This window comes from Streptomyces sp. NPDC047049 (assembly GCF_040643995.1).
GTDB classification, from domain to species: domain Bacteria; phylum Actinomycetota; class Actinomycetes; order Streptomycetales; family Streptomycetaceae; genus Streptomyces; species Streptomyces mooreae.
In genome coordinates this window covers 1-57,671 of sequence record NZ_JBEYVM010000009.1, presented here as the reverse complement: position 1 = coordinate 57,671, position 57,671 = coordinate 1, and the positions used below count along the sequence as shown (strand labels likewise).

The 57,671-nt window shown below is 70.3% G+C and carries 48 protein-coding genes (1 of these 48 running past the window's edge); 25 read left to right on the top strand and 23 right to left on the bottom strand.

Annotation, left to right across the window (positions count from 1 at the left end; translation table 11 throughout):
* The 3 genes from ABZ851_RS21120 to ABZ851_RS21110 form a co-directional block, all read right to left on the bottom strand.
* Positions 1-1,101: the 5' portion of an amidohydrolase gene (locus ABZ851_RS21120; protein WP_361129733.1), read on the bottom strand. 90 nt of this gene lie to the left of the window's left edge; 1,101 of the gene's 1,191 nt are visible here — the first part of the coding sequence; the start codon lies at positions 1,099-1,101; its stop codon lies beyond the left edge, outside the window.
* Between the two features lie 86 nt (positions 1,102-1,187).
* Entirely contained in the window at positions 1,188-2,690 is a 1,503-nt protein-coding gene (locus ABZ851_RS21115; RefSeq protein ID WP_361129730.1) for an oligopeptide:H+ symporter, read from the bottom strand.
* A 328-nt stretch (positions 2,691-3,018) separates the two neighbouring features.
* The gene (locus ABZ851_RS21110; RefSeq protein ID WP_361129727.1) at positions 3,019-3,915 is read right to left on the bottom strand and encodes a LysR family transcriptional regulator; all 897 of its coding nucleotides are present in this window, start codon (positions 3,913-3,915) and stop codon (positions 3,019-3,021) included.
* Between the two features lie 455 nt (positions 3,916-4,370).
* Here ABZ851_RS21110 and ABZ851_RS21105 point away from each other — a divergent pair, with 455 nt between their 5' ends.
* From ABZ851_RS21105 to ABZ851_RS21080, 6 genes are all read left to right on the top strand, one after another.
* Positions 4,371-5,000 (top strand): LysE family translocator, encoded by a 630-nt coding sequence (locus ABZ851_RS21105; RefSeq protein WP_361129724.1) that lies wholly within the window; start codon positions 4,371-4,373, stop codon positions 4,998-5,000.
* 73 nt (positions 5,001-5,073) lie between these two features.
* Positions 5,074-5,319, top strand: coding sequence for an acyl carrier protein (locus tag ABZ851_RS21100; RefSeq protein WP_176956602.1), 246 nt, complete (start codon positions 5,074-5,076; stop codon positions 5,317-5,319).
* A gap of 19 nt (positions 5,320-5,338) precedes the next feature.
* Positions 5,339-6,730, top strand: a complete 1,392-nt coding sequence (locus ABZ851_RS21095; RefSeq protein ID WP_361129720.1) for a TrpB-like pyridoxal phosphate-dependent enzyme — start codon at positions 5,339-5,341, stop codon at positions 6,728-6,730.
* A 30-nt stretch (positions 6,731-6,760) separates the two neighbouring features.
* On the top strand, positions 6,761-8,674 hold the full coding sequence (locus tag ABZ851_RS21090; protein ID WP_361129717.1) for an FAD/NAD(P)-binding protein: 1,914 nt from the start codon (positions 6,761-6,763) through the stop codon (positions 8,672-8,674).
* An 11-nt stretch (positions 8,675-8,685) separates the two neighbouring features.
* Positions 8,686-10,356: an AMP-binding protein gene (locus ABZ851_RS21085; protein ID WP_361129714.1), complete on the top strand. Its 1,671-nt coding sequence runs from the start codon at positions 8,686-8,688 to the stop codon at positions 10,354-10,356.
* 215 nt (positions 10,357-10,571) lie between these two features.
* Entirely contained in the window at positions 10,572-11,159 is a 588-nt protein-coding gene (locus ABZ851_RS21080) for a DJ-1/PfpI family protein (protein WP_361129711.1), read from the top strand.
* 1,158 nt (positions 11,160-12,317) lie between these two features.
* Here ABZ851_RS21080 and ABZ851_RS21075 read toward each other — a convergent pair.
* The 6 genes from ABZ851_RS21075 to ABZ851_RS21050 all read right to left on the bottom strand — a co-directional run bounded on the left by ABZ851_RS21075 (position 12,318) and on the right by ABZ851_RS21050 (position 17,086).
* Positions 12,318-12,716 (bottom strand): hypothetical protein, encoded by a 399-nt coding sequence (locus tag ABZ851_RS21075; RefSeq protein ID WP_361129708.1) that lies wholly within the window; start codon positions 12,714-12,716, stop codon positions 12,318-12,320.
* A gap of 160 nt (positions 12,717-12,876) precedes the next feature.
* Entirely contained in the window at positions 12,877-13,116 is a 240-nt protein-coding gene (locus ABZ851_RS21070) for a hypothetical protein (RefSeq protein WP_361129706.1), read from the bottom strand.
* 70 nt (positions 13,117-13,186) lie between these two features.
* Positions 13,187-14,326 (bottom strand): inorganic phosphate transporter, encoded by a 1,140-nt coding sequence (locus ABZ851_RS21065; RefSeq protein WP_361129703.1) that lies wholly within the window; start codon positions 14,324-14,326, stop codon positions 13,187-13,189.
* A 134-nt stretch (positions 14,327-14,460) separates the two neighbouring features.
* Entirely contained in the window at positions 14,461-15,282 is an 822-nt protein-coding gene (locus ABZ851_RS21060; protein WP_361129700.1) for an FAD:protein FMN transferase, read from the bottom strand.
* On the bottom strand, positions 15,275-15,715 hold the full coding sequence (locus ABZ851_RS21055; RefSeq protein ID WP_361129697.1) for an FMN-binding protein: 441 nt from the start codon (positions 15,713-15,715) through the stop codon (positions 15,275-15,277). The genes ABZ851_RS21060 and ABZ851_RS21055 overlap by 8 nt, the downstream gene beginning before the upstream one ends.
* Positions 15,716-15,724: 9 nt before the next feature.
* Entirely contained in the window at positions 15,725-17,086 is a 1,362-nt protein-coding gene (locus tag ABZ851_RS21050; RefSeq protein ID WP_361129694.1) for a ferric reductase-like transmembrane domain-containing protein, read from the bottom strand.
* Positions 17,087-17,230: 144 nt separating this feature from the next.
* Here ABZ851_RS21050 and ABZ851_RS21045 point away from each other — a divergent pair, with 144 nt between their 5' ends.
* A complete protein-coding gene (locus ABZ851_RS21045; RefSeq protein WP_361129691.1) occupies positions 17,231-17,965 on the top strand; it encodes a response regulator transcription factor in 735 nt (244 codons plus the stop codon).
* Positions 17,962-19,410, top strand: a complete 1,449-nt coding sequence (locus tag ABZ851_RS21040; RefSeq protein WP_361129689.1) for a HAMP domain-containing sensor histidine kinase — start codon at positions 17,962-17,964, stop codon at positions 19,408-19,410. Before ABZ851_RS21045 ends, ABZ851_RS21040 begins: the two co-directional genes overlap by 4 nt.
* Positions 19,411-19,504: 94 nt before the next feature.
* Here ABZ851_RS21040 and ABZ851_RS21035 read toward each other — a convergent pair whose 3' ends face one another.
* Positions 19,505-19,924 carry a CBS domain-containing protein gene (locus ABZ851_RS21035; protein WP_361129686.1) on the bottom strand — a complete coding sequence of 140 codons (420 nt, stop codon included), beginning with the start codon at positions 19,922-19,924 and terminating at the stop codon, positions 19,505-19,507.
* Positions 19,925-20,198: 274 nt separating this feature from the next.
* Here ABZ851_RS21035 and ABZ851_RS21030 point away from each other — a divergent pair, with 274 nt between their 5' ends.
* The 4 genes from ABZ851_RS21030 (at position 20,199) to ABZ851_RS21015 (ending at position 25,245) form a co-directional block, all read left to right on the top strand.
* On the top strand, positions 20,199-20,885 hold the full coding sequence (locus ABZ851_RS21030; RefSeq protein WP_361129683.1) for a CBS domain-containing protein: 687 nt from the start codon (positions 20,199-20,201) through the stop codon (positions 20,883-20,885).
* A gap of 207 nt (positions 20,886-21,092) precedes the next feature.
* A complete protein-coding gene (locus ABZ851_RS21025; RefSeq protein ID WP_361129680.1) occupies positions 21,093-21,764 on the top strand; it encodes a CBS domain-containing protein in 672 nt (223 codons plus the stop codon).
* A 132-nt stretch (positions 21,765-21,896) separates the two neighbouring features.
* Positions 21,897-24,596, top strand: a complete 2,700-nt coding sequence (locus tag ABZ851_RS21020) for a GNAT family N-acetyltransferase (protein ID WP_361129677.1) — start codon at positions 21,897-21,899, stop codon at positions 24,594-24,596.
* 31 nt (positions 24,597-24,627) lie between these two features.
* Positions 24,628-25,245, top strand: coding sequence for a CBS domain-containing protein (locus ABZ851_RS21015; RefSeq protein WP_361129674.1), 618 nt, complete (start codon positions 24,628-24,630; stop codon positions 25,243-25,245).
* 109 nt (positions 25,246-25,354) lie between these two features.
* Here the strand turns inward: ABZ851_RS21015 and ABZ851_RS21010 are convergent, their stop codons facing one another.
* Positions 25,355-25,855: a hypothetical protein gene (locus ABZ851_RS21010; RefSeq protein ID WP_361129671.1), complete on the bottom strand. Its 501-nt coding sequence runs from the start codon at positions 25,853-25,855 to the stop codon at positions 25,355-25,357.
* 271 nt (positions 25,856-26,126) lie between these two features.
* Here ABZ851_RS21010 and ABZ851_RS21005 point away from each other — a divergent pair, with 271 nt between their 5' ends.
* Positions 26,127-26,834, top strand: coding sequence for a response regulator transcription factor (locus ABZ851_RS21005; protein WP_361129668.1), 708 nt, complete (start codon positions 26,127-26,129; stop codon positions 26,832-26,834).
* On the opposite strand, the gene ABZ851_RS21000 is transcribed toward ABZ851_RS21005, so the two are convergent.
* On the bottom strand, positions 26,825-28,702 hold the full coding sequence (locus ABZ851_RS21000; protein ID WP_361129665.1) for a GAF domain-containing protein: 1,878 nt from the start codon (positions 28,700-28,702) through the stop codon (positions 26,825-26,827). The genes ABZ851_RS21005 and ABZ851_RS21000 overlap by 10 nt on opposite strands.
* Before the next feature lie 84 nt (positions 28,703-28,786).
* On the opposite strand from ABZ851_RS21000, the gene ABZ851_RS20995 reads away from it, so the two are divergent.
* Entirely contained in the window at positions 28,787-29,680 is an 894-nt protein-coding gene (locus tag ABZ851_RS20995; protein WP_361129662.1) for a universal stress protein, read from the top strand.
* 26 nt (positions 29,681-29,706) lie between these two features.
* Here the strand turns inward: ABZ851_RS20995 and ABZ851_RS20990 are convergent, their stop codons facing one another.
* Positions 29,707-30,210 (bottom strand): hydrogenase maturation protease, encoded by a 504-nt coding sequence (locus ABZ851_RS20990; RefSeq protein ID WP_361129659.1) that lies wholly within the window; start codon positions 30,208-30,210, stop codon positions 29,707-29,709.
* A gap of 181 nt (positions 30,211-30,391) precedes the next feature.
* Here ABZ851_RS20990 and ABZ851_RS20985 point away from each other — a divergent pair, with 181 nt between their 5' ends.
* The 5 genes from ABZ851_RS20985 to ABZ851_RS20965 are packed head-to-tail and all read left to right on the top strand — an operon-like array spanning position 30,392 to position 35,003.
* A complete protein-coding gene (locus ABZ851_RS20985; RefSeq protein ID WP_361129656.1) occupies positions 30,392-31,546 on the top strand; it encodes a 4Fe-4S dicluster domain-containing protein in 1,155 nt (384 codons plus the stop codon).
* Entirely contained in the window at positions 31,543-32,025 is a 483-nt protein-coding gene (locus tag ABZ851_RS20980; RefSeq protein WP_361129653.1) for a cyclic nucleotide-binding domain-containing protein, read from the top strand. Before ABZ851_RS20985 ends, ABZ851_RS20980 begins: the two co-directional genes overlap by 4 nt.
* The gene (locus tag ABZ851_RS20975; protein ID WP_361129650.1) at positions 32,022-32,846 is read left to right on the top strand and encodes an FAD/NAD(P)-binding protein; all 825 of its coding nucleotides are present in this window, start codon (positions 32,022-32,024) and stop codon (positions 32,844-32,846) included. Before ABZ851_RS20980 ends, ABZ851_RS20975 begins: the two co-directional genes overlap by 4 nt.
* Position 32,847: 1 nt before the next feature.
* Positions 32,848-33,636, top strand: a complete 789-nt coding sequence (locus ABZ851_RS20970) for an oxidoreductase (RefSeq protein WP_361129647.1) — start codon at positions 32,848-32,850, stop codon at positions 33,634-33,636.
* On the top strand, positions 33,633-35,003 hold the full coding sequence (locus ABZ851_RS20965) for a nickel-dependent hydrogenase large subunit (RefSeq protein WP_361129644.1): 1,371 nt from the start codon (positions 33,633-33,635) through the stop codon (positions 35,001-35,003). The genes ABZ851_RS20970 and ABZ851_RS20965 overlap by 4 nt, the downstream gene beginning before the upstream one ends.
* Positions 35,004-35,141: 138 nt before the next feature.
* Here the strand turns inward: ABZ851_RS20965 and ABZ851_RS20960 are convergent, their stop codons facing one another.
* Positions 35,142-36,002 (bottom strand): universal stress protein, encoded by an 861-nt coding sequence (locus ABZ851_RS20960; protein WP_361129641.1) that lies wholly within the window; start codon positions 36,000-36,002, stop codon positions 35,142-35,144.
* A gap of 324 nt (positions 36,003-36,326) precedes the next feature.
* On the opposite strand from ABZ851_RS20960, the gene ABZ851_RS20955 reads away from it, so the two are divergent.
* Positions 36,327-37,202 carry a universal stress protein gene (locus tag ABZ851_RS20955; RefSeq protein WP_361129638.1) on the top strand — a complete coding sequence of 292 codons (876 nt, stop codon included), beginning with the start codon at positions 36,327-36,329 and terminating at the stop codon, positions 37,200-37,202.
* 83 nt (positions 37,203-37,285) lie between these two features.
* Here ABZ851_RS20955 and ABZ851_RS20950 read toward each other — a convergent pair whose 3' ends face one another.
* Both ABZ851_RS20950 and ABZ851_RS20945 read right to left on the bottom strand, forming a co-directional pair.
* Entirely contained in the window at positions 37,286-37,993 is a 708-nt protein-coding gene (locus ABZ851_RS20950; protein ID WP_361129635.1) for a pyridoxamine 5'-phosphate oxidase family protein, read from the bottom strand.
* 103 nt (positions 37,994-38,096) lie between these two features.
* On the bottom strand, positions 38,097-38,777 hold the full coding sequence (locus tag ABZ851_RS20945; protein WP_361129632.1) for a CBS domain-containing protein: 681 nt from the start codon (positions 38,775-38,777) through the stop codon (positions 38,097-38,099).
* Between the two features lie 229 nt (positions 38,778-39,006).
* Between ABZ851_RS20945 and ABZ851_RS20940 the strand changes: the two genes are divergently transcribed.
* Positions 39,007-39,999 (top strand): nitroreductase, encoded by a 993-nt coding sequence (locus ABZ851_RS20940; RefSeq protein WP_361129629.1) that lies wholly within the window; start codon positions 39,007-39,009, stop codon positions 39,997-39,999.
* Positions 40,000-40,085: 86 nt separating this feature from the next.
* Here the strand turns inward: ABZ851_RS20940 and ABZ851_RS20935 are convergent, their stop codons facing one another.
* The 5 genes from ABZ851_RS20935 to ABZ851_RS20915 form a co-directional block, all read right to left on the bottom strand.
* The gene (locus ABZ851_RS20935; protein WP_361129626.1) at positions 40,086-40,634 is read right to left on the bottom strand and encodes an isochorismatase family cysteine hydrolase; all 549 of its coding nucleotides are present in this window, start codon (positions 40,632-40,634) and stop codon (positions 40,086-40,088) included.
* A complete protein-coding gene (locus ABZ851_RS20930; protein ID WP_361129623.1) occupies positions 40,631-41,341 on the bottom strand; it encodes an aminotransferase class IV in 711 nt (236 codons plus the stop codon). Before ABZ851_RS20930 ends, ABZ851_RS20935 begins: the two co-directional genes overlap by 4 nt.
* Before the next feature lie 98 nt (positions 41,342-41,439).
* Positions 41,440-42,915: an AMP-binding protein gene (locus ABZ851_RS20925; RefSeq protein ID WP_361129620.1), complete on the bottom strand. Its 1,476-nt coding sequence runs from the start codon at positions 42,913-42,915 to the stop codon at positions 41,440-41,442.
* Positions 42,909-45,038 carry an aminodeoxychorismate synthase component I gene (pabB, locus tag ABZ851_RS20920; protein WP_361129617.1) on the bottom strand — a complete coding sequence of 710 codons (2,130 nt, stop codon included), beginning with the start codon at positions 45,036-45,038 and terminating at the stop codon, positions 42,909-42,911. The genes ABZ851_RS20925 and pabB overlap by 7 nt, the downstream gene beginning before the upstream one ends.
* A 41-nt stretch (positions 45,039-45,079) precedes the next feature.
* Positions 45,080-46,321, bottom strand: a complete 1,242-nt coding sequence (locus tag ABZ851_RS20915) for a 3-deoxy-7-phosphoheptulonate synthase (protein WP_361129614.1) — start codon at positions 46,319-46,321, stop codon at positions 45,080-45,082.
* Positions 46,322-46,671: 350 nt separating this feature from the next.
* Between ABZ851_RS20915 and asnB the strand changes: the two genes are divergently transcribed.
* The 4 genes from asnB to ABZ851_RS20895 all read left to right on the top strand — a co-directional run bounded on the left by asnB (position 46,672) and on the right by ABZ851_RS20895 (position 52,554).
* Positions 46,672-48,555, top strand: a complete 1,884-nt coding sequence (asnB, locus tag ABZ851_RS20910; protein ID WP_361129611.1) for an asparagine synthase (glutamine-hydrolyzing) — start codon at positions 46,672-46,674, stop codon at positions 48,553-48,555.
* Between the two features lie 15 nt (positions 48,556-48,570).
* Complete coding sequence (locus ABZ851_RS20905; protein ID WP_361129608.1) at positions 48,571-49,272, top strand: methyltransferase; 702 nt, start codon at positions 48,571-48,573, stop codon at positions 49,270-49,272.
* A 27-nt stretch (positions 49,273-49,299) separates the two neighbouring features.
* Positions 49,300-50,241 carry a diiron oxygenase gene (locus tag ABZ851_RS20900; protein WP_361129605.1) on the top strand — a complete coding sequence of 314 codons (942 nt, stop codon included), beginning with the start codon at positions 49,300-49,302 and terminating at the stop codon, positions 50,239-50,241.
* Between the two features lie 1,386 nt (positions 50,242-51,627).
* The gene (locus ABZ851_RS20895) at positions 51,628-52,554 is read left to right on the top strand and encodes a LuxR C-terminal-related transcriptional regulator (RefSeq protein ID WP_361129602.1); all 927 of its coding nucleotides are present in this window, start codon (positions 51,628-51,630) and stop codon (positions 52,552-52,554) included.
* Positions 52,555-52,586: 32 nt separating this feature from the next.
* On the opposite strand, the gene ABZ851_RS20890 is transcribed toward ABZ851_RS20895, so the two are convergent.
* Positions 52,587-52,997, bottom strand: coding sequence for a helix-turn-helix domain-containing protein (locus ABZ851_RS20890; RefSeq protein ID WP_361129599.1), 411 nt, complete (start codon positions 52,995-52,997; stop codon positions 52,587-52,589).
* Positions 52,998-53,002: 5 nt separating this feature from the next.
* The gene (locus ABZ851_RS20885; RefSeq protein WP_361129596.1) at positions 53,003-57,604 is read right to left on the bottom strand and encodes an SDR family NAD(P)-dependent oxidoreductase; all 4,602 of its coding nucleotides are present in this window, start codon (positions 57,602-57,604) and stop codon (positions 53,003-53,005) included.
* Positions 57,605-57,671 lie beyond the last annotated feature (67 nt).

The following is a 57,671-nucleotide window of genomic DNA, read 5'->3' as shown; positions in this document are numbered from 1 at the left end:
CAGCGCCTCGGCGGCGGCCAGCATCGCCCTCCGGCCGGCTGGGCCGCCGGCCGCCTCCGCGAACCGGGGCGTGTGGTCGGACTCGTCCGGGCCGAGGATGGCGACGAACGGGTGGATCGCGGGCACCCTGGCGCTCACGTTGCCGATGTCGGAGGAGCCTAGGTAGACGCCCGGGGTGGGTTCCCCGACCGTCATGCCGGTGTGTGCAAGGTGCCCGGCGAAGGCCGCGGACAGCACATCGCTGTTGCGGAAGTGCTCGTAGCGCGTGGATACCTGCGCGAGCTCCACCCCGGTGCCCGTGGCCAGGGCGACACCCTCGGCGGCGCGGGTGAGTTCCGCGATCAGCTCGTCCAGGAGGGTGCCGGTGAGCCCGCGGAGCCCGAAGCGGCCCTCCGCGTACTCCGGCACGATGTTCGTGGCCTTGCCGCCCTCGGTGATGATCCCCTGGACATGGGAACCTTCGGGCAGCCGCCGCTGGGTCACGGCCAGGGTGTGGAACAGCTGAATGAGCGCGGCGAGGGCGTCCCGGCCCTCGGTGGGGTTGCCGGTCGGGTGGGCGGCGCGGCCGTGGAAGCCGACGCGGTACTGCACCTGGGCGGTCAGCGGGGCGGAGGACCAGCTGTACACCCCCGGGTGGAACATCAGCGCGGCGTCCACGCCGTCGAAGACCCCGGCGTCCACCTCGATCGCCTTGCCGCCGCCGCCCTCCTCGGCGGGGGTACCGACCACGAGCAGGCTGCCGTCGATCTCCGGCATCGCCTGGCGAAGGGCCAGGGCGGCGCCGAGCCCGGCGCCCGCGATCAGGTTGTGGCCGCAGGCGTGGCCGATGCCGGGCAGCGCGTCGTACTCCAGCAGGAGGGCGACACAGGGCCCGTCGCCGTTCCCGGCACGAGCCGTGAACGCCGTCTCCATACCGGCCACGCCCCGCTCGACGGTGAAGCCCTCGCCTTCGAGTTCCTTACCGAGCAGGGCGGCGGCCCGGCGCTCCTCGAAGGCGAGTTCCGGATGCCGGTGCAGCTCCTGCGCGACGTCCCACAGCCGTGGTGCCAGTTGTGCCGTCGTGTGCCCGATCCGGTCGTGCACGGTCTCGGTGGTGGACAAGGGTTCCTCCTGGAGGACTCGGGGTGGGGGGTGGGTGGGGAAGGACGGTCGGCGGGATCGGGCGAGGCGGGGCAGATGAGGCGGGGTCAGGCGAGGCCGCCGGCGCGCCGTCGGATCCATGGCGTCGCGGCGGCGATGACGACCCCGAGAAGGACGGCGACGGCGCCGGTGGTACCGAAGTACACGAGGTCGGACACCTTGCCGTAGTACCCGACGAGCTGGGCGCCGAGGCCCGCGCCCATCGCGGGGGCGCAGAACCAGACGGCCAGGGTCTGCCCGTGGAAGGCGCGCGGCGCGAGTCGTGAGGTGACCGCCATGCCGATCGGCGCGAGCAGCAGCTCGGCCACGGTCTGCGCGAGGTACACCAGGATCAGCCAGGGCGCTGCCACCCGGTGGCCCTGCGTCAGGGCCAAGGCCACCGGTATCAGCAGGAACGAGGCCCCGACGAGCAGCAGCGAAGCGCCGAACTTCAGTGAGGTGGCGGGCTGCCGGGAGCCCATCCTGGTCCACACCGACGCGAGCAGCGGGGCGATGAGCAGCCCGGCGCCGGGGTTGACCGCGAAGAACCACGAGGACGGGAAGTGCCATCCGAACAGCTCGGAGTCCGTGCGTTCGGCCGCGAACAAGGTCAGCACCGAGGAGAACTGGTTGAAGATGACGTAGAAGACCGCGGCCGCCAGGAACAGCGGGACATAGGCGGCCAGTGCGGTCTTCTCCCGGCGCTCCGTCCTGGGGCTGGCGAACATGACCACGAAGTAGAGGGCCGGCACGGCGACCGAGACGCCCGAGATCAGGTCGATGCTCGCCCGCAGCGTCACCATGCCGGTCAGGCCGAGCGCGCAGCCGACGGTGGCCAGCGCGAGGACGACCGCACCGGCCCGCAGGGCGACCGGTGCGCCCCGGCCCGGCGGGAGCGGCGCGTCGGGCAGGTCGGCCCGGTCCGGCAGATGGCGCCGGCCGAGAACGTACTGGGCGAGGCCGAGCGTCATGCCGAGGGCGGCGCAGGAGAAACCCCAGTGGTACCCCCAGCCCTGCCCGAGCCAGCCCCCGATGATCTGCCCGAGCAGCGCCCCGATGTTGATGCCCATGTAGTAGAGGGAGAAGCCGGCGTCGCGACGGACGTCGTTGCGCCGGTACAGCTTGCCGACCACATTGGCGGCGTTGGGCTTCAGGAACCCCGTGCCCAGGATGATCAACACGAGTCCGGCCCAGGTCGACCAGGCGGTGGGCACCGCCATGGCGTAGTGGCCGCAGGCGATCGCCACACCACCGATGAGCACGGAACGGCGGCCCCCGATGAGGCGGTCCGCGCACCATCCGCCGACGACCGACAGCAGATAGACGAGGGTGCCGTACGCGGAGACGAGGGAGGCGGCGGCGCCCTGCTCCATGCCCAGTCCGCCGTGGCCGGCGGTGTCGGACAGGTAGAGCACCAGCAGCGCCTGCAGGGCGTACCAGCTGAAGCGTTCCCACATCTCGACGCTGAAGAGCGTCACCAGGCCCCGGGGGTGGCCGAAGAACCAGCGGTCGCCTCCGTCCGGCGGGCTGTCGGACGGAGAGCCGCGCTGCTCGTCGCTGGTGAGGACCATGGGCCGTCCTTCGGTGTCGGGCCGATGCTCGATCGGCGCGGGGTTCCTTCCCGGCTCCGGGCGGCCGGGAAGCGCCTGCGGCAGGGGGTGCCGGCGTGCCCGGCCGCCCGGTGGCCGGTCCGGCACCGTGGCCTGACCGGGCGGGCGGAGCGGGACGAAGCGCGTGGGGAGTTCGGCTACCGGGCTCAGCGCCCTTTCCGCCGTCTCAGTCTTCGCGGCGCACCCATGGCTGTCCACGACCCGTTTTCTCTATGTGCCATGCCTGACGGGCATGGGCGGGGCCGGGGTGCGGCCCGGTGCGCGCGCGGGAGACGGCCGGTCCGGCCGGTCAGGCAGGGGCCGCGTCGGGGAACGTGCGGAGGCAGAAGTCGCGCACCTCGGCCACGCACCGTCCGATGAGTTCCGCGGCGTAGTGGGTGGCGTTCCAGAGGGCGAACAGCGGCAGGTCGACGCGTTCGCCCGGTGCGGGGCCGGTGATCACTATCGGGTGCAGGCCGTACTGCGGTTCGTCGGTGACGACCGCCACGCCCTGTCCCCGTGCCGCCAGCGCCTGGGCGGCGCGGGGCAGGTCCATCTCCTGCACGGACTGCCGGCCGAACGGGCCGGTCATCCTCGACAGATGGTCGTCGAACACCCTGCGCGCGGAGTAGGTGAGGGTGGGCACGATGAGGGGTTCGCGTACGAGCTCCGTCAGTGGCACGGTGGGGCGGCCCGCCCAGGGGTGCCCGGCGGGCACCTGCGCGAACACCGGGAAGCGCACGACGAGTTCGGCCTGCAGGTCGGTCGCCCCCGGATGCGAGGAGAAGCCGAGGTCGGCCTGTCCGCTGGAGACGGTGTCGGCGATGGCCGCGGTGGGGATCTCCATCAGGTTGAGTACGGCGTGCCGCGAGACGGCGGCCAGGGGCGCGAGGACGTCGTTGATGGTGGTCACCGTGCAGGCGACCGTCAGGCGCGGCTCGCGTCCCTCGGCGAGGGCGCGCATCATCGCCACCGCCTGGTCGTGCCGGGTGACCAGATCGCGGGCGACGGGCAGCAGGCGGGCCCCGGCCGGGCTGATGTGCAGCCTGCCGCGGTGCCGTACGAAGAGTTCGCAGCCCAGCGACGTCTCCAGCTGACGCACCTGCCGGGACAGCGAGGGCTGGGCGATGTGCAGGGCGCGCGACGCCGCTGAGATGGACCCGGTGTCGACCACCGTGAGGAAGTAGCGGATCGTGCGGATCTCCATCCCGCCTGTCTACCAGGTCCGATCCGCCGGCTGCTCCCAACCGGCGCGCGCCCCGGGACCTGCCCGAACGCCGCCCTCTGCAACACGCTGACAGTTCATTTCCCTTCGGATGGTTCCACCGGAAGCGAAAGTGTGGTGATGGACACGCCCCGGCACATGGATGAGGGCATGCGCTTGGCTGAATGTGCACTACCGGAAGCAGTGCATCCGACGTGGCGAGCTCGTGGCCGCACGCCGGGGTGACCGAAATTGATTCCTACTGGCTCGTAACTTTCCCTCCTGTTCGGGAACTTGTTTTCCCAGATTGTTGCCTGGGGTCATCCCAGCCGATAGCGTTCCAATGGTGGTGATCAAGATCCGGGACTTTCGGACCTTGGAGGGGGGTCGATTCGATTGGATGCACAAGCGTTAACTGCGCTCTCCGGTCGAATGGCGATGGACATTGCGGCAGCCTCATGGTGACGTGGGTCTTCATCGCGACGGTTTTCGCGATGGTGGCCGCGCCGGGGCCGTCATTCATGGTGCTGGTGAATGAGACGCTGCGGTTTGGCCGTGGCGCCGGGTTGGTGACCATTCTCGGGAGCAGTACCGGGCTGCTCATGTGGGCGGCGACCTCCGCCCTTGGACTGGCCGCACTGACGCAGACCTCTCCGCTGGTGTTCACCGCCTTCAAGCTGGTCGGTGCCGCCTACCTTTGTTATCTCGCGGTGATGACGGTGCGCAACCGGTGGAAGTTCGGCCAACAGCCGGCGGCGCCCGAGGACTACGGCGCCGCCGACCTGTGGCGCTCCTACCGGTCAGGGCTGGTCACCAGTGCCGCCAACCCCAAGATGGCCACCGTCTACCTGGCGTTGATCCCGCAGTTCCTCCCGGCCGGCGGCGGTTCGCCCGCCGACGTGGTCACCCTGACCGCCGTGCAGATCATGATCAGTGCCGGCTGGTACGCGGTGGTGGTCACCCTCGTCGGCCTGGCCCGGCGGCTGCTGGCCATGCCGGCGATGCGGGTGGGACTGGCCTGGGTGAGTGGGGCGGTTCTGCTGCTGCTCGGGCTGCGCACCGCGGTGATGACGGGGCCCATGGCCTGAGGGGAGACACCCCTAGCGGAAAAGCCGGAAAAGCGAACAACTCCAGGGAAGAGGAATCGTTTTGACGTCTCCTGTGAAGGTTGACACCCGGGTATGCGAGGTCATCGCAGCCGTACTCGGATCGTCCGCGCCGGCCGAAATCAAGAATGACGACGAGTTGCGCGGGATCGGCATCGACTCGTTGAGCATCCTTGAAATCGTCGTCCGAGTCGAGAAGGAATGCGGCATCACGATCGGCGACAGCGAGATATTTGAGGCCGCCCTGTGCCGGGTCGACGATCTCGTGAAGCTGGTCCAGTCGCACGTGGAAAATTCCTAGAAACGAGGATCGGAAACGCATGGTGAATTCGGCAGAAGCCTCGCTGACGGCTGAAGAAATCGTTCCCACTCACTGGTACAACGTGCTGTCCGACCTCACCGGCGTCGAGGACGCGGCAAAACTGCGCCAGGCAAGGCCGGAGACCCGCGAGAGCGGCGGCGCGGTCACCCCGCAGATCCCGCTGTCGATGTACCGGCAGAGCATGGGCCAGGAACGGTTCGTCGAGATCCCGCAGCCGGTGCGCGAGGAGTACCTGCGCTGGCGGCCGACCCCGCTTCACCGGGCACGCCGGCTGGAGCAGTTGCTCGACACCCCGGCCCGGATCTACTACAAGTACGAGGGCACCAACACCACCGGCAGCCACAAGCTGAACACCGCCCTCGCCCAGGCCTACTACTACAAGCAGGCCGGCATCACCAGCCTGACCACCGGCACCGGTGCCGGCCAGTGGGGCTCGGCGCTCGCCGTCGCCTGCCGCATCTTCGGCCTCGAGTGCACCGTCTACATGGTCCGGGTCAGCTACGAGCAGAAGCCCTACCGCCGGATCATGATGGAGATGAACGGGGCCAAGGTCATCTCCAGCCCCAACGGGAACTCCGAGGCCGGACGGGCCGCACTGGCCCGCGACCCGGACACCGACGGCAGCCTGTCCATCGCCAACGCGGAGGCCTTCGAGCACGCGCGCCAAGTGGAGCGCTGCAACCTCTCGGTGGGCAGCGGGGAGAATCACGTCCTGCTGCACCAGACCGTGATCGGCCAGGAGGCGGTCCGGCAGTTCCGTGCGATCGGCGACTTCCCGGACGTGGTGATCGGCTCGGTCGGCGCGGGCAGCAACTTCTCCGGCATCACCCTGCCGTTCTTCCACGAGAAGGTGCGCGAGAACCTGGACACCCGGTTCGTCGCGGTGGAACCGGAGGCGTGCCCCAAGCTCACCAAGGGCCGTTACGCCTGGGATTACAACGACTACACCGGCATCACGCCGATGACCAAGATGTACACCCTGGGACACACCTTCGTCTCCCCGGGCATCCACGCCGGCGGCCTGCGCTACCACGGCGCCGCCCCCTTGGTCAGCGCGATGTACCACCAGAAGCTGATCGAGGCGGTCGCCTACGCACAGCGCCCGGTGTTCGAGGCCGGCCTCACCTTCGCCAATGAGGAGGGCATCATCCCGGCCCCCGAGTCGGCGCACGCCATCCGCGGCGCGATCGAAGAGGCCCTGCTGGCCAAGAAGGAACGCAAGGAGAGGGTCATCCTGTTCAACCTCAGCGGTCACGGGCTGCTCGACCTCTCGGCCTACCAGCAGTTCCTCAGCGGGAACATGACCGACATGGCGGCGTCGGACGAGTTGATCTCCGCCGCACTCGGACGCTTGCCGGCCATGGACGGCCTGGGCGCGGCTGCGCGCTGAAGGCGAGCCTTACAGATGGGGAGACAGGCCGTGCAACACCTGACAGACAGGGTGCTGGACGTCGCAATCGTGGGGACCGGTCCGCGCGGGATCTCGGTGTTCGAACGGCTCGCGGCCAATCTGATGGCCGAGACGGAGCCGCCACGCGTCAGGATCTGGCTGATCGACGCGGTGGAACTGGGAGCGGGCCGGATCTGGCGGACCGACCAGGAGACCAGCTTCCTGATGAACACCGTCGTCGGTGAGATCAGCATGTTCTCCGGGGTCTTCGACGGTGAGCCATGCCGGCCGGGCGCCGGCCTGTCCTTCCAGCAGTGGTTACCCACCCAGCCGGAACCGGAACTGTCCGGACTGGACCACGACGACTACGCACCCAGGTACGCCTACGGCCGGTACCTGCGGTACGTGTACGACTCGGTGGTGCGTGCCATGTCCGGACTCGGCGAGGTCGTCGAAGTGGTCGGCAAGGTGACCTCGTTGCGGGAGAGGGGCAACAGCTACGAACTCCACGTGTCCACCGCGGACGACGAGCGCACCGTGACCGCCGACGCGGTGGTGATCACCACCGGGCACGCCCAGGCGGAGCTGTCCGAGCACCAGTCGGAGCTGGCACGGTTCGCACAGGACCGGCCCGGACTCCGTTACCTCAGCGGGGATTCGGCCGCCGATCTGGACCTGCAGTCGATCCCGCCCGGCGCCGCGGTCGGCGTCGTGGGGCTCGGCCTGTCCTTCTACGACATCCTGATGTCCTTCACCGTGGGCCGGGGCGGGAAGTTCAAGGTGAACGGCGACGGAGCCATGTGCTACGTGCCCAGCGGCAATGAGCCCTCGGTGGTCGCGGGCTCGCGCAGCGGACTGCCGATCCGCTCGCGTGGCCGCAACCAGAAGGGGGTGACCGGCCGCGCGGCGCCGAAGTTCCTCACCTCGGCCGCCATCGGCCAACTGCGCGAGCGCAACGCGGTGCACCGGGGCAACCCCGCCCTGGACTTCGACCGCGACGTGCTGTCCTTGCTCGAGGCCGAAATCAACTATGTCTACTACACCACCCAGGCAAGGACCCAGCACGGGCCCGAGCGTGCCGAGGCGGTCGGCGCCGAGCTGTACGCACTCGGCCCGCAACTGTCGAGCTGGCGCGAAGTGGTGGTGCGCCACGGACTCGAGGACGTGGAACCCGTCGACCTGGACCAGCTGTCCAGACCGTTGCACACCAAGCGGTTCGCCTCCGGTGCCGACGTGGTCGCCGAGGTGCGGCGCATCCTGCTCGCCGACATGACGGAGGCCGGTCAGGGCAACGTGGACAGCCCGCTCAAGGCCGCGCTGGACGCCATCCGCGACTCCCGCGAAGTGCTGCGGCACGCCGTGGACTTCGGCGGCCTGACCCCGCGATCCCATCGCGCCGACTTCCTCGGCCGGTTCGTCTCGCGCACCTCGACGCTCTTCACCGGCCCGCCGCTGGAACGCACCGCGCAGTTCCTGGCTTTGGTCGATGCCAGAGTGCTCGATGTGGCCGGGCCGGATGTGGTGCACGGATGCGACGCCGAGCAGGGCCGGTTCTTCCTGGAATCCCCGGCCGTCGAGGGCTCGCGCAGGCACTGCGACGTGCTCATCGACTCCCGCATCCCGACCGCGGGTCTGATCCGCAACACCGATCCGCTGATGCGGCAGCTGGTCGAGGACCGGATGGCCGTCGACTTCGTGCACGGTGACACCGAAGAGATGTTCGCCACCGGGGCACTGCACATCACCCCCGCCGAGCGTCGGGTGATCGCCGCCGACGGCCGGCCGCACCGGGCCCTCTACGCGCTGGGCATCCCGACCGAGCGGGTGTGCTGGTTCACCCAGATCGGCAACGGCCGGCCGGGCGTGCACACCTCCTTCTCCAGGGACGCCGACGTGATAGCACTCAGCGTGCTGCGCCGGGCCGCGTCCAACACCTTCCAGTGATCGGGGACAAGTTGTCCGGGCGAGACGATGCCTACCAGGAGTTCCGCGCCGCGCGGGACCTCCTTTTGCACCACGCCAACGACCAGGACGCCGCGCGCAAGGCGTTCCGGTGGCCGCGGCCACGGCAGTTCAACTGGGCGACCGACTGGTTCGACCGGATCGCCGAGGGCAACGACCGCGTGGCGCTGCGCATCGTCGGGCAGGGGGAGCTGACCTTCCAGGAGCTCTCCCGGCGCTCCGACCGGGTGGCCGGCTGGCTGCTGTCGCAGGGCATCCGCCGGGGCGACGTGGTGATGCTGCTGATGGACAACCGGACCGAGCTGTGGGAGCTGATGCTCGCCCTGATCAAGGTCCGGGCCGTGATCGCCCCTGCTTTCATCACCATCTCGCCCGAGGAACTGCGCACCAGGATCGGCAGGGCCGGAGCCACGCATGTGATCGCCGACCACCGGATCGTGCCGGGGCTCGCCGTGGACGGGCTCCGGACCAGGATCATCGTGGGCGGGGAGCACGAGGGCTGGGCCGACTTCGCCGCCTCTGCCGAGCATGAGGGCGGCTTCGTGCCGGAGGGCCCCACCGAGGCCGACGAGCCGCTGTTCTACTACTTCACCTCCGGCTCCACCTCGCGGCCGAAGCTGGTGGTGCACACGCACGTCAGTTACGCGATCGGGCATCTGGCGAGCATGTACTGGAACGGGCTGAAGCCGGGGGATGTGCACCTCAACGTCTCCGCTCCGGCCTGGGCGAAGTACCCCTGGAGCTCACTGTTCGGGCCCTGGAACGCCGAGGCCACCGTGGTGTCCATGGACAACGCCGAAGCGACCCCGCAGCGACTGCTGGAAGTACTGAGGACCGGGACGGTCACCAGCTTCTGCGCGCCGCCCAGCATCTGGCGGGCACTGATCCGGACCGGGCTGCCCGACGGCCTGCCCGGGTTGCGGCACGCGGTCAGCGTCGGTGAACCGCTCATGGGTGACGTGGTCGAACAGGTCCGCAGGCTGGCCGGGGTGACCGTCCGCAACGGGTTCGGGCAGTCCGAGGTCACCGCCATGGCCGGGGTCACCGCCTCCTCCCCGGCGGACCCGGTCTCCATGGGCTACCCGCTGCCGGGCTACGAGCTGGTGGTGGTCAGGCCCGGCACCGACGAGCCGGCCCAGGAGGGCGAACTGTGCCTGGACCTGGCCAACGAGCCCGTCGGCATGATGCGCGGCTACCTCGACCCGGAGGACAACGCCACCAGCCATACCCCGGGCGGCCTCTACCGGACCGGTGACCTGGCCCGGTGGGACAGCGACGGCTCCCTGGTCTACCTCGGGCGCGGCAAGGACGTGTTCGAGGGGCCGGACGGGGAGCTGATCGCTCCCCTCGAACTGGAACACGTACTGGTGCTGCACCCCGCCGTCGCCGAACTGTCCGTGGTGCCGGTGTCCGAGGACACGGCACAGGTACCCAAGGCGTACGTCGTGCTCAGTGCCGGCTGGAACGCCAGTCGCGCCACCGCCGAAGTACTCTTCGCGCACCTGCAGAAACATCTGCCCGCGCCCCGGCACGTGCGGTTCCTGGAGTTCGTGGACGACCTGCCCCGCACCGAATCGGGCAAGGTCCAGCGTGAGGCCGTCCGACGCCTGCGCAGGTCCCGCAACGTCGAGTTCGCCGTCGGCCCACCGACCGCCCTGGCGTAGCCTCGGTCCACCCCCGGCCGCGCTCAGCAACTGGTGTGCAGGGGTTGCGCTCGCCGCAGGAGATGCGCCGGTGCCGGACGGGAACCATGCGACCGGCGCGGCAGACTTCTGGGGCAGCCCACACTCCGGGCCCGACTGCCGGTCGTGGTCCGGTCGCGCCCCTCGCGGTGTCCGCGGCATCCGCTGACGCCGCACCAGCCAAGGAGACAGAGCCGATGCCGCTACGCGTTCAGATCCTCGTGTACGACGGGGTGGAGGAGCAGGACTTCATCGGGCCGCGTGACGTTCTCGGTCACGCCGAGCGGGCGGGGGGCCAGGTACGAACGACACTGGTGCGGCCCTCGGCTCCTGGCACGGTGACATGCTTCTTCGGCACCGAAGTCACGGTGCCGGCCGCATGGGAGCCCACCGACTCCGACGTTCTGATCGTGCCGGGCGGTGGCGACCAGCTGATCCACGATCCAGAGGTCTTACGGAACCTCGTACGGGCACAGCAGGCAGGCGTCACCGTGGCCGGTGTCTGCACCGGGGTCATGGTGCTGTCCGCGGCAGGCTTGACCAAGGGCCGTCCGTGCACGACACACCGCCTCGCCAAGGCCGAGCTGGCCGCCCAGGGCGGCACGGTGATCGACGCACGAGTCGTCGACGACGGGAACCTGGTGACCGCGGGCGGTGTCACCAGCGGAATCGATCTGGCGCTCTGGATGATCACCCGCGAGTGCGGACCGTCCATCGCTGCCGGCGTCGAGTCCATCATGGAGTACGAGCAGCGCGGCCTCGTCTGGCGAAGCTCATCGGACTGACGTCCGTGAGCAACTGAGCCTGGCTGCCGTCCCCTCCGCCGGAGGGGCTGAGCGGTGGCGAGTCAAGAAGCACGGATCGCGGACCTCACCTGTGCCGACGCCCTCGCCTGACTCTTCCTCATCACTCTGCTGGGATTTCGGTGTTGGGCTCTTTACTCGTACCTCGGGTGCGGAATTCCGAAGTGCAGGTGGTGTGATGAGAGCGTGACGCCGGAATTCGGCCGGACGGGGCGGAGGAGTTGGAATTCAGAGAGCGACCGGCGGCCACGTTGCGTACATGCGAAAGCGGCAAATTTCCCTTAACTTTCAGACTTTTCCCGTTTGATTTCGACTCGTGTCGCGGCGTAGCGTGGGAAGTGGTCCAGCTGAATGGCTGGATGACCGAACAGAGATCCAAGGAGGCAGGATGAGCTTCCGAAGTGTGTTCCCCCGTAGGCATGGCGACGACTGGGACTGGGACGACTACGGCTACGGCCGTGGATACGGTCGTGGACGCCGCTTTGGTCGTGGACGCGGCTTTGGTCGTGGACGCGGCTTTGGCCGAGGTCGCGGTTTCGGCCGCGGAGGCCGTTTCTAGCGACCCCACGGGTCAACTTCGAGGCTGGTCCCCCCTATGAGGGCCGGCCTCGAAGGCGCTGTGATACGGGGGCCGATCGGGCCAATTCCCTTTCGCGGTCTCCGAATCGGATCGGAGCATCATCTGAGGCGGCCTCTTGACCTGCTGATCTCGATGAGAAAAGCGAAGGCCGCTCTTCATCCCGCCAGGCTCGCGCGCCCTGAATGCCTGTTCCGCAACAGCTCATTGCGCCGGCGGATCACCCCGGCGTACCGACCGGAATTCCGGCTGACGTTCCGAATGTCCTGGCAAGGGAAACGCTGCGTGCGGCACATAAGGTCCCACGCAGCGCGCTTCCGGGCCTTCCCTGCCCGTGCTACTCAGTATTCCCGCCGACGGCTTGCCTCGCAATCGCAGATGTGCAACGCGCCCTGTGCGCAAGAGGCACGGCTTCTTCGGGCCGTCCGGGGCAGCGGAGCGAGGCGGCAACGCGGACGCCCCTGCACTCACCACGGTGACCATGGCGTCACGTGTGGTGAGTGCAGGGGCGGGCCGCGGAAGCGGCATTCTCCCCGCTCAGGCGTGCGGTGTCGGGGCGTCGGCTAGCGGACCACGTGGATGGTCAGCGGCGCGGATACGCGGTCCGTCTTCGCGTGCTGGTGGTTCTCGTCGGTCGCGTACAGCACCGAACGGAACTGCAGCTCGCCCGCCTGGTTGGCCTTGACGTCCGCGCGCACCTCGAAGCCGAAGTCCTGCTTCACGTTCTTCCAATTGCTCCAGTGGCCGGGCTTGCCGGACCGCTGCTGTATGACGAGCGTGGTGTACCGCTCGGCGTCGTCCCCGCCCTGGCCGTGCACCTTCACGACGCTGCCGACATGCGCCGTGTGGGGTGTGGCGTCGATCGAGATGTCGCTCTTCGCGAACGCCGGGGAGGCTGCCAGTGCCGCCGAGGCCACACCCAGCGAGCCGATCACGGCTAACCGCTTCAGGCCGAACTTCATGCTCGTATCTCCTTGGATACCTATGTTCCCCATGCGCCAACCAGGGCTAAGAATCCCTAATTGACGTGCTTTCGACGAGAAAGAGCTGTCTGTGGACCGCGAGGTTGGCTCCCGATGGTCACTACTTCGTAACTGCCCCTCGGGGAGGGCCGGGGCAGGGTCAGCCGGGAACGATCAGGTCGATCCCGTAGGCCGCGACCGCGAGGCAGGCGGCGAAGCACAGCACGGCCGTGGCGGTCGCCACCTTCCGGTGCCGGCCGCTGGGCAGGCCGGGGGCGGGCTCTCCGTGTCCGGTGCGGGCCCATGCGGCCAGTCCGAGTGAGAACATCACGACCACCACCACGGTGATCCCGAGGCTGACACCGAAGACCCCGGCGAGAGCACCCCAGTTGATGTCCACCCTTCTTCTCCTTCCTCCGCCCCTGCTGCCCGCGGACCTTTTCCGAAGACGGCGGCCCGGTGGGCCCGGCTCAGGAGGCCGACTTGACGGTGGGCTTCGCAGCGGGTGCCGGCACCTCGTTGACGTTCTCCGGGTTCACCGGACGGCGGCGCGAGAGCACATAGAAGCCCGCCGCGGCCGCCAGCGCGACGCCCGCGACCAGGGCCACCCCCATGGTGCCCTGGCCGGCCACCCACGCTGCCAGGCCTCCCACGGCGGCCGCGGCCGGCAGCGTCAGCAGCCAGGACACCGCGATCCGCCCGGCGACGCCCCAGTGCACATGTGCCAGCTTGCGGCCCAGCCCCGCGCCGAGGATGCTGCCCGTGCACACCTGGGTGGTCGACAGCGCGAAGCCCATGTGCGACGAGGCCAGGATCACCGCGGTCGCGCTGGTCTCGGCGGCGAAGCCCTGCGGAGCCTGGATGTCGGTGAGTCCCCTGCCCATGGTCCGGATGATCCGCCAGCCGCCCACATAGGTGCCCAGGGAGATCGCCAGGCCCGCGCTCAGCACCACCCACCAGGGCGGCCCCGCACCATGGGCGAGCACCCCGCTCGAAATGAGCGCGAGAGTGATGACCCCCATCGTCTTCTGGGCGTCGTTGGTGCCGTGCGCCAGCGCCACCAAGGACGCCGACCCGACCTGTCCCGCGCGAAAGCCCCTCCCGGCGGCGCGTGCCGAAATGCGCCGGGTGATCACATAGGCGAGGTAGGTGGCCAGCAGCGCCACCACGCAGGCCACCACCGGCGAGGCCACCGCAGGAATCACGATCTTCTCGATGATCGTGCCGAAGCGCACCGCGGAACCTCCGGCCCCCACCCACACCGCGCCGATCAGCCCGCCGAACAGGGCGTGGGAGGAGCTGGAGGGCAGCCCGAGGAGCCAGGTGACCAGATTCCACAGGATCGCCCCGATCAGCCCGGCGAAGATCATCACCAGGGACACTTCGCTGTCCTGGACGATGCCGCCCGAGATCGTCTTGGCCACCTCGGTGGAGAGGAAGGCTCCGCCCAGATTGAGCAGACCCGCGACCGCGACGGCGGCCCGGGGGCTCAGCGCCCCGGTGGCGATGGAGGTGGCCATCGAGTTGGCGGTGTCGTGGAACCCGTTGGTGAAGTCGAAGGCCAGGGCGGTGAGGATCACGGCCACCAGCAGGAAGGAGACAGATGCCATCCCGGTCCTCCACGTCGAGGGCGGCCCGGCCGCGTCGGACCCTCCGGAACCATCTGCGCGGACCGCCGTCCCCTCCCACGCTAAGCGCCGCTCCGGGGCGTCGCCATGCGGCGGCGTGCGCCGGTCGGTGGCGGTCAGGCGCGGCAGTGCCGTGCGGGGGAGACCGGGGCGCGACGTCCCGGTCGCGTGCTCGGTTCCTTGTCTCCCGGGAAGCCCCGGGTGTGCCAGGTGCCGCCGTTCCGTGTCACTGCGAAACCCTCGTGACCGTCGAGCCCTTCCAGCCAGTCGCGGGCGCCCGCACCCATGGCGAAGGCCGCCGTGGCAAAGGCGTCGGTCGTGGTGAGACCGCGGCCGACGACGGTGACCGAGGCAGGTCCCCGCGCGGGAGTGCCGGTGTGCGGGTCGAGAATGTGGGCTCCCCGTTCGGCGGTGCCCGAGGTGGCGACGGCCAGGTCGTGTCCGGTGACGACGGTGCACAGTTCGCCCGGACGCAGCGGGTGAGCGATCCCGATGCGCCAGGGGGTGCCGGGTGAGGCTTCCCCGCTGAGCTGGAGGTCGCCGCCGCCGTTCACGCAGAGGTGACGGGCGCCGGCGGCCTGCAGGATCTGCACAGCACGTTCGACCGCCCACCCCTTGACCAGTCCGGTGGGGTCGAGACCGCCGTTCGCGGTGACACTGAACCAGCCCTCGGTGGCTTGTCCCACCTGCTCACAGAGGCCCAGCACCTCACGTACCTCCGCGGGGCAGTCGTCGAGTCCCAGCTCTCCACGGGCCAGTCGGCTGACGGCGCTGTCGGGACGGTACGTCGAGAAGACCTCGTCGACGCGGTGCAGCCAGGAGACGGCCTCGGCCAGGGCGGACTCGACGGCGGGGGTGCGGGCGTCGCGGACGTCGAAGGAGAACACCGTGCCCATCGCCCGCTCGACGTGGCGCAGTCCGCGCCGGGGCTCAGACACCGGCCCGGTCCAGGGCGCTCTGCAACGACCGGATGTAGCCGGCGCTGGTATAGCTGGCGCCGGACACCGCGTCGATGCGGGCGCTGTGCGTGGACAGCGCTTCCTGAGTCAGGCGGGGGACGGCGTAGGTGGCGATCTCGCGGTCACGGCCGTTCCCGGACGGCGCATGCAGCACCCTGACGGCGGTCAGCCGGCCGGCCTTGACGGTGGCCGCGACCTGTACGGTGCCGTACCGGGTGCTGATCGGGGCGCCGCTGTAGGTGCCGTCGGCCGGGTGGCCGCCGTGCCGCGGACGCCCCGTGGGCGACGGGGCAGGTGCGGCGCCCGCCCGGTCCGGGGCACCGGTCAGGCCGGCCGGCTGGTGCGGCTTGAGGGAAAGCAGGAGGACGATCAGCGCGCTGGTCGACGCTGCGGTCAGAACGGCTCGGCGCACGGGGGCTCCTCAGAACTCGAACGACTCGTGGTGGATGCGGTGGCGGGGCACCCCGGCACCGCGCAGTGCGCGCCGCGCGGCGCTGGTCATACCGGGCGGACCGCACAGGTACACGTCGTGGGCGGCCAGGTCCGGTATCAGGCTCTTGAGCGCGCGGGCGGTCAGCGGGGTGGCATGCCCGTCCGGTTCGTCGACGGAGTAGTGGACGGCCGCGCCGCGAGCGGCCGCGATCGCATCGAGCTCGGTGCGCAGGGCGAGGTCGTCCGGACGCCGGGCCCGGTAGATGAGCGTGACCTCCCCGGGGAGGGTTTCGAAGAGCACCCGCAGCGGGGTGATGCCCACGCCCCCCGCGAGCAGCAGCACCTTCTGCGACCGGCGGAGTGCCGCGGTGAAACCGCCGTAGGGGCTTTCGGCCCACACCCGAGTGCCGGGTCGCAGCCGTGCCAGCGCAGCGCTGTGCCCGCCGGCCGCCTTCACCGTGATGCGCAGGTGGTGGGGGAGCGGCGGGGCGGAGAGCGAGTAGGGGTTGGCGGTCCACCACAGGCCCGGCGCAAGAAAACGCCAGCGGAAGAACTGGCCCGGCCGGGCGCCGAGTTCGGTCAGGCGCTCCCCGGTGAGGTGCACCGACACCACGCCGGGAGCCTCGGGGCGGACGTCGGCGACGCGGAGCCGGTGGCGCAGGGCCCGTCGCAGCGGAACCATGAAGCGGTACCGGAGGAGCAGCGCAGCCACCGCCCCGTACAGGGCGTACCAGCCGAGCTGGGCCGGCCTCCGGCCCACGAAGTCGGCACCGCCTGCGAGCTGGTGGCCGAAGGCGAGGAAGACGGCCAGGTAGGTGGCGAAATGGAGGTAGTGCCAGGTCTCGTAGCTCATGCGGCGACGGGCGGCACGCGCCGAGACGAAGCCGGTGCCGACCAGCAGCACGAAGCCCGCGGTCGCCTTGAGCATGTCCGGGTAGTCGAGGACGAGTGTGGTCGCCTGGTGCAGGACACCGGTCGTCGAGGTGAGGGCGTACCCCCAGATGATCAGCAGGGTGTGGGCGAGCACCAGTGAGAGGGTGTAGCGCCCGCCCATGGCGTGCCAGCGGGCAAGCCGATCGGTACCCAAGCTGTGGTCGAGCAGCGGCACGCGGGCCATCAGCGCGACCAGTACCGCGCAGGCGTAGCCGGCCAGCAGTCCGGTGATCCGGCCGGCGCCGGTGAGCCAGCCCGCCGGGCCCACCACGGACGCCGTGCCGGTCCACCACAGGGCCAGGACGCCGGCGGCCCCCGCCCAGATGAGGCCCTGGACGAGCAGCAAAGGCGCGGGCGGCAGCCACCGCGGCGGGGTGCTGCCGAGGACACCGCGGCGGATCTGCGAGATGGCGCTCATGGGGCTCCCTTCCGTGGTCGGCGTCAGCGTCGCAGCACAACCTCTGAAGATCCTCTGAGCGGCGGCCCGGCCGGGCGATTCACAGGAAACTCAGAGCTGACTCATACCCGCGCACACCTCCGCCGGAGGGATGCTGGAGTCACCATGCACGCTCACCGCATCCCCGCCCCGCTGCACAGCGCTGACGGCTCGCCGGTGCGGGTCCTCGTGATCGACGACGAGCCGGACCTCACCGAGGTGCTCTCCGGCGCCCTGGCCGCTGAGGGCTGGGAGGTCCGCAGCGCGGCCGACGGCGTCTCCGCGCTCGACGTGGCACGGACCTTCCGCCCGCACGCCGTCGTCCTGGACTGGATGCTGCCCGACATCGACGGCCTGCGGGTGCTGCACCTGCTGCGCCAGGAACTGACGACGGTCTGTGTCCTTTTCCTCACCGCACGTGATGCGGTCGAGGACCGGATCGCCGGGATCACCGCGGGGGGTGACGACTACGTGACCAAACCGTTCAGCCTGGAAGAGGTCCTGGCACGGCTGCGCGGTCTGCTGCGCCGGGCCGGTATGGCACACGAGCCGGACGGCGAACGGCTGGTCGTCGGGGACCTCGTCATGGACGAGGAGGCACGGGAGGTCGTTCGCGGCGGTGAACTGGTCGAGCTGTCCCGTACCGAGTTCGAGCTGCTCCGTTTCCTGATGCGCAACCCGCGGCGGGTGCTGTCCAAGGCGCAGATCCTCGACCGGGTCTGGTCCTACGACTTCGGTGGCCGGTCGCACATCGTCGAGCTCTACATCAGCTATCTGCGGAAGAAGATCGACGTGGGCCGGACCCCGATGATCCGCACGGTCCGCGGCGTCGGATACGTCCTCAGGCCGGAGTCCTCGTGAACCGGCTCGTTCCACGCACCCTGCGCGGCCAGCTCACGGCCGGTCTGGTCGTGCTCCTGGCACTGGCCTGTCTGGCCGTCGGCGTCATCACGGCGGTCGCGCTCGAAGGGTTCCTGGTAGGCCGCCTGGACCAGCAGCTGTCCGCTTCCGCCGGCCGTTTCGCGGTGAGTCTGGAACACGAGTCCAAGCCGGATGCCGACAACCGGCCGGATACCCGCGGTCAGTCCGAGGGCACCTTGGGGGCCCGGCTCCAGCGTGGCACGCCGGCCCGGGCGGCTGTCGTACGGGACCGGACGGACGCCGCGGTGCCGCTGTCCGCCGACGACCGCCGGAGGCTGGCCGCCCTCCCGACCGACGGCTCCGGACACGGCATGCGGCTTTCCGCCCTGGGGCGGTACCGCGTCAACGCGGTGGTGGGCGACGATCGCGACGTGCTGATCACGGGTCTCCCGCTCCGTCCGGTCGAGGAGACGGTGCACCGGTTGGTGGCGGTCGAGGCGGCGGTGTTCGGCGGCGCCCTCCTGGTCACCGGTGTGCTGGGAGCGCTGTGGGTACGCCTGTCGCTGCGTCCGCTGCGCCGCGTCACGATCACGGCCGCGAGCGTGGCCGAACTGCCGTTGGCCAGTGGCGAGGTGGCGATGCCGGCGCCGGTGCCGGTGGCCGACGCACGCACCGAGGTCGGGCAGGTCGGCACGGCCCTCAACCGGATGCTCGGCCATGTCGGCGACGCCCTGGAGCGTCGTCATGCCGGCGAAGAGCGGCTGCGGCACTTCGCCGCGGACGCCAGTCACGAGCTGCGGACGCCGGTGGCCAACGTCCGTGGCCACGCGGAACTCGCCCTCCGGCACACGGGGCCGGTGCCCGGTCAGGTCCGGCGCTCCCTGGAACGGATTCAGGCGGAGTCCGAGCGGATGAGCCGCCTGGTGGACGATCTGTTGCTGCTCGCACGCCTCGACGCCGGCCGCGCCCTGGAGAGCAGGCCGGTGGATCTGACACGACTCGTGCTCGACGCGGTCGACGACGCGCGGGCGGCCGGTCCGGGCCACCGGTGGCTGCTCGACCTTCCTGAGACGGCGGTGACCATGACGGGGGACGACCACCGCCTGCAGCAGGTCGTCGGCAACCTGCTGGCCAACGCCCGGACGCACACCCCGCCCGGGACCGCCGTGACGGTGCGGCTGGCGGCCGACGACCAGGGAACCCGGCTGACGGTCGCCGACGACGGCCCCGGGGTACCTGAGCAGGTCCGGCGGGAAGTCTTCGGCCGCTTCGTGCGGGGCGATCACAGTCGCTCGCGAGCGGCGGGTGGTACCGGCCTGGGACTGGCCATCGTGGAAGCCGTGGTCTCCGCGCACGACGGACGCGTCATGATGAACAGCCGCCCCGGACGCACCGAATTCACCGTGACCTTTCCTCCGGCCCCGGCTGATTCCGGGGGCCGGTGAGCCGTTCGCGCGGCCCGGGGCGGCCGGCGGTCGACGTCACCGCGTCGGCGGAGCCGGCGCACAAGCACTTACGGCCGGCCCACGGGCGACCGGCTCAGGTGGGCGCGCAGACGGTCTCGACGAATTCCCCCACCTTGTCTTCCGGGAGGTGCCGGGCGAGGTCGGCTTCACTGATCATGCCGACCAGCCGGTGGTCGTCGATGACCGGCAGCCGCCGGATCCGGTGTTCCTCCATGACGCGCAGAATGCCTTTCGTCCCGGCGTCGGCGCTGATGGTGACGGGCTTCCCCTGGGCGAGTTCGCCGGCGGTCATGGTCTTGGGGTTCTTGCCCCGGGCGAGGCATTTGAGGACGATGTCGCGGTCGGTGATGATCCCGTGGAGTCGGTCATCAGGGCCGCAGATGGGGAGCGCGCCCACATCGAGGTCGCGCATCCGGCGTGCCGCGTCTTCCAGCGTTTCGTTTTCCTGTACGCAGGTGGCGCCGCTGTGCATGATGTCGCGGGCGGTGGTCATCACCCTGGCTCCTTCACATGGGTACGGGGCGGAGCGCGGCGTGATCCGCCGGCTGTCGCCCGGTGGGATCTGCCAACAGTGTCCGGCCTACGGCTTGCCGGGTGAAATGGGCCGAATGGCCTGCCTTCCGTGTGTGCGCGGTGCGGCATCCTCCCGCCCCCCGCTGATCGGCCGCGAAAGGGACCGGAAGGCCCCTGCCCGCCCGGCTCGGTGCATTTCACACTGGAGAGGTCACGGACGGCCACGTGACGCCGCCCGTGCATGAGGAGGCGTCATGTTGAACACTCCGCACATCGTCAGGGACGTGATGACGAAGACCGTGGCCGCGGTCGACCGGGGGGCGCGGTTCAAGGAAGTCGTCGAGACCATGGAGGGGTGGAAGGTCAGCGCTCTGCCGGTGCTGGCAGGGGAGGGCCGGGTGGTCGGAGTGGTCTCCGAAGCCGATCTGCTGCCGAAGGAGGAGTTCCGGGAGTCGGAGCCCGGCCGTCTGGAGCAGCTGCGGCAGACCGACGACGTTCGCAGGGCGGAAGCGGTGACGGCGGGGGAGCTGATGACCAGCCCTGCCCTGACCGTGCGTGCCGACGCCACCCTCTCCCAGGCCGCACGGATGATGGCGCAGGAGTCCGTCAAACGGCTGCCTGTGGTGGACGGGCACGGGGTGCTGCAGGGCATCGTCAGCCGTGCCGACCTGCTGAAAGTCTTTCTGCGTTCGGACGAAGACCTCGCTGAGGAAGTCCGCCGGGACATCGTGGGCGCGCTGTTCGCGGCACCGACCAAGGACCTCCGGGTCGCGGTCGCCGACGGGGTCGTCACCCTCAGCGGGCAGGTCCGGGACACCTCGCTCATCCCGGTGATCGCACGCCTGGTGCGGTCGGTCGAGGGGGTGGTGGACGTGGAGTTCGAGGTGACCGGCGCGGCGTCCGCCCGGGCACAGCCGCCGGTGGCGGGCCGGCAGAGGTGACCGCGCGGTGCGGAGCCGCTGGGCGGCAGCCGGACCGGTGGATGCCGGTGTGTGCGACCGTTCGCGACGGAGCCGGAAGGGAAGGGGGCGAGGGCCGGCCGACCGGCAGTGTTCGGGCCGGATGGCCCCTGCCCGGCACGGGCCCACGACAGCAGGCTGGAGGTGTCGCATCCGGCCGTGCGACGGGGCCCGTCCCGAGGAGGCGTCATGGAGCACACTCCGCACACCGTCAGCGATGTGATGACCCAGACCGTGGTCGCGATCGGTCAGGAAGCGCCGTTCAAGGAGATCGTCGAGACCATGGAGCAGTGGAAGGTCAGTGCGCTGCCCGTGCTCGTGGGGGAGGGCCGGGTGATCGGCGTGGTCTCCGAAGCAGACCTGCTGCCGAAGGAAGAGTTCCGGGAGTCGGAGCCGGACCGTATGGAGCAGCTGCGCCGGCTGGACGACGTACGCAAGGCCGGTGCCCTGACGGCGGGAGAGCTGATGAGCTCGCCCGCCCTGACGGTGCACGCCGGTGACACCATTGCCCAGGCGGCGCGGACGATGGCTTTCAAGTCCGTGAAACGGCTTCCCGTGGTCGACGGCACCGGGCTGCTGCAGGGCATCGTCAGCCGCTCCGACCTGCTGAAGGTCTTTCTGCGCTCCGACGAGGACCTGGCGGAGGAAGTACGTGCGGAGATCGTCCCCCGGCTGTTCGGTGACGTTGCGAAGGATCTGGAGGTCACCGTCACCGACGGGGTGGTCTCCCTCCACGGCACGGTCCGCGACACCGCGCTCCTCCCCGTCGCGGCCCGACTGGTGCGGGCGGTCGAGGGCGTCGTGGACGTGGCCTTCGATGTCACGGGCCCCAGTCCTGCCCCGGCGGGCCCGCCCTGGTGAGGCGGCCCGGGGACGACGGGGCAGGCGTGAGGCAGGGCCTGTCGGTCCCCGCGGACAGCACCGGACGGCCCTCGTGCGCCAGGGGCGGCACAGCCCAAGGTGAGACTCAGGACCCTGCGGAAGGGCATCCCGATGACACGCACCGCATCGCGCACGCACGAGGTCTGCGCACTGCTGGCCGACGGAAGCACGGTCCGGCTGCGCCCCGCCCGTCCGGAGGACCGCGGACAGGTACTGCGGTTCTACCACGAGATGTCCGAGGACAGTCTGCGCAGCAGGTTTTTCGCCATGAGCCGGCGTTCGGGCCGGCAGGCCGCGGACCGGCTCTGTGCGCCATCCGGGCCCGGACACCGCACCCTGGTCGCCGTGCACGGGGACCGGCTGGTCGGCGTCGCCGAGTACGAGACCACGGACGACCCCGCCTCTGCCGAGATCGCCCTGGCGGTCGCCGACGACTTCCACCACCGCGGCGTCGGCACGCTGTTGCTGGAACACCTCGCCCACACCGCCCGCGAGAGGGGGATCGCGGTCTTCACCGCCGACGTACTGGCCGACAACCACCTCATCCACAAGGTCTTCGCCGACCTCGGCCTCCGGTTCACCCGGCACGTCGACGGCACCACGGTGCGCGGCATCATCCGGCTCGCACCGGATGAGCGATACCTCTCGGCAGTGGACCTCCGGGCCCGTACCGCCGATACCGCGAGCATGCAGCCGCTGCTGCGCCCCCGCTCCATCGCGGTGATCGGAGCCGGCACCCGGCCGGGGTCGGTGGGGCGGGCCATCCTGCACAACCTGCGCGAGGCACACTTCGCAGGTCTCCTCCACGCGGTCAACCCGCATGCCCACGCCGTGTTGCGGATCCCCGCGTACCCGTGTGTCGCCCGCCTCCCCCGACCGCCCGATCTCGCCGTGATCGCCATCCCGGCAACCGCTGTCCCCGAGGCCGCGGTCGAGTGCGGAAGAGCCGGCGTCGGAGCGCTGGTGGTCGTGACATCCGGACTCGATGCGGGGCAGAGCGCGGCACTGACAGCGGCCTGCCGCCGCTGGGACATGCGGATGGTCGGCCCCAACTGTCTGGGCATCGCCAATACGGAAGAGCCGGTCCGCATGGACGCGACCTTCGCCGTCACCAAGCCCCTGCCGGGCACCGCCGGGGTCGCCGTGCAGTCCGGAGGCGTCGGTATCGCGCTCCTCGACGGACTCTCCCGCCTGGGCATCGGTGTCTCCAGCTTCGTCTCGCTCGGCGACAAACGCGATGTCAGCAGCAACGACCTCCTGCAGTGGTGGGAGTGTGACGGCCGGACCGATCTGGCACTGCTGCACCTGGAGTCCTTCGGCAATCCCCGTGCCTTCTCCCGCACCGCCCGGCGCGTCGCGCGCGGGATGCCGCTTCTGACGGTCGACGCCGGGCGCTCCGAAGCGGGCCGCCGCGCGGCCGCTTCGCACACCGCGGCCGCGGCGACCGCCACGATGACCCGCGGGGCGCTGTTCTCCCAGGCCGGCATCATCGCCACCCGCACCCTCGGCGAGCTGCTGGACACCGCGGCACTGCTGCACTCCCAGCCACTGCCCGCAGGCGGACGGGTCGCCGTGGTCTCCAACGCCGGCGGGGCCGGCGTGCTCGCCGCGGACGCCTGCGTGGACGCGGGACTGACCGTCCCCGAACTGCCGCCGGATCTGGTGAAAGAGCTGCTTGCCCTGCTCCCGGGAGGCGCCGGTGCCGGAAATCCCGTCGACCTCACGCCGACGGTGAGCGTGCGGGCACTGAGCGGCTGCGTGGACCGCCTCGCGGAATCCGGAGCGGTCGACGGTGTCCTGGCCGCCCTGGTGCCGACCGCACCGGCCACCGCCGTCGGCACCGATCTGTGCACCGGGCTGACCACCCGGACACCGGCTGTCCGCACCGCCAGGCCTGTCGTCGTCGTGCGGCTCGATCAGGCGGAGCGCGTCCGGCTGCTCCCGGCCGAGGACGGACGAACGGTGCCGTCCTTCGGCGAACCGCAATCGGCAGCGCGGGCCCTTCTCCACGCCGCCGAGCGCGCACGCTGGCTGGCCAGACCGCAGGGCAGTGTGGTGGAGCCGGCCGGCGTCGACTCGTCAGGTGCACGGGCTCTGGTGGCAGCATTTCTCGCCGGAGCGCCGGCGGGCGGCTGGCTGGATGCGCGGGCGACCGGCCAACTCCTCGCCCACTACGGCATTCCCCGGCTGCGCCAGGCATGTGCCGCCACCGAGCAGGAAGCCGTCGATGCCGCCGCGCGGCTTGCGGGACCCGGCGGTGGTGCGGTGCTCAAGGCCCAGGGGCCCGATCTCGTCCACAAGAGCGAGCGGGGCGCCGTTCTCCTCGACCTGCACGGCGAGCAGCAGGTACGAGCCGCCTACCGTGACCTGACGGCCCGTCTCGGGGCAGCCGTGACCGACATCGTCGTCCAGCCGATGGCTGCCCCCGGCACGGAACTGCTGACGGGCATCGTCCAGGACGAAGTCTTCGGCGCCCTGGTCGTCTTCGGCCTCGGCGGCACCACCAGCGAGCTGCTGGCCGACCACGCGGCGCGCCTTGCCCCGCTCACCGACACCGATATCCACGAACTCCTCACCGCACCGCGCTGTGCGGCATGGATCTACGGCCACCGGGGCACCGGCCCGGCCGACGTCGCCGCGCTGGAGGACGTGCTGGCGCGTCTTTCCCGGATGGCCGACGACCTCCCCGAACTCGCCGAGGCCGAATGCAATCCGGTCATCGCCAGGCCGGACGGAGTCACCGCCGTGGACGTCCGGGTCCGCCTGCTGCCCCGCCGCGCCCCCGACCCCTACCTGCGCCGGCTTCCATGAGGCCCGGGCACGAGCGGAGAGCGGGGCCGAGATGAAGCGTCGACGCGTCGGAAGCGTGATGACCGGTGATGTCGTCAGCGCACGGAGCGGAACACCGGCTGATGACATGGCCCGCTGGCTGGTGGAGTACGACATCAACGGCCTGCCTGTGGTGGATGCCGAGGACAGGGTGATCGGAGTCGTCTCCGCCACGGATCTGCGACGCCACCGGCGCACCACGGCCACGGACGGCGTGCTCACCGCCGAAGCGGTGATGTCCGCTCCGGCCCGTACCGTCCGTGCCGACGACTCCGTGGTGCGCGCGGCCCGCCTCATGAGCACGAGCGGGATCGAGCGGCTCCCCGTGGTGGATGAGGAGGCACGTCTGGTCGGCATGGTCACCCGGCGCGACGTGCTGCAGATCTTCGCCCGTCCGGATGCGGACATCCGTGACGAGATCGTCGACGAGATCGTGGTGCGGGCGTTGTGGCTGAGCCCGCAGAGCGTGGACGTGGTGGTGAGTCAAGGAATGGTAACGCTCAGCGGCCGGCTGGAGACCAGTGGTGCAGTGGCCATCGCCGTACGGATGGCGCGGCAGGTCGACGGCGTGACGGCCGTGGTCAGTCGTCTCACCCATCGGCATGAGGCCCCGTACCGGCAGCGGGCATAGCCTGCGGTCGAAGCGTGCGAGCTGACGGCTTACGTGTCGCGAGGGGTCGTGCTCGGCGTGGAAACGCGGGGGAGTGGGCCGGCCCCGGGACTCACCGAGCCGTCTCGGTTCAGGACTGCCGGTGCCGCCACCGGAAGTCCGTTTCCGTCCAGTCCTTCTCCCACTGGGCGTAGCGTCGGCGGTTCAGCAGGCCGACTCCGGCCCTGTGCGCGCCGATGAGCAGCAGACCCGTGGCGGATGCGGCGACGGTGCCGACCGCGACACTTTCGGCGATGGCGCCTTCGGGAGTGGCGGGGTCCCGCAGCAGGGCTCCGTGCCGGTCGATCCATGCGGTGGTCCGGTCGCCCGCCCGCAGACCGGGCGCCACGGCCGTCTTTCCCGTTCGTACCGTGCCGTCCGCGGCCGTCCACCGCACCGTGGCGTGGACCCGGCCCCCGGCGCCGCCCGCGGAATCCACGCCGATGCGCGCGGGGGGATCTTCCGTGAGGACGGCGGACACGCTCTGTCCTCCCTGCCCCTGCCGCTGGGCAGAGGCGTCCAGAGCACTCGCGGCCGCCACCCCGGCGGCAGGCGCCGTCACGGCGATCAGGACGGCAGTGGTCAGGAGCATCCAGGATTCCGCTGTGTCCGTCCCGCGTCTGAGCGGGTTGTTCCGCCACCGCCGGCGAAGCATCGTCAGAGGCATGAGGCACCCCTCTCGCCTCCTTTGACCTTGGCACGCTTTGAAGAACGCAGGTGAGGGCCGAACGGCCCCATCCGGGGACGGTCCGGTGCCGCGGGCACGGCAGGCCCGGGACCGTTCGGCCCTGGCGGGCCGGCCGGGGACGCCGCACGATGGTGAAAGGCGGAGGACATCCCTCGTATCCGGTCCGGAGGGCAGCATGACCGACGTACCGACCTTCTCACCGCAGCGGCCGATCCGCGTGTTCCTGCTCGACGATCATGAAGTCGTCCGCCGCGGTGTGCAGGACCTCCTCGACGCCGAACCCGACATCGAGGTGGTGGGCGATGCCGGTACGGCGGACCATGCGCTTGCCCGGGGCCCGGCGCTGCGGCCGGACGTCGCGGTGCTCGACGTACGGCTGCCGGACGGGGACGGTGTCTCCGTCTGCCGGGAGCTGCGCTCGCGCCTGCCGGGGCTGGCCTGTCTGATGCTCACCTCGTTCGACGACGACGATGCGCTGCTCGACGCGATCATGGCCGGTGCGGCCGGCTACGTACTGAAGGAGATCAAGGGGACAGATCTGGTCGCCGCGGTGCGCACGGTCGCCGCCGGCCGCTCCATGCTCGACCCGGCGACGACGTCGCGGCTGATGAGCACGCTGCGGGGCGAGGACTCCGACGAGGAGCCCGAGACGGACGCGCTGTCGAGCCTCTCACCACGGGAGAGGGAGATCCTCGGGCTGATCGGCGAAGGGCTGACGAACCGGCAGATCGGCAAGCGGCTCTATCTCTCCGAGAAGACCGTCAAGAACCACATCTCCCGCCTGCTGGCCAAACTCGGAGTCGAACGGCGCATCCAGGCGGCGGTCCTCGCCACCCAGGCCGCCCCGGCGCCGGACGCGCCGACCGGTGGCCCTCACGGCTGAGCCGTGCGGTGCGCGGGCGCGTCATCCCGAGGCAGCGGCACCCACCACACCAGGCGGGAGCCGCCTTCCGCCGGTGCTTCGACAGACATCTCGCCGCCCATGCTCTCCGCCCGTTTGGCCAGATTGCGCAGGCCGCTGCGCCGCCCGTCAGGGGGGATGCCCACCCCGTTGTCCTCGACCGTCAGCGTCAGCTTCCGATCGCGGACGCTCAGGGACACGTCCACCGCACTGGCGTGAGCATGCTGCGCGGTGTTGGACAGGGCTTCGCCGACCACGGCCAGCACCTGCTCCGCGACCTCTGCCGGCACCTCGGTGTCGAGGAGCCCTTCCATGCGGAGGGACGGCCTGAACCCCAGTGTGTCGGCCGCCCTTTCCACCGAGGTGGTCATGCGGACCCGCATGCCGCGGGCGGCCCGGCCGGAGCCATGGGTGCGGAGGCCGAAGATGGTGGACCTGATGATCTTGATGGTCTCGTCCAGATCGTCCACGGCCCGGAGCAGCCGTTCGGCGGCCTCGGGATGATCGACGAAACGCAGCGCGCTCTGCAGGGTCATGCCGGTGGCGAAGAGCCGTTGAATGGCAAGATCGTGCAGGTCACGGGCGATACGCTCATGGTCCCTGAGCAGCGTCAGCTGTTCGGCGTCGCGTCGTTGGTCGGCCATCTCCATGGCGAGGGCCCCGTGGCCTGCGAACGTCAGCAACGGCGCGGTCTCCGGCTCGGTGAAGGGACTGCGGCCGTGGAGCCGGCACAGCAACAGCACACCGCGCACACGCTCGCCGGTCAGCATCGGGATGGCGACGGCGGGCCCCAGCCCCATCCAGCGGGGCGGGCCGATGGTGATTCTGGGATCGTGCTCGACGTCAAGGCTGATCAAGGGGCTACGGGCGGTGAGCGCCGCCCCGACGAATGATCCGTGGCGGGGGAGGACCAAGCCCCGGTGCGCCTCGGCATCCACGCCGACGGCGAGAGCCACACTCAGGTGATCGCCGTCGACCGGCAGGGCCAGCACGCCGAGGTCGGCGGAGAGAATGCGCACGCCATGGTCGACGATCATTTTGAGGACGTCGGTCTCGCCCGCCCCGGGCAGCAGGCCGGCGACGATCTCGCCATTGGCCTCCAGCCACCGCTGCCGATAGCGCGCCTCCTCGTACAGACGGGCATGGTCGATGGCCACACCGGCCGCCACGGCCAGAGTCGACAGCACCGTTTCGTCCTCGGCGTCGAACTCCCTGCCACCACGCTTCTCGGTGAGGTAGAGATTGCCGAAGACCTTGTCGCGGACCCGGATCGGTACCCCGAGAAAGGAGTGCATCGGCGGGTGGTGCGGCGGGAATCCGTACGAGGCGCGGTGTTCGCCCAGTTCGGCCAGCCGCAGCGGTGCGGGGTGGCGGATCAGTTCACCCAGAATGCCGTGGCCGGCCGGGAGGGGGCCGATGGCCTGAGCTTGCTCCTCGGAAATCCCGACCGGAAGGAACTGGGAGAGACTGTTGTCGTCACCGATCACGCCGAGCGCCCCGTACTCGGCGTCCACGAGGGCGACGGCGGCCTCCACGATGCGGCGCAGCACCTGCGACAGCTCCAGCCCCCTGCCCACGGACATCACCGCTTCGAGCAGGAGAGAAGACGGTCCGCCCGTGCTCCATCCCACGGCCCGCAGACGCTCTTGCAAGTCGTCGGGCAGCGCGCCGAGGCGCGACGGAGCGTCTTCGGCCCGGCCAGGTCTTTCGTCGCCCACGGCACCCTCCGCGGTGGCCGCCGGGGGCACGGCCACACTCTCCACGGTACTGACCGAGGGCGGACGAGCACGTTGGGACGCGGCGGGAGAACAGGGGGCCGTTCGGCCCTTCGACGGCGCCCATCGGCTCATTCCTCGAAGGGCGGGGAGTCCAGCAGGGTCGGTATGGGGGGCAGGTGCGCGCCCGGCACCACCACGCCCGGAAGAAGGACAGCCATGGAGCCGGAATCGATCACCGTTGGGCTCGACGGTTCAGTGGAGAGCCTGGCCGCCGCACGGTGGGCGGCTGACGAAGCGGAACGGCGGAATGCTGTGCTGCGTCTTCTCCATGCCTGGATTCTGCTGGCCGCCGAGGCGCCGGATACTCCGCCCGACCGTGACCAGAACGCCGGGGCGCGGCAGGTCGTGGACCGGGCTCTGGACGAGGTCCGTGCCCACCACCCCCAGCTGCAGATCATCGAGGATCTGGTGGGATCCGAGGCCGAGCCGGCGCTGCTGCGCGCGGCGGCCGCATCACGGATGCTGGTGCTCGGGTCGCGGGCACTCACGGCGTGGGAGAGCTATGTGCTCGGTGACGTCAGCCTGGATGTCGTCGGCCGGGCCGAAGGACCGGTCGTCCTCGTTCGAGGGGGCTGGAGCACGCATCCGACGCCGCCGGAATTCGCGGACCCCGTCCCTCGGCCCGCGCCGCGCATCGTCGTCGGCATGAGCCTGAACGGGCCGTGCGAACCCCTGCTGGCCTTCGCGTTCGACGCGGCGGTGAGCCGCGGACTTCCCCTGCAGGCCGTGCACGGACGCACGCTCCCCGTGCACGCCTACGCGCCCTGGGGGGTCGCCCCCGGCGTCGCGGAGGAAGTCACCGCGGAAGCGGACGAAGAACTGCGGGAGAGCCTGCGCCCCTGGTGTGCGCGCTTCCCCGAGGTGCCGGTAGAGGTGACCGTGCTGCCGGAGAGCCCGACCCGGGCCATGGTGCAGACGGTTTCGGGGGCCGAGCTCCTGGTGGTCGGCCGCAGGCGGCACCATCCACCGCTCGCGCCCCGCGTCGGCCCCGTGGCGCACGCAGCGATCCACCATGTGGCCTGCCCCGTGGCCGTGGTCCCCCACGACTGAGGCACGGTTCGGGGACGGCGGGCGGCTCACCGACCGGCCGGAGCATGCCGCACGAGGTCCTCCTCGATCCGCTGGACGAGCGGCCCGACCGCGGCCGCGACCGGTGGCGACAGCCCGGTACCGAGGCGGGTGTCGGCTGCTTCGACGGCGTAGACGAGCAACGCTCCCGGCAGCCGGCCCAGAGCGCGGGCGAGTTGGACGGCATCACCCAGCGCGAAGCCGTGCGAGCTGGTCTCCCCCCAGCGCGTCTGCGGCAGATCACCATCGACACGGAGACGGTGCACGCGGCCGGGCCGGGCAGGGCGGGCGTGAGCGGCGTCCACGATGACGGCCAGGCGGGCGTCCTCCCACGCGGCGATCAGCCGGGTGGGCTCGCCGTCGGTACACATGAGCGTGACGCCGCGGGGCAGCGGTCGATACCGCCCTCGTCGCGCGAGGCGGGTCACGACCGCCCGGCCGACGCCGTCATCGCGCCGGTAGTCGTTGCCGACACCGATGACGGCGATCCGCGCGGCGGCAGAGACGTCCATGATCCGATGTCTGCCCCGTGTCGCCCGGCGAGTACCAGGCAGCGCGCCCGCGCCCGGCCGGCCGACCCGTCCGGGGGAGCGAGAGGGCCGGATGGAGCACGCGGGGACCGTCGGGCCGCCGTCGGGGACGAGGACGGCACATACTGGCGGCGCTGACACGATCCGTGCCGGAAGGCGGGCGATGACGGGCAACGACACCACCGCGGTGATCGGCACGGACGGGCTGGACGCGCTGATCCGCGTCCTCGCCGCACGAGGCCGCACCGTCATCGGGCCGACCGTGCGCGACGGTGCGATCGTGCTGGCCGAGATCGCCGGCGGCGACGAACTGCCGTACGGCTGGGGCGTGGAGCTGGAGGCGGGCCGGTACCGGCTGTGCCCGCGCGAGGACGGCGCGGCGTTCGCGCACAGTGCGGGGCCGCAGTCCTGGAAGACGTTTCTGCACCCGCAGCGTGAGCGCCAGTGGACCGCCGACCGCGGTTCCGACGGCGCGCTGGTGGTGACCACGGACGACTCCCCACCGCCGTCGTACGCCTTCCTGGGAGTGCGTCCTTGCGATCTGCGGGCCATCGCCGTGCAGGACCGGGTCCTGGCCGGCGGGCCGCACACCGACAGCCGCTACCGGGCCCGTCGGGACCGAGCCTTCCTGGTGGCGGCGGAGTGCACGGATCCGGGCGCCACCTGCTTCTGCACGTCCATGGGCACCGGGCCCGCCGTGGACCGGGGCTACGACCTGGCGCTCACCGAGGTGGTCGAAGACGGCGACCACCGGTTCTGGGTGCGGGCCGGCAGCGACGAAGGCACCGCGGTGCTGGCCGAGCTCCCCCGCCGGCCCCCGGACCAGGAGACGGGGGAGACGGCCCGGCAGCGGGTCGCCGAGGCGGCCGGCCGCATGGGCCGCAGCATGCCCCTGGTGGACCTGCAGACGCTGATGCGTGACACGTTGCAGGCCGACCGCTGGAACGATGTCGCCTCGCGCTGTCTGACCTGCGGCAACTGCACCATGGTGTGCCCGACCTGCTTCTGCACCACGGCCGAGGACGTCACCGAGCTGAGCGGGGACCACGCCGAGCGGTGGCGCCGCTGGGAGTCCTGTTTCGACCTGGAGTTCTCCCATCTGCCGGGCGGACCGGTGCGGGCGTCCGGCCACAGCCGCTACCGGCAGTGGGCCACCCACAAACTCGGCACCTGGTACGACCAGTTCGGCAGCTCGGGCTGCGTCGGCTGCGGCCGGTGCATCGTCTGGTGTCCGGTGGGCATCGACATCACCGAGGAGGCCCACGCGCTGAACGCGGAGCGTGCGGCAGGAGCGGCACGGGGCGAAGCCCGCTCATGACGGCACCGGAACGCAGGATCCTCGGCGCTCTGGCGCCCGAACACCGGGACCGGCTGATGGGTTTCGCACGCGACGTCTCCCTGCGAGCCGGTGTCCGCCTCTTCGAGGAGGGCGGCGCGGCCGACCGGTTCTGGATCATCCGCACCGGTCTCGTCGTCCTCGACGTGCACGAGCCGGGCCGTGGTGCGCTTGTCGTCGAGACCCTGGGCGAGGGCGAACTGCTGGGCTGGTCATGGCTGTTCGAGCCCTACCGCTGGCACCTGGGCGCGCGGACCGGAGGCGATGTGGAGGCGTACGAGTTCGATGCGCACCGGGTGCGCGCCGCGATCGACGAGGACCCCGCCTTCGGCCTGGCGGTCACCCGGTGTGTCGCGGCCGTGGCGATCGGCCGACGGCTGCGTGCCGCCCGTACCCGCCTTCTGGACCTGTACGGGCCACCCGGCGGCAGGACGGCCGTGGCCGGTGGTGAAGCGCCGTGACGGCCACGGGTCCCGCCCTGACCCCGTTGCCCTACCGGGTGGTCGGGCGCAGGGACGAGACCGCCGACACCGCCGAGATCGTCCTCGAACCCGCGGGGTCGGCCCTGCCGCCCTTCGTACCCGGGCAGTTCGCGATGGTGTACGCCTTCGGCGTCGGCGACATCCCGCTGTCCCTGAGCGGCATCGCCGGGAGCCGGCTGACCCACACGATCCGCGCGGTCGGGGCGGTGTCCGGAGCGTTGCACGGCCTGCAACCGGGCGAGACGGCCGGCGTACGCGGGCCGTTCGGCACCGGCTGGGACCTGCCCACCGCGGCCGGACGTGACCTGGTGATCGTGGCCGGCGGCCTCGGCCTGGCGCCGCTGCGGCCACTCGTCCACCAGGCGCTCGCCGCGCCCCACCGGTACGGCCGGCTGAACCTCCTCATCGGGGCCCGTACGCCCGGCGATCTGCTCTGCACGCGGGACCTGGACCGGTGGCGGGCGGCCGGCGCCCGTGTCCAGATCACCGTCGACCGCCCCGGCGACAGCTGGCAGGGGGACGTCGGCGTGGTGACCGCCCTCCTCGACCGGGCCCGGTTCGACCCGGCCGGGGCGGCTGCGTTCCTCTGCGGGCCCGAGGTGATGATCCGGGGAGCCGCCCGCGACCTCGTGCACCGCGGGCTCGCTCCGGACCGGATCCGGATCTCCCTGGAGCGCACCATGCACTGCGGGACCGGTCACTGCGGCCACTGCCAGCTCGGCCCGTTGCTGCTGTGCCGGGACGGGCCGGTCGTCACCTGGAGCCGAGCCGAAGACCTCCTCGCCGTACGGGAGCTGTGACATGGCCGCCGTGCCCGATCCGCGTCCACGACTGGCCGTGTGGAAATTCGCCTCCTGCGACGGCTGCCAGCTCACCCTGCTCGACTGCGAGGACGAACTCCTCGGCCTCACCGAGCGGGTGGAGGTCACTCACTTCCTGGAGGCGTCCAGCGGGCCCGGCCCGGGGCCCTTCGACCTCTCCCTGGTCGAGGGCTCGGTCACGACCGCCCAGGACGCCGAACGGATCCAGCAGATCCGCGCCGCCTCCCGCCGTCTGGTCACCATCGGCGCCTGTGCCACCGCGGGCGGGGTCCAGGCGCTGCGCAACTACGCGGAGGTGGCCGAGTTCCAGGCCGCGGTCTACGCCCGGCCGGACTACATCGAGACCCTTGCCACCTCCACCCCCATCAGCGCCCATGTCCCCGTCGACTTCGAACTGCGCGGCTGCCCCATCGACCGGGGACAGCTCGTCGAGGTCATCACCGCCTACCTCGCCGGCCGTACGCCCGATGTCCCCGCGCACGGTGTGTGCTTCGAGTGCAAGCGGCGCGGCACCGTCTGTGTGACCGTCGCGCACGGCGCCCCCTGCCTGGGACCGGTCACCCACGCGGGGTGCGGCGCGCTGTGTCCGGCGTACGACCGGGGCTGCTACGGCTGCTTCGGCCCGTCGAACTCGGTCAACTTCCCCTCCTTCATCCCGCTGCTGCGCCGTGACGGCATGGAGACCCTGGACGTGGTGCGGGTGCTGCGCACGTTCAACACCGCCGCGCCGGAGTTCGAGGCGGCCGCACGGAAGGAACTGCCCGGGTGACCCACCGCGAATCGAAGGTGCTGCGGGTGGCGTCCCTCGCCCGCGTCGAAGGAGAGGGCGCGCTCCACCTGCGCCTCCACGACGGCGAAGTCGCCGAGGCCCGGCTGAAGATCTATGAACCCCCGCGGTTCTTCGAGGCGTTCCTGCGCGGGCGTGCCCACACCGAGCCGCCCGACATCACCTCCCGGGTGTGCGGCATCTGCCCGGTCGCCTACCAGATGAGCGCCTGCCGTGCGATCGAGGACGCCTGCGGAATCGTCGTGGACGGTCAACTGGCCGCGCTGCGCCGGCTGCTCTACTGCGGCGAATGGATCGAGAGCCAGACCCTGCACATCTATATGCTGCACGCCCCCGACTTCCTCGGCGCCGACAGCGTCATCGACCTGGCCCGTACCCACCGCATCCACGTCGAGCGGGGCCTCGCGCTCAAGCAGACCGGTAACGCCCTCATGGAACTGCTCGGCGGCCGCGCCATCCACCCCGTCAACGTACGTCTCGGCGGCTTCCACCGCGTCCCTGCCCGGTCGGAGCTGCGGCCCCTCGCGGAACGGCTCAAGCGCGCCCGGGACGACGCCGAGGCGACCGTGCGCTGGGTCGCCGGCTTCGACTTCCCCGACGCCGGCATCGACACCGCACTTCTCGCGCTCGCCGAACCGGGCGCCTACGCCATCGACTCCGGGACCCCCACCGCGATGGCCGCTCCGCACACCGCGGGACTGCCCGCGGACAGCGACCGTGCGCTCGCCACCCGCACCTTCCCGCTGCACACCTTCCCCGACCACGTCGTCGAGACACAGGTGCCGCACTCCACCGCCCTGCACTCGCTGCTCGACGGGAACCGCCACCTCACGGGGGCACTCGCCCGCTACGCCATCAGCGGCCGCTGGCTGCCCCGCGACGTGCGGCAGGCCGCGGGGGAGGCCGGGCTCGGCGACCCACGCGAGGGAGCGGTGTGCCGCAACCCGTTCCGCAGCATCGTCGTCCGGGCCATCGAGGTGCTGTACGCGGTCGGCGAGGCGCTGCGCCTGATCGAGACCTACGAGCCCCCACCACTCCCGTACCTCGACGTGCCCGCGCGGGCCGGCACCGGTCACGGTGCGACGGAGGCCCCCCGCGGGCTCCTCTACCACCGCTACCGCCTCGACGCCGACGGAACCCTCACCGAGGCCGCCCTCGTCCCGCCGACCGCGCAGAACCAGGCCGCGATCGAGCAGGACCTGCGCCGCACGGCGCAGGAGCGCGTCGGTGCCGCGCCCCACCCCTCCGACGCCGAGCTGACCGCCCTGTGCGAACGCGTGATCCGCAATCACGATCCGTGCATCTCCTGCTCCACGCACTTCCTCGATCTCACCATCGCCCGCGACTGAGCTCAGGGCCCACCAGGAACGCTGGGGGCCCCGGCCCTTGCTCGACGAGTGCGACATCACCGCGGTCCCGGTGGTCGATGAGGACGAGCGACCGTTCCGGTTCCGGGCGGGCGTGGCCGGCCGCTGAAGCGGTGGGGCTCAGATGCGCGGGACGACCGCGACCGGGCAGAACGAATGGTGCAGAACGGCGAACACGATGGGGCCGAGCAGCATCGGGGTGCGCTGCATCCGACGCCCGACGACCAGCAGACTCGCCTGTGAGCATGCCCCCAGCAGCACCGGTGCGACTCTGCCCCGCTGCACGTGTCCGACCACGTCGACACCGGGGAACTTCGTCCGCCAGGGAGCCAGGATGCCGGCCAGCTTCTTCTCCTCGGCGACCGCGGAGAGGTCTTCTCCCGGTGGCGTGGCGGGGGCGGTGGGCACGTAACCCCGGACGCCCAGCGGCTCCCACGCCCGTACGGCGCGCACGCTCGCGTGGTGGGCCTCGGCGGCGGCGAACGCGAACTCCAGCACGGCCTCACCCCGTGTCCCGGGCTCCTGGACACCGACCACGACCTCGGGCCTCCCGTAGGCGACGGTCTCCTCCTCGCGCACGGTGACCGTGGGGCACTCCGCGCGTCCGAGCACGTGCAGGCTGACCGAACCGAGCAGGAACCCGGCTATCGCACCGTGCCCGCGCGATCCGAGCACCATCATCGCGGCCTGCCCGCTGCGGTCCACCAACGCGTCGACCGCCGGTTCCGGGACCTGCTCGGTCGTCACCGAGACGCCGGGGTGCAGCTCAAGCGCCGTGGCCTCCGCTGCTGCGAGCACCTCGGCTCCGAAGCGCTTCTTGTTCCCGGCCTCCTGGGCGATGGGGAGATCCAGCGGCTGGGAGGTCCAGGAATGCAGAAGATGGAGCGGCAGGCCCCGGGCCGCCGCTTCCTCCGCGCCCCAGCGCACAGCGGGCACGCTGTTGCCGCTGCCGTCCAGCCCTACGACGACGGACCCGCCCATGCCAACCTCCATGCAGCCGGGGCGACGGATACCCACCACTTCGCTCCCAGCATCGCCGCAGCCGGGGAGCAGACCAATGGGCCGAGCGGTCCCACCGGGAGGCCAGGTGGGCGGGCCGCGGCGCCGCTCACCCGGTCCGTCGTGCCGCCTCGGGCCGGGCCCACGCGCCGGGCCGCTCGGGGCCCTCTCCCGCTCGGGGCCCTCTCCGAGGGGGAGCCGAGCGGCCCACCGCCCGTCTCCATCCGGCCCTGCTCCCCGGCGGCCGACGATGCCACGGTGAGGAGAAGGGGAGTACTCCGCTGAGGCAGGAAGGCGGTGGGCACGATGGTGCGCCCCCTGGTCGTCGGTGTGGACGGATCGGACGCCAGTTTCCTGGCGCTCGACTGGGCGGTGGACGAGGCCGCGCGGCACGGGCTGCCGCTACGCCTGGTCTACGCCTCCCGATGGGAGCGCTACGAGGAGGTGGCCCTGGGGCTGAGCCTGAAGCGCCCTGCCGGGGAGGTCCTCGCGGACAACATCGTCGGGGCCGCGGTCGAACGCACCGGGCTGCACAACGCCGCCGTCGACGTCTCCACCCAGGTCCTGGGGGACGATCCGGAATCCGTGCTGCTGCGCGAAGCCGGCCATGCTTCCGCGGTGATCGTCGGGTCGCGCGGCCGCGGTGCCTTCACCGGCTTGTTGCTGGGGTCGGTCGGACTGGCCGTCGCAGCCCGGGCACGGTGCCCCGTGATCGTGGTACGCGGGGACAAGGCGGGGCTTGCGGGGACCCATGAGCGTGTCCTCCTCGGGGTCGGTGACCCGGCCGAGGACTCGGAAGCCGTCCGGTTCGCCTTCCGCGAGGCCGCGGCCCGGGGGTGCGCCCTCGAAGCCGTCCGTGCCTGGCGCTGCCCCGCACACGAGACCACCGACCACCCGCTGCTCGCCGGGGACCCGGAGCGGTATCACGAGGAGCGGGCATCGGCCGTGCTGGACGAGTCGCTGAAGGAGACGGCCGGTGCGTACCCGACGGTGCGGATCCGGCGTGCCACGGTGGAAGGGCCGGCTCACAAGGTGCTGGCGCAGCGTTCCGCCGCCGCGGATCTGCTGGTGCTCGGCGCACGGCGTCGTGACAGCCGACTGGGGCTCCAGCTGGGCCGCGTGGCGCACACCGCTCTGCACCACGCGGAGTGCCCCGTGGCGGTCGTGCCGCAGCCGGCGTGAACACGGGGACGGGGATGGCGCCCGGTCTTCATCCCCGGCCTCATGAGGAGGAACGCCTCCTCCCCTCACTACGTTTCCGCCCTTCACGGCGTCGCTCTCGATGGCGCATGGGCGCCCATGACGCGAATGCGCCGGCCGGTGATCCGCGTCGGATGGATGGCGATCCACTCATGACGCCCGTCGCCCACCCAGGGGGCGGTGTGGGCCTGTTCCTCGAGCCGACGCGCTTCGTGGGAGTCGGTGACCACGTGGGCGCGCCCCACCACCAGGACGCTCCAGCCCTGGCTGAAGGCGTCATCGAGGTGATCGACCTCCAGCGCGACCTCGTGACCGGCCGCCGCGGCCGGTCCGGCTCCCGGGGCGGTGCGGTAGGCGATCAGCTCGCCGGCCACGGTGTAGTTCACGGGGAACACCGCGGGCGCGTCGTCGACCGTCACCGCCACTCTGCCGACACCGTGCGTGGAAAGCCTCGCGCGGCACTCAGCAGGACCGAGAACCAGAAATTCGGGATGCGCGGCGGCCTTCCCGAAGCCGGCGGGCAGCTCCGTCGTCCCTCCGACCAGCTCAGCCACGGTCGTATCCAACGCACTCGCCAGGCGCAGCATGAACCCGATGCCCGGCTCGGCGGCGCTCTCCTCCACGTACTGGAGGAATCCCGACGAGGCAGCGGCGCGGGCCGCGACCTCCTCGCGGGTCAGTCCCAGCTGTTCCCGGCGCAGCGCGACACGGCGCCCGAGGTCGCTGCGACACCGGACCGGCTCCGAGCCGGAGTCGGACTCCCTGTTCGTCATCGCGTACACCTCCCTTCGTCAAGGCGGGCCGGCGGCGGTCCGGCCGGCCGCCGCGGTCCGGTCCCCGCCGCCGTGCCGCCCGGGCCCACCGTGATGAGGTCCTTCACGAGGGGGCTCCGCTTCCTTCGGCCGGGCCGGCGGCCACGGCGGGCTTCAGGTCCTCCGAGACCGAGACGACGCCGTCGACGCCGGCGCACATGCGGACGAGGACGGGGATGAGGAGAGGTTCCTCCACGGATCCGTGCAGTGCCACCTGCCCCTGGACGACGTCGGCGGTCACGCCGGCTGCGCCGAGGCGCGCGGTGCGCCCGACGATCTCCCGGGAGATTTCCTCCTGGATCGCCTTGTCCCGGCGGAGGAAGACGCGCAGCAGATCGCTGCGGCTGACGATGCCCAGCAGCGTCTCCGTCTCGTCGACCACGGGCAGCCGCTTCACGTTCTGCACCTCCATCAGCCGTGCCGCCTCCACCACGGTCCATTCCGGATGAGCGCAGACCGCCGGAGCGGACATGAGCTCGCCGGCGGTGCGCCCCTCGGCCCGGGCCCGCTCCCACGCCTCGAGGTGGGGCAAGGGTGTCCTGCCGGAGAGATCGGACCGGTCCGCCGCCTTCCGCAGCAGGTCGGCCTCCGAGACGATCCCGGCCGGCCTGCCCAGGCCGTCGAGGACCGGCACGGCACTCACCGCGTTGTCGGCGAGGAGTTGCGCGATGTCCTTGAACGGTGTGTCGAGCTGCACGCTCACGACCTGTCTCGTCATGAGCTCACCTATCGTGCGGTGCTCCATCTCCGGCTCCTTTCCCCATGGGGGCCGACGCCTTGCCCCACTTCCCCAGCCTGGCCGGAGCAGGGGCGCTCCCGGCATGAGCCGACCGGCCCCTTCGGCCGTCCGGCAGGCCCGGAAGGGCCCGAGTGGCCTGGGGGAAGGGACCTATGGCCCCTGACCCGGGCGGAGTGGCCCCACCACACTGAAGAAGCCCACCGAACCGCCGTCCGTGCCCGTCAGGGAGGCCCCGGTGTTCACCCAGACCCTCGACGACACGCTGGTGAAGACCGTCGTCGCCGACGCCACCGCCGCACCGTCCATGCACAACGCCCAGCCCTGGCATTTCAGTTACGCCCGCAGCAGCCGTACGTTCACCCTCTCCGCCGACCTCGAACGCGCGATGGCGCATGCCGACCCCACGACCCGAGGCCTGCACCTGGGCTGCGGAGCCGCGCTGCTGAACCTGCGGGTGGCCGCATCTCACGCAGGCCATCGCACCTCGACGACACTCCTCCCCGACCCGCACGCTCCGGCGCTCCTGGCCGCCGTGCGGCTGGACGACCCTCACGAGCAGAGGGACGAGTCCCTGGCCGGACTGCATCCCGCCATCCGCAACCGCCACACCAGCCGCTTCCCGTTCACGGAACGCCAGATCCCGGACACCCTCCGCGCCACTCTCTCCGAGGCCGCGGATCGGGAAGGGGCACAGTTGAGCTTCCTGACCACCCCACACCGCGAGACCGTGCTGGACCTGATCGTGCACGCCGAGGGCTACAACCGGATGGACGACGGCCGGGAGGCCGAACAGCGCCGCTGGACCCACGACACCGCTGCCGGACCAGCCGCCGACGACGGCATCCCCCACTACGCCTTCGGACCCCGCAAGCGCGCCGGCGCGGCCCCTCTCAGGGACTTCGCCGGCCGGGACAGCGTCCCCGGCCGCGGCTACGCCGACTTCGAGAAACACCCCCAACTGGCCTCGCTCGGCACCATGGGTGATACCCCGGCCGACTGGCTACGCGCCGGCCAGGCGTTGGAACGCGTCCTGCTCCTGGCCACCCTCCAGGGGCTCGCCGCCTCGTTCGCCGCGCAGCCCGTCGAATGGCCGGACCTGCGCTGGATCCTGCGCGACCCGCAGTCGGGAACCGGCTATGTGCACATGATCCTGCGCCTGGGGTACGGCCCCCAGGGGCCCAGGACCCCGCGGCGCCCGGTGGACCAGGTGCTGACGGTCACGCCGTGATGCCTGCCGGACGGGTCCCGCACGTCCCGTAGGCGGGCCGCCGGAGCACCTGGCTTCCCCTGGTTGAGGGAGTGCGCGTGTCCTCGTCAGACCGTTGCGGAGGGGTGAGCCGAGCCCCACAGGGAGTTCACGGTGGTCAGCTGCTCCGCTCCGACCAGCCGTGCGGCCAGCGCGAGCCCCGCCTCATGGGCCGCGGCGCCCGCGTACGTCCCACTCGCGTCGGTGACGATCCGCGGCCTGAAGCCCCGTTCGAAGGCGTCGACGGCCGTCTTCAGCACGCACATCTCCGTCGCTATCCCGCAGATCACGAACTCCGTCCACCCGCGGAGCCGGACCAGCTCGTCCATGTCCTTGGTGAACGCGGAGTACTGGACCTTGTCCACCACAGCGGCGGAGCGGGCCGCGTGGTCCGTGAGTTCGGCGATCAGCTCGTTCTCCGGAGGCGACCGGAATCCGCTCCAGTGCATGAGCCGCTCGTAGGGTGAACCCGGCGGGTTGAGGAACCGGGTGAAGACGACATCCCGCCCGGTGCGCTCCCAGCGCTCGACCAAGTCGACCACGGTGGGCACGAGGGAGGCCGTCTCCGCGGTGATGAATCCGTTCTGTATGTCGACGACCACCAGGACTTCGGTCACGCCCGCACCTCGGTACTCTCGCCGGCCAGCCATTGCTGCCATGCGGGGGCACGGAGGGCAGGTCCCGGCCGCATCGACGCCCCTACCCAGGACCGCACCGGCCTGATGCCGTGCAGTGCGTTCACCAGCCACACCTCTTTTCCCGCCAGCTCTCCCACCGGTACCTGCCGCTGCCCGACCGGAACACCGAGCTGCGCGGCCCGTTCCTGGATCACCGCCGTGGTGACCCCACCCAGCACGGGCAGTTCCGGGGACGGCACGCAGAGCCGGTCCCCGTCCCACCACAGCACGCTCGCAAATCCGGCTTCCAGGACCACGCCCGACTCCGTGGTGAGCAGTGCTTCCTGCGCTCCCCTTTCCACCGCCCGCCCGCGCAGCGCGCCGAGTACGTCGAGGTCGGGTCCCTTCAGATGCGCCGCCGTCCTGGGATCGGTGGTGTCCGACACCCACACCGTCACCTGCCCGCCCCGTGCCGGTGACGGCCGGACCCGCACACGCAGCTCGACCGGATCCTCAGCGGACAGCTCGACGCGGGGGAACCAGTCGCCGGCCAGGGGGAGCTTGCCGAGGGCAGCCTGCCAGAACGCCGCTGCGGTCTCCCGGGACACGCTCCCCACTTCGGCACAGCCCCGCAGGAACCGTTGCCGGTGCAGGTCGATGCGCCGCACGCGGCCGCCGCTGAGCAGCCAGGAATCGGCCAGAGACAACCGTGTCCGTGTCGTGGGATCCGTCGGGTCCGCCGGCAGCAACGAGCCCTCCCGCCACACGAACACCTGGTCCCCTCCCGGGGGCGGGCCCACTGCGCTCACCACTTCCCGCTTCTGAGGATGTGCCTGCGCAGCTTCCCGTTGGGCGTGCGGGGGAGTGCGTCCACCAGGTGCACGACGCGCGGGACCTTGTGGGGCGCGAGCCTGCCGCGCGCCAGGGCGACGAGCTCGGCCGGCAGGGAATCAGGACGGCCGGCCGGGTCACCGGGCACGACGAAGGCGTGCAGCTGGGTGATGCCCTGGGCATCCGCGAGCACGGTCACGCCGACTTCCTTCACCGCGGAATGCTCGCCCAGCACGGCCTCCACCTCCAGCGGGGAGACGGTCACGCCACCGACCATTTCCATGTCGTCGGCGCGACCGGTGTGCCGGTAGGCCCCGTCCTTGCCCCGCACCACGCGGTCGTGGGTGGCGAGCCAGCCGTCCACCAGCGTCCGCGCCGTGTCCTGGGGCCGGTTGAGGTAGGCGGCCATCACCGTGGGTCCGCTGACCCACAGGTCACCCTCGACCTCGTCGGCCACCGGATTGCCTGCCTTGTCACGCACGTCGAGCCGGTAGCCGGGCACGGCGCGGCCGATCGTACCGGGCAGGCAGAAGTCCACTCCGTTGGCGCAGAAGGCGTGGCCGACCTCGGTCGAGCCCAGTTGGTCCAGCACCGGCGCGGACAGGAACCCGGAGATCCTTCGGCCCAGGCCCGGAGACAGGTTCTCGCCTGCCGACACAGCGGCACGAACGGTGGCGAACGCCGAGGGGTCACCGCTGCTGATCAGGTGGGCGTAGGCGGACGGCACGGCGTAGAGCAGGGTGACGCCGTGGCGAGCGATCGCTTCGCGCACCGCCCCCGGCGTCTGCCGGTCGCCGAGCAGCACGACGGAGGAACCGGTGTACAGCGGGAAGGCGAAGGCGTTCCCGAACCCGTAGGCGTAGAACAGCTTCGACAAGGACAGACCGACGTCGTCCGGACCGATGTGGAAGACCTCCTCGCCCACCGCACTCGCATAGACGGCCACGTCCTGGTGGCGGTGCGGCACCCCCTTGGGGACGCCGGTCGTCCCTGACGTGTACTGCACGTAGAGACGCGCGTCGGGGGCGAGCGGCCGGGGCTCGGTGGCCGGTGCGTGTTCGGCTGCCGTCATCAGCGAGTCGAGGTCCAGCACTGCGGTGCCGTCGAAGCCGCCCGCCCGTTCCGCCGTGGTCACCACCAGCGCTGCCTTGCAGTCGTCGACGATGAACCGATGGCCGTCGGCGGTCAGGTCGGGATTGACGAGGACCGCGGTCGCGCCGAGGACGGCGGTGCCGAGGAACGCGGTGATCCACCCGATCCCGTCGGGCAGCGCGACCACCACGTGTTCGCCCGGCCGGACCCCGTGATCCGCCAGAACCGTCGAGGCCCTGGCCGCCAGCTCGTGCACCTGCCCATGAGTCCAGGTGCGTTCGGCGGTGTGTACCGCGGGGCGGTCGAGCCAGCCCGATCGCGTGGCCCGCTCGGCCAGGTCAGCAGCTATGTTCACCATTGTGCAGTCCTTGTCGGTCCGGCGCCCGGCAGCTCCACCGGCTGCTCGGCCGCGGAGAACAGCGCACGGAGCGGCGCCGCGGCCTTGAGCAGCACCTCCGCGTACTCCTCTTCCGGGTCGGAATCCAGCACGATCGCTCCGCCGGCACCGAGGTGCATCATTCCGTCGGCGAAGACCACCGTGCGGATGACGATGTTCAGATCTGCCGTGCCGTTGCAGGACAGGTAGCCCAGCGTCCCGGAGTAGATACCCCGGGCCTGTGTCTCCAGCCCGTCGATGATCTCCATGGTCCGCAGCTTCGGCGCCCCGGTCATGGAACCGCCGGGGAAGCAGGCGCGTACACAGTCCACCGCGTCAGCTCCCGGCCGGAGCTTGCCCCGGACCGTCGAGACGAGCTGGTGGACCGTCGGATAGCTCTCGACCGCCATGAGCTTGGGCACGTGCACACTGCCCACCTCGCAGACCTGCCCGAGGTCATTGCGCAGCAGGTCGACGATCATGAGGTTCTCGGCTTGTGTCTTGGCGCTGTTGGCCAGTTCGTGCTTGAGTTCGGCGTCCTTCGCGGGCACGGCATGGCGCGGGGCCGTCCCCTTGATCGGCTTGGATTCGAGGATGCGCTGCCGGTCCAGCTTCAGGAACCGCTCGGGCGACGAACTCGCGATCTCCACGTCGCCCAGCCGCAGGAAGGAGGCGTACGGCGCCGGGTTGTACCTGCGCAGCCGCCGGTAGAAGTCGAAGGCGTCCTCGACGGCAGGGAGCTCGGCGGCGGTGGTCAGGCAGATTTCGTAGCTCTCTCCCGCCACGAGTGCGTCCTTGCACCGTGCGATGTCGTCCAGGTACTGCTGCCGGTCCCGCATCAGCCACGGCTCGACCAGCGCCTCGTCCGTGATCTCCGTGGTCACCAACCGCACCGGTTCGGCGGGCGGAAGCTCGCGCAGGGAGGTGAGGGTGTCGTCGAGCCAGTGGTTGGCGGACAACTCGCCCTCCACGCTGTTCTCGGCGAGACACAGCAGGTAGGTCAGACAGTCATGGTGGTCCACGACAACGAGCCGGTCGGCGAACAGCCAGCCGGCATCCGGTGTCCGGGCCCGGTGACGGTTGGGCGAACCGAGGCCGGCCTTGAGTTCGTAACCGAAGTAGCCCACGTAGCCGCAGGCGAAGTCGAACGGCAGCCCGGCCCGGTCGGTCCGGCGCTGACGGAGCTGGTCTTGAAGGTAGTCGAAGACGTCGCCGGGTATGCGGCGGGGGAGTTGGCCCTGCCGTTCGACGTGCACCACGTCCTCGGCGCTGTCATAGCGCACGAACTCGGCCAGCGGGCCGCTGCCGTCGCCGAGGAAGGAGAAACGGCCCCGCCCGGGGTCGGTTTGGGCACTGTCCAGCCAGAAGGCCCGCGAGGAGTCGGCGAACAGATGGGAGAAGGCCGACTCGGTGTCCACGGTGGACTCGAAGAGGCTGACGTGCAGCCGGTACTCCGTGTTGTGCGGCACCGCGACGTCCGCCGCGGCCGGGCGTGGCCGGCTGGTGACCGGCACCGGACGCGGCCGGCGTTCGATCGTGAGGTCCCGGAAGTTGGCGATGAGCTCCGGTCCGAATTCGCTGGCTATCGACTCGGGATGGAACTGGACTCCCCACAGCGGCCGGTGCCGGTGGCGGAGCGCCATCAGTACGCCGTCCTCGGACCAGCCCATGCCTTCGAGTTCGTCCGGCAGCGGTTCCTGCACGCACAGTGAGTGGTACCGCACCGCGGTGAAATGCTGCGGCAGCCCACGGAAGAGATCCCGCCCGTCATGACGGACGGTCGTCAGATGACCGTGCTTGGGGGCCGGCGCGGGTACCACCTCGGCCCGCGAGCCGAGTGCGATCCCCTGGTGTCCGAGGCACACGCCCAGCACCGGCACGGTCGCCTCGGCCAGCACGCGCGCGGCGATGCCGAAATCCCGTTCCCTGCCGGGGTGTCCGGGCCCCGGGGAGATGACCACGTTGTCGAACGTGTCCCATGCCGGGGCGTCGCTTCCGGGGACGTCGTTGCGCACCACCGTCGGCTCCTCGCCATTGACGACGGCAAGCAGCTGGAACAGGTTGTACGTATAGGAGTCGTAATTGTCGATCAGCAGAGTCCTCATTGAGGCCGCTCCTCCCTAGCCGTGTGCCCCGCCGTTTCGGATCAGTGACGGGCGGCCAGATCCGCCACCGCTTCGGTCACCTGCATCGCCTGAGTGTCGTTGAGACGGGGATCGCACAGCGACCGGTAGCCGAGTGCCACATCGGCTTCGTCGGCCGGGCCGCCAGGGCCGACACACTCCGTCACCCGGTCGCCGGTGACCTCGAGGTGCACTCCACCGGGCCACTGGCCCGCGCGTCCCAGCACCTCGAAGAACCCGGCGAGTTCGTCGAGGATGTCCTTGGTGTGCCGGGTCTTGATCCCGTGGGAGGTGACGACCGTGTTGGCGTGCATGGGATCGCAGACCCAGGTCACCGGGTGGCCTGAACGACGTGTCACATCGATGAGTTCCGGGAGCCGTTCCCGGACCCGCCGCGCGCCGAGCCGGACGACCAACGTGAGCCGCCCGGGCCGCCGGTGCGGATCGAGGCGTTCGCACAGCTCCAGCAATTCCTCGTTGCCGATGCCGGCGCCGACCTTGCACGCGACTGGATTGATCACGGCCGACAGCAGGGACACATGAGCACCGTCGGGCTGCCTGGTCCGCTCACCGATCCACGGCAGGTGCGTCGAACCGGCGAACCACTCGCCCGTGACCGGGTCGAACCGGGTGAGGGGCTCCTCGTAGTCGAGTACCAGGGCCTCGTGGCTCGCCCACAACCGGTCCCGCCCCGTCGTGGCGTCGAGCTGCTGCAACCGGTCCAGCACCATGCGAGCGGTCTGGTACGCGGCGAGCATACGGAAGGGATCGGAGCGCCTGCTCCGGACGTCGGGCTCGGAGCCGTTGACCAGCAGACCACGGAAGATCGGCAGTGCCGTCCCGTCCACCGTCTCCACGGGCCGCGACCGGGGTTTGGCGAACTGGCCGGCCACCCGCCCGATGGTCAGCGCGGGGAGCTTCAGCCGGGCGGCGACGGTGTCGGCCATCCTTCCGACCAGCCGGTGATCGCTCTCGGCGCCGCGCACCGCATGCCTGCCGAAGGGCTCCGCGCAGGCACCCGCCTGCAGCAGGAATGCCTCGCCGCGCTGCACCTGGGCCATGCGTACGAGCAAGTCTCTGGCCTCGTCGGCACGGACCAGGGCCGGCAGCGCCGACAACCGCCGGCGGACGGCGAGAGCGGTGGCCGGGTCCGGCCAGTCGGGCTGCTGGGCAGCGGGCAGGGAGCCGGCGGTGGGCGACGTCTTTAACGTGGTCCTTTCCCGTGCAAGGGACCGTTGTTCTCCGATGCGGGTCGAGATCGGCATAAGGCGTGCCACTATTCCCCTCTTCCTGCGTATGAGCCTTGTGACGCAGGCCAAGATTATTGGAACACCCCGTTCAATCCGGATTCAAGTAGGTACCTTGAGGTACGCGAAAGGTGCAAGAGGCTTCACGCGCGGGCACTCAATTAGGGGCGCGGGGGCACTCGTTAAGTGCGCGGGGGCACTCGTTAAAGGCCGCATGACCTCCCAACCGGGCTCCGGTGCCGCCCGGTTCGGCCATGGCCACGCACCTTGAGGTACGTAGTTGTGCGGCTTCGCTCACGCAAGGTACTTTTCTCACGTATAGCGTCCGCAATTGCGGAATTCCCCGTCGCGCGCAGGCCACCGCTTGCATGGCGTACCCAGGCCAGCGACCAGCGAACTTTCCAGGAGGACGGCTGATGTGCGGTGTCGCCGGATGGGTCAGTTTTCGCCAGGACCTCTCGCATGAGGAGAATATTCTCGCGGGAATGACCAACTCCATGACCTGCCGCGGCCCCGACGCTTCCGGGCAGTGGCTGTCGAGGCATGCGGCCCTCGGGCACCGCCGGTTGTCGATCATCGATCTGCCCGGTGGGACACAGCCCATGACGGTGGATACGCCCGGAGGGCCGGTCACCCTGAGCTACAGCGGCGAGACCTACAATTTCGTCGAGCTGCGCGATGAACTGTGCCGACGCGGTCACACATTCCGGACCAGGAGCGACACCGAGGTCGTGCTGCGCGGATACCTCGAATGGGGTGCGGCAATCGCGGAACGCATGGTGGGAATGTGCGCCATCGCGGTGTGGGATTCCCGGTACGAGCGGCTCACTCTGATCAGGGACCGCATGGGAACGAAGCCCATGCACTACTACCGGACCAAGGACGGCCTGCTCTTCGGATCCGAGCCCAAGGCGATTCTCGCGCACCCCGATGTCAAGCCTGTCGTGGACATGGAGGGAATGCGTCAGCTCTTCAGCTTCTTCACGTCGTCCGAGAACGCCGTATGGGCCGACATGAAGGTGATGACGCCCGGGACGGTCATCGAGTTCGACCGCAACGGGCTGCGCGAGCACACGTACTGGCAGCTGTCCGCCGAGGAGCACACCGACGACCTGGACACGACGGTGGCCCGGGTACGGCAGATGGTGGAAGACAACGTGCGGCACGAGCTGGTCGCCGATGTGCCGCTGGGCCTCCTGCTCTCCGGTGGCCTCGACTCCAGCGCGCTGGCGGGGCTGGCGAGTGGGCACCTGGCCGCCAAGGGGGAGCGGGCCCGTACCTTCTCGGTGGACTTCCCCGGCCAGAGCGAGAACTTCCAGCCCCATGAGATGGCCGACTCCGCCGACGCGCCGTACGCCAAGGAGATGGCCGCGCACATCGGTTCCGAGCACCACGACATCGTGCTCGACCACCGCAGGCTGTCCGACCCCGACCTCAGGCGTGCCGTCGTGGCGGCGTGGGACCTTCCCTGGGGCATGGGCGACATCAACGGCTCGATGTACCTGCTGTTCAAGGCCGTACGTGAGCACGTGACCGTGGCGCTCAGCGGCGAGGCCGCCGACGAGATCTTCGCAGGCCACGTCTGGCACCAGTCGAAAGCCGCGAGGTACGGCAGCACCTTCCCCTGGCACACCACCTGGCTCAAGCGGGTCGACTGCTCCGCCTACCTGACAGGCGATTTCCGGACCGCGCTGGACTCCGAGGCCTACACGGCCGACCGCTTCCAGGAGGCAACCGCGCGCGTGCCGTACCTGGACGGCGAGGACGAGGAACAGCGGATGTACCGGCGGTCGCTGCACCTGGGGCTCAACCACTTCATGCGGGTGCTGGAGGACCGCGTCGACCGGATGGCGATGGCGGTCGGCCTGGAGACGCGCGTGCCGTTCTGCGACTACCGCCTGGCCCAGTACCTGTACAACGTGCCGTGGACCATGCAGACCTTCGACGGCAGGGAGAAGAGCCTGCTGCGCGCCTCGGTCAAGGACGTCGTGACCCGGTCCGTGGTGGAGCGCCGCAAGAGCCCCTACCCGTCCACCCAGGACACGCTGTACTGCGGCGCCCTGCAGGAGCAGGTCAAGATCCTGCTCAAGGAGCCGAACAGCCCGGTATTCGACCTGTTCGACCGGGCCAAGCTCGCCGAGGCGGCCGAGCTGTCGCCGCAGCAGATCGCCGGCGCCCCGCGAGCGGCTTTCGAGAAGGTCCTGGACCTGGCGGTGTGGTTCGAGATCCGCAACCCGGAACTGCGGTACTGACCGTACGGAGGAGCAGTGAGCGACGAGCTCAGTCTGACCCGGGGCTACAACCTGCTCCGGATGAACGCGGACACCGAGAAGCGTGCTGCCACCTTCACCCTGGGCGGCCGCGCATACGATCTGCTGGAGGGCGTCTTCTCGCCGACCCTCTGCCCGTCCACGGAGATCTACGCACAGTGGCTTCCCTACCCCGCGGGCGGCAGTTTCCTGGAGATCGGAGCAGGCGCCGGGGTGATCTCCGTGACCGCGGCCCTCAGCGGCTGTGCCCGGGTGACCGCGCTGGACATCAACGAGACAGCTGTGGAGAACACCCGGCGGAACGTGGCGCGGCACGGTGTCGCCGACCGGGTGCAGGTACTGCACAGCGACATGTATTCCGCCCTGGACCGCCAGACGCGCTTCGACGTGGTGTTCTGGAGTTCCAGCTTTATTGAACCGCCGACGGACTTTGCGCACGAGACTCCCCTGCACCACGCGATATTCGACCCCGGATACGTCATGCACCAGGAGTTCTTGCGGTCGGCGGCCGACCATCTCGAACCCGGCGGCCGACTCCTGCTCGGCTACAGCAACATGGGAAATCGCGCACTCCTCACCGAGGTTGCCGGCAACGCGGGACTGCGGTTCGAGCAGTTGCACGCGGCGCCGCACCCTCAGCTCGCCGATGTCGAATACCAGTTGCTGGAGTTTCATGCGGCAGATCGGCCTGCGAGCTGAAGCAAGAATGGAGACGGGGCGCATCCAGTGAACCGAACAGAAGAATCCGGCTACCGTTCACTTTTCGAACAGTGGGATAACCGGTCCTGGGTGCGCTCGAAACCGCGCAGGAACGGAGCGTTCACCGGCGGACTGCACTACTTTTCCCCCGACCTGTGCCCGCTGCTCGCTCACCCGGAGGTCCGGGCAGCCCCGGAACAGGTCCGGGAGGAGATTCTGGTGCACTCCCTCTACGTATACCTGGAGTTCACGGTTCAGCTGGAACTGGGGCCGGTGAACGAGACGTGCCTGATGTTGCACTCACCGGATTTCTGCCCGTGGCTGCCTGCACAGATGAAGGAAGACCTCCTCCGCATCTACACCGACGAGGCCGCGCACGCGGAGATGTCGCACACCCTGCTGGCGACGGTCCGGGATCACACCGGTGTGGAACCGGTTCCCCACCGGCCGTACTTCCTGCAGGAACTCTCCCGCCTGTATGCGGCGGAACTTCCGGTGTACCGGCCCCTGGTGAAGCTGTTCTTCTCCATCGTCTCCGAGACGTTGATCACCGGGAGTCTGACCAAGCTGCCGAAGGATCCCTCGGTGCAGCAGGCGGTACGGGATCTGGCCGCCGACCACGCGACGGACGAGGGCCTGCACCATGCCTACTTCCGACGTCTTTTCAAGTCGCTCTGGCCGAAGATGCCGGCTCCGCTCCAGACCAAGATCGGGGGCATTCTGCCCGAGATCATTCTGGCATTTCTGCGACCGGACGAAGCCGCGATGACGCAGATGCTCGCCGGCTACCCCGACGTCTTCGGAGATCCGGCGCGCGTGGTGGCCGAGACCGTGGAATTGCCACGGGTCCGCAAAAGCCTCGTCGACAACGCGACCCCCACACTGAGAATGCTGGCCCAGGAAGGTGCGTTCGCCGACCCGGCGATCGCCGCAGCGTTCGACAAGCACGGTCTGCGTCAGAGCGCATGACCCATCGGCTGCGGGCGTGCGGAGTGGGGCATGTGGCCCTTTGTGCCGGCAGGCACGTCGCCGTCCCGACCGCAGAGGCAGGAGACCGTGGTGATCAATGACTACATACTCGCCCTACTGTCCGCACCGCCGGCGGACGCCACGGAGTTCGCCGGCGGGCAGCCGGCATGGTGGATGGAGAACTTGCGGAGGTGGCTTGACCGCGCGGCCGAACTGGACCACGGCTTCCGCTTCGACGAACCCGTACAGGACGAGGACAACCGACGGCTCCGCCTGAGGACCCGTCTGCCCCTGGCATCCACCGTGGACTTCGTGCTCCACACCTCGGCCGACTTCGACGGGCACACGCCCTCTTGCGGCGGTCCGGCGGATGGTGACCTTGTGGTCCATTTCCTGTGCGTGGCGAATCGGCCGGCTGCACCACCGTCACGACCGCGAGGACAAGCCGGCACACCCTGGGCCGGTCGCCAGGGTCTCCTCGTCGTGGAGCCCGGCTGGGCTGCCGCCGTGCTCGTGGCGCACTCGGCCCCGTTGTTCTGGGGCGCCTCGGCGCGCGAGGAGAACAAATCACTACTGGACAGTATGCGTCCCGGTGCCCGCGGCGCAGGAGACCCGTGAATCGCGTCCACTCCATTTGTTAAAAGAATCTGAACTCTTGTGAGGGCATGAGCAGTCGGCCCCGGATCGTGGACGACGCCTTGTGGGTGCTGGTCGAGCCGTTACTGCCGCCTTGGCCCGAGCGGTCGCCGGGCCCACGGCCGGTGGCGGTGGTGGCGGGCCCTTTCCACCCTGTCCCGCAAGGACGCCCCGACAGCAAAGGCACCGGGCAAACCCCGCTTCGTCGTCGAGCAGACCCTCGCTCTGCCCCCCACTTCAAGCGTTTCGCTGTCGGCTGGGAACCCCGCCGAACTCCACGGCGTCTTAGTCTCTTTGGCCTGTAGCGCCATCTGACGGCGACACGCCAAGAAAGCCCACTCATGATCGTGTGACAAACTCTTCGGAAGTGATAACGTTCCGAACTGTCGGGGGATTCGTCACACTTGGAGCAGGGTCATGCAAGTTTACCCTCAACGTATCCTTCGCGAGACGCACCACATTCCGCCCGCGGATTGTCCGACCTGGCTGTGCATGCAGTCCTCGATGGAGAAATGGGTTAACGGCCAGCCGAAACACGCTTTAAATTTGGCCCGGGAAGCCGCACGCCGCGGAATTCACTGTACATCCGAATGGGATGTACCGCTGCAGGCCGAGATATGGCTCGCCACGCTGACCATCACCTTGCGTCAACACGGCGAAGCCGAACGCAGCATTGCCGCTGCTGAGCATTCCGCTATGGTTACCGGAAATCACCGGCACCAAGCCGTTCTCACACTTCTCCGCGCCGCATTGAACTGGAATCTGGGCAGGGTTTCCACGGCGCTCGAACAGGCGAGATCCGTCCTGGGAGCACCTGAGGAGACGGCGAAAAGCTGGAAGCCCTACGCCCGTGTGCTCCTGGCCCTGGGCGCGCTGAGACGGGCCGACCTGCGCACCGCCGGCGCGTATGCGCGGCAGGCCGCGATGGACTGGGCGCTCGGGAACACCCACGGTCCGGCCTGTGCGTGGATGGTGGTGCAGACAACCGAGGCGGAGCACGGTGCGGAGGCGGCCGTCCCCCTGGTGGACCAGCTCATCTCACCGGGCCAGGCCCGCGAGCGACTTCTGCTGACGGACCCGGCGGCGGCAGCGTGGCTGGCACGCTTCATGGTGCTCCGCAACAGGAGAAACGCCGAAGCGATCGCGGTCACCGCCCGGACGCTCGCCACCCGGGGCGGGGGTCTGCCGGCGCTGGAGGCGGCCGCCCGTCATGCCGAAGGACTGGTCCACCGCAGCGCCGCGGATCTGCTCTTCGCCGCCGACCACCACCCCGATCCCTGGGCCGCTGCCTCCGCACGGGAAGACCTCGGAGTGATGCTCGCCGCACAAGGGTCCTCGGGCCGGGCCGTCACCGTTCTGGAACACGCCGCGGCCGGGTACCTCACCGCGCAGTCCCCCAGGGACGTGGCCCGGCTCCAGCGCAGGCTCCACCGGCTCGGCCGCAGCTACGACCACGCGGACCGGCCCCAGGAACCCGGCACGGGAATCCTGGGCCTGACGAAAACCGAGACCGCCGTGGCCGAGCTGGTCGCACTGGGACTTTCCAACGCACAGGCCGCCCAGAAGTTATTCATTTCCCGGCACACCGTTGCCCACCACTTGCGGAGCATCTTCAAGAAGCTCCACATATCGTCTCGTGTCGAGCTCGCCCGAACCTGGATGGAAAGCTGCAGATAGTACGTCGGGACCGGCACTCCGTCGCGCGCACCCTACTCTTTCATGAATTCCATCTCCCGCTTCGTCCAGTCGAAGTCGGTCCGCGCGTCGACTATTTTCTGCTCATGCTCATCGAGCCATTCCCGGACGCCGTTGACGAGCTGGAGCAGGGTCACCCCCAGCTCGGTCAGCTCGTATCCGACCAATCTGCCGGTGGAATTCTTCAACGAATTAAGAGGGCCCCTGACGTACCCGTCACGCTGAAGCTTGTGAAGCGTTTCGATGAGCACCTTGTGATTGATTCCTTCGAGCCGCCGGGTGAGCTCGTTGAACCGGCGCTTACCTCCGTCTAATTCGGCCATAACCTCAAGTGACCACCTCGCGGAAAGGGTGCACAGAACTTCCTTGATGGGAATTTCTGTGCCTTTCCGTATCGGTGCTGGTTCATGGATTGACTGTGTCACTGGGATCACCGCTTATTGCTGTGTCGATCGCTGTTGATCACTTGGGAAGAACATTTTCGAAGCCAGTCCTCAACGAAACCGGCGGCGAGGTCACTGTGCTGCTCCAGCATGGTGAAGTGGTTGCCGGGAACATCCAGCGCGACATGGTCCAGGGGCCAGGAGGTCCGCCACTGATCTCCGTCCGCCTCCGCCCCCCGGGCCATCGATTCCGACGCCCGCAGGAACAAGGTGGGCGCGTCGACGACGGCGGGCTTCCACCCCTGGAACAGCCTCAGATACGCGCCCATCGCGGTCAGGCGGGTGTCGTCGACCGGAACATGTACGTCGTTGCGCTCCAGGATCGCCGACATCAATGGGGGGGCGATGGCATCTTGGCCGTCGCCTTCGGTCAGATCGAGCACGTCGGCCAGCACCACCCCTGCCGGCCCCGTCCCCTGTGCCTCCAGGTGTGCGGCCAGCGCATGGGCCAGAATGCCGCCGGTGGAATGGCCCAACAGCACGAACGGCTCCGTGCGGCGGGCCTCTCCGAGCCCTGAGGCCAACGCTTCCAGCACCGCCTGCTGAGTTGCCGGCACCTGCTCATCACGGCTGAAGCCCGGCAGCGGCAGCGCCCACACATCGCGTTCCCCCCGGAACGGAGCGGCCAGGCGGGCGTATTGGTGCGGCCCGGATACCGCCAGCATCGAGGGCACACAGATCAGGGCAGGTCCACGGCCCCCCTCGCTGAGCCGCACGGGATTGCTCGCCACGCCGGTGTGGAAGGCGGGCCTGAACCGCGACATCTCGGTGAGCAGTGCCAGGAACGCTCCTGCCTGGTGGGTATCGGTGGCCTGCTGAAGCAGCGTGCCCATCACGAAAGCCGGCGCGTCGGGGGCGGGCGCCCGCTCGGTGAGTTCGTTCCGCAGGTGCCGGGCGAGTGCCAACGGTGTGGAGTGGTCGAACAGTGCCGCCGGCGCAAGCCGCAGCCCTGTTGCCGCGGTGAGCCCGTTCCGTAGTTCGACGGTGGTCAGCGAATCGAAGCCCAGCTCAAGGAACTCCCGGTCTGCCGGGACGTCGTGCGTGGGGCCATGTCCCAGAACCGCGCGGATGTGGGTGCGCAGCAGGTCCAGCAGCACCAGGTCCTGCTGGTCAGCCGGCTGTCCGGCCAGCTGGTCGGACAGGGACGGCCCCGGCTCGGCCGCCACGGCCCGGCGTCCACGGGAGACGAGCCCCTTCAGCAGGTCGGGTGCCAGGACGTCGCTGTCGTCGGCATGTCGCACGGTGGCCAGGTCCAGCCGGATGGGCACCATCACCGGTCTGCCCGCCGCCCGAGCCGCGTCGAACAGCGCCAGGCCCTCCTCGTCGGACAGCGGCCGCACACCGGAACGCTTCATCCTGCGCAGGTCGACCTCCGCGAGGTCCCGGGTCATCGCACCGCTCTGTTCCCATGGCCCCCAGGCGAGCGAGAGCGCCGGAAGACCGGACGCGTGGCGCTGTTCCGCCAGCGCGTCCAGCATCGCGTTGGCAGCCGCGTAGCTGCCCTGGCCCGGCCCGCCGAAGATGCCCGCGGCGGAGGAGAACATCACGAACGCGGACAGGCCGAGGTCCCGGGTCAGTTCGTGCAGGTGGAGCGCGCCGTCCACCTTGGGCCGCAGGACCTGGCTGATCTGCTCTTCGGTCAGTGCCGGGATGACCGCGTCGGCCAGCACACCCGCGGTGTGCACGACGGCGGTGAGCGGCTGGTGGGCGGGTACCGCCCCGAGTACTGCCGACAGCGCCGCCGCATCGGCCACGTCGCAGCGCGCCTGGACGATGTTGCCGCCGAGCGCGGTCAAGTGCTCAGCGAGCTCCCGGTCCGGGTCGCTTCTGCTGACGAGCAGAAGGTTACGGACACCGTGCTCGACGATGAGGTGCCTGGCCAGCAGCCTGGCCAGCGCCCCGTTGCCTCCGGTGATCAGAGTGGTGCCGTCGCGGTCCCAGGCAGCGGCCTGTCCGAGGTCCCGCCCTGCCCTGGCCAGCCGGCGCGCGTGCGCCACACCGGCCCGGATCACCAACTGCGGCTCGGCCGAGGCCAGCGCCGCCGCAACCGCGGTGGCGGAGGCCTCGTGCTCGTCCACGTCGACCAGGGCGAACCTGCCGGGGTTCTCCGACTGGGCCGACCGCACCAGGCCCTGGACCGCGGCCGCGGCGAGGCCGGACCCGTCGTCCGTGCTCCGCGTGAGGAACACCAGGCGGGCGGCGGCGAGCCGTTCGTCGGCCAGCCATGCCTGGAGCAGGGCCAACGTCCCGGCCAGGGCGGTCCGAGCGGTGTCCGCCCGCGGTACCTCGACGACGACCGTCTCCGGTACCGCGACCCCGGACTCGATCTCCGCGACCAGCGCGGCCAGGCCGGGCAGCGAGCGTGCTCCGGTGGGCAGTTCGCCGGTGCCGAGCCGCACGCAGGAAACCGGGGCCGCCGTGACCTGCTCCGGCACCAGGTCCACCTGGAACAGTGCGTTCGAGTGCCCGCTGGACAGCGCCGGGACGGGCCGGGCCGTCAGGGACTCCGCTGCCGCCACCGCCCGTCCGGAGGTGTCGGTCACCAGCACCGACACCGATGCCGGCCCCGTGCGGCGCAACCGTACGCGCAGCGCACGGGCGCCCGTGGCGAACAGCGACACTCCCGTCCAGGCGAACGGCAGCGCCCCGTCCCCGCTCGCGATGTGCAGCGCCGCGTCGAACAAAGCCGGGTGCAGCCCGAAGGAGCCGGCCTCGTCGTGGCGCTCGTCGGGCAGAGCGACCTCGGCGAACAGGTCGTCTCCCTGCCGCCAGGCCGCGCGCAGCCCGCGGAACGCCGGACCGTAGTCGACCCCGTCGTCGGCGAGCCGGTCGTAGAAGCCGCCCAGGTCAACCGCGGTCGCCGACGCCGGCGGCCACTGGGCGAGCTCTTCGCTCCCGGCCTCGACGGCATGCGTCAGGACACCACTGGCGTGGCGTGTCCAGACCCCGTGCTCGGTACTGCCGTACACCCGCACTTCCCGCCGGCCGGCCTCCTCGGGCCCGACGGACACCTGGAGTTCGACCTGGTCCTGTTCGCCCAAGGTCAGCGGTGTTTCGAGGGTCAGCTCCTCGACCGTGGGACTCCCGGCCTGGTCGCCTACGTACAGCAGGAGATCGACGAAGGCCGTTCCGGGCAGCAGGGCTGTGCCGTGGACGAGGTGATCGGCCAGCCAGGTGTGCGTCCGCAGCGACAAGCTGCCGTTGAACACCAGCGTGTCGGGGTCATCGGCAAGGTGTACCGCGTGGGTGAGCAGGGCGTGACCGAGCGCGTCGGCACTCCGTGGCGCGCCGGGCGTGTCGGCCAGCCAGTAGCGCCGGTGTTGGAAGGCATAGGTCGGCAGCGCCTGCCTGCGGTTGCCCGTGTCCTTCCAGAAGGCGGGCCAGTCGACGTGCACACCATGGGTGTGCAGCTGGGAAACGGCGGTGACGATGCTCCGGGGTTCCGGCCGGTCCGCACGCAGCGCGGTGGCGAACACCGTTCCTTCGACGTCGTACAGGCAGTCCTGTCCCATTCCGGAAAGCGCCCCGCTCGCGCCGAGCTCCAGGAAGGCGCGGACGCCTTGGGAGGCAAGCCGGCGCATGCCGTCGTGGAAACGCACGGCTTCCCGTACATGCCGGGCCCAGTAATCCGGGGAGGACAACTGATCGGCAGTGGCAAGAAGCCCCGTCACGTCCGAGACCACCGGGATCCTGGGCGGGTGGAACGTCACGCCGGCGGCCACCCGCCGGAACGCGTCGACCATGTCATCCATATGAGCCGAGTGGAAAGCGTGGGAGACACGCAACCGCTTGGTCTTGCAGCCGCGGCGCTCGAACTCCTCCTTGATGTCGAGCACCGACTGCTCGTCACCGGAGATCACCACGGCCGACGGTCCGTTGATCGCGGCGATGGACACCCGGTCGCCCGCCGCGGCCACGAGCGGAGCGACCTGTTCCTCGGACGCTTGGAGGGCAACCATCGCCCCGCCCCGGGGGAGCGCTTGCATCAGCCGCCCGCGAGCCGCCACCAGTGCGCACGCGTCCGACAGCGAAAGGCAGCCGGCGACATGGACGGCAGCCAGTTCACCTATCGAGTGGCCCAGCAGGAAGTCGGGCTTGAGGCCCCATGAATCGACCAGCCGGAAAAGGGCCACGGAAATCGCGAACAGCGCCGGCTGGGTGTAGCCGGTCTCGTCGAGAAGCCGTGCCGACTCCGAGTCGGGTGCCGCGAACATCACCTGACGCAAGGGGACGTCCAGATGAGGGTCGAACGCGGTGAGGACCGCGTCCAAGGACTCGGCGAACACGGGGAATTCCGCCGCGAGCTGCCTTCCTGCCCCCAGCCGCTGGCTTCCCTGCCCGGGAAACAGGAACGCCGTCCGCCCGGCACGCACACTCGTGCTCTGGGCGGTCCCGAGCGCGGCCAGCAAGTCATCTCGGGTCTCACCCACCACCATGGCCCGGTGCTCGAAGTGTGCCCGCCCCACGGCGAGGGTGTATCCGACGTCGGCGGGGTCGAGTTCGGGGTGGGTGTCCAGGTGGGTGCGCAGGCGGTCGGTCTGATCGCGCAGTGCGTCCGCGCTGCGGCCGGACAGCAGCCATGGCACCACTCCGCCGCTCGTGCGGGCGGGCGGTGGCTCTTCCGGTGGGGCCTGTTCAAGGATGACGTGTGCGTTG

Bases quoted from the DNA above. Each gene is read 5' to 3' on its own strand.
- ABZ851_RS21015 (WP_361129674.1), top strand. From the start codon at position 24,628: ATGAAGCGTCGACGCGTCGGAAGCGTGATGACCGGTGATGTCGTCAGC.
- ABZ851_RS21000 (WP_361129665.1), bottom strand. From the start codon at position 28,702: ATGAGCCGATGGGCGCCGTCGAAGGGCCGAACGGCCCCCTGTTCTCCC.
- ABZ851_RS21010 (WP_361129671.1), bottom strand. From the start codon at position 25,855: ATGCTCCTGACCACTGCCGTCCTGATCGCCGTGACGGCGCCTGCCGCC.
- ABZ851_RS20955 (WP_361129638.1), top strand. From the start codon at position 36,327: ATGGTGCGCCCCCTGGTCGTCGGTGTGGACGGATCGGACGCCAGTTTC.
- ABZ851_RS20970 (WP_361129647.1), top strand. From the start codon at position 32,848: ATGGCCGCCGTGCCCGATCCGCGTCCACGACTGGCCGTGTGGAAATTC.
- asnB (WP_361129611.1), top strand. From the start codon at position 46,672: ATGGCGTACCCAGGCCAGCGACCAGCGAACTTTCCAGGAGGACGGCTG.
- ABZ851_RS20945 (WP_361129632.1), bottom strand. From the start codon at position 38,777: ATGGAGCACCGCACGATAGGTGAGCTCATGACGAGACAGGTCGTGAGC.
- ABZ851_RS20990 (WP_361129659.1), bottom strand. From the start codon at position 30,210: ATGGACGTCTCTGCCGCCGCGCGGATCGCCGTCATCGGTGTCGGCAAC.
- ABZ851_RS20980 (WP_361129653.1), top strand. From the start codon at position 31,543: ATGACGGCACCGGAACGCAGGATCCTCGGCGCTCTGGCGCCCGAACAC.
- ABZ851_RS21025 (WP_361129680.1), top strand. From the start codon at position 21,093: ATGGAGCACACTCCGCACACCGTCAGCGATGTGATGACCCAGACCGTG.
- ABZ851_RS21005 (WP_361129668.1), top strand. From the start codon at position 26,127: ATGACCGACGTACCGACCTTCTCACCGCAGCGGCCGATCCGCGTGTTC.
- ABZ851_RS21115 (WP_361129730.1), bottom strand. From the start codon at position 2,690: ATGGTCCTCACCAGCGACGAGCAGCGCGGCTCTCCGTCCGACAGCCCG.
- ABZ851_RS20985 (WP_361129656.1), top strand. From the start codon at position 30,392: ATGACGGGCAACGACACCACCGCGGTGATCGGCACGGACGGGCTGGAC.
- pabB (WP_361129617.1), bottom strand. From the start codon at position 45,038: ATGAGGACTCTGCTGATCGACAATTACGACTCCTATACGTACAACCTG.
- ABZ851_RS21065 (WP_361129703.1), bottom strand. From the start codon at position 14,326: ATGGCATCTGTCTCCTTCCTGCTGGTGGCCGTGATCCTCACCGCCCTG.
- ABZ851_RS20950 (WP_361129635.1), bottom strand. From the start codon at position 37,993: ATGACGAACAGGGAGTCCGACTCCGGCTCGGAGCCGGTCCGGTGTCGC.
- ABZ851_RS21095 (WP_361129720.1), top strand. From the start codon at position 5,339: ATGGTGAATTCGGCAGAAGCCTCGCTGACGGCTGAAGAAATCGTTCCC.
- ABZ851_RS21050 (WP_361129694.1), bottom strand. From the start codon at position 17,086: ATGAGCGCCATCTCGCAGATCCGCCGCGGTGTCCTCGGCAGCACCCCG.
- ABZ851_RS21020 (WP_361129677.1), top strand. From the start codon at position 21,897: ATGACACGCACCGCATCGCGCACGCACGAGGTCTGCGCACTGCTGGCC.
- ABZ851_RS20915 (WP_361129614.1), bottom strand. From the start codon at position 46,321: ATGCCGATCTCGACCCGCATCGGAGAACAACGGTCCCTTGCACGGGAA.
- ABZ851_RS20995 (WP_361129662.1), top strand. From the start codon at position 28,787: ATGGAGCCGGAATCGATCACCGTTGGGCTCGACGGTTCAGTGGAGAGC.
- ABZ851_RS21105 (WP_361129724.1), top strand. From the start codon at position 4,371: ATGGTGACGTGGGTCTTCATCGCGACGGTTTTCGCGATGGTGGCCGCG.
- ABZ851_RS21030 (WP_361129683.1), top strand. From the start codon at position 20,199: ATGTTGAACACTCCGCACATCGTCAGGGACGTGATGACGAAGACCGTG.
- ABZ851_RS21110 (WP_361129727.1), bottom strand. From the start codon at position 3,915: ATGGAGATCCGCACGATCCGCTACTTCCTCACGGTGGTCGACACCGGG.
- ABZ851_RS21045 (WP_361129691.1), top strand. From the start codon at position 17,231: ATGCACGCTCACCGCATCCCCGCCCCGCTGCACAGCGCTGACGGCTCG.
- ABZ851_RS20960 (WP_361129641.1), bottom strand. From the start codon at position 36,002: ATGGGCGGGTCCGTCGTCGTAGGGCTGGACGGCAGCGGCAACAGCGTG.
- ABZ851_RS20925 (WP_361129620.1), bottom strand. From the start codon at position 42,915: ATGGTGAACATAGCTGCTGACCTGGCCGAGCGGGCCACGCGATCGGGC.
- ABZ851_RS21080 (WP_361129711.1), top strand. From the start codon at position 10,572: ATGCCGCTACGCGTTCAGATCCTCGTGTACGACGGGGTGGAGGAGCAG.
- ABZ851_RS21075 (WP_361129708.1), bottom strand. From the start codon at position 12,716: ATGAAGTTCGGCCTGAAGCGGTTAGCCGTGATCGGCTCGCTGGGTGTG.
- ABZ851_RS21035 (WP_361129686.1), bottom strand. From the start codon at position 19,924: ATGACCACCGCCCGCGACATCATGCACAGCGGCGCCACCTGCGTACAG.